55 protein-coding genes, 4 pseudogenes and 1 riboswitch are annotated in these 55,650 nt (G+C 67.8%); of the genes and pseudogenes, 23 read left to right on the forward strand and 36 right to left on the reverse strand.

All coding sequences use genetic code 11. The features are described 5' to 3' along the window. The first annotated feature begins 317 nt into the window (after positions 1-317). The gene (locus CJ179_RS37690; RefSeq protein ID WP_095864884.1) at positions 318-1,862 is read left to right on the forward strand and encodes a Na+/H+ antiporter; all 1,545 of its coding nucleotides are present in this window, start codon (positions 318-320) and stop codon (positions 1,860-1,862) included. Positions 1,863-2,485: 623 nt separating this feature from the next. Here the strand turns inward: CJ179_RS37690 and CJ179_RS53360 are convergent. The 7 genes from CJ179_RS53360 to CJ179_RS37725 form a co-directional block, all read right to left on the reverse strand. Then, the gene (locus CJ179_RS53360) at positions 2,486-2,617 is read right to left on the reverse strand and encodes a hypothetical protein (protein WP_257015993.1); all 132 of its coding nucleotides are present in this window, start codon (positions 2,615-2,617) and stop codon (positions 2,486-2,488) included. 176 nt (positions 2,618-2,793) lie between these two features. Then, complete coding sequence (locus CJ179_RS53365; RefSeq protein ID WP_257015994.1) at positions 2,794-2,997, reverse strand: winged helix-turn-helix domain-containing protein; 204 nt, start codon at positions 2,995-2,997, stop codon at positions 2,794-2,796. A 167-nt stretch (positions 2,998-3,164) separates the two neighbouring features. Continuing rightward, positions 3,165-3,449 (reverse strand): hypothetical protein, encoded by a 285-nt coding sequence (locus tag CJ179_RS53370; RefSeq protein WP_257015995.1) that lies wholly within the window; start codon positions 3,447-3,449, stop codon positions 3,165-3,167. 227 nt (positions 3,450-3,676) lie between these two features. Then, a complete protein-coding gene (locus CJ179_RS51725) occupies positions 3,677-3,841 on the reverse strand; it encodes a hypothetical protein (RefSeq protein ID WP_179377818.1) in 165 nt (54 codons plus the stop codon). A gap of 142 nt (positions 3,842-3,983) precedes the next feature. Beyond that, complete coding sequence (locus CJ179_RS37710) at positions 3,984-5,387, reverse strand: wax ester/triacylglycerol synthase family O-acyltransferase (RefSeq protein ID WP_095864887.1); 1,404 nt, start codon at positions 5,385-5,387, stop codon at positions 3,984-3,986. Positions 5,388-6,182: 795 nt separating this feature from the next. Beyond that, positions 6,183-7,061 carry an alpha/beta fold hydrolase gene (locus tag CJ179_RS37720; RefSeq protein WP_095864889.1) on the reverse strand — a complete coding sequence of 293 codons (879 nt, stop codon included), beginning with the start codon at positions 7,059-7,061 and terminating at the stop codon, positions 6,183-6,185. Positions 7,062-7,191: 130 nt separating this feature from the next. Further along, positions 7,192-9,207: an APC family permease gene (locus CJ179_RS37725; RefSeq protein WP_095864933.1), complete on the reverse strand. Its 2,016-nt coding sequence runs from the start codon at positions 9,205-9,207 to the stop codon at positions 7,192-7,194. 245 nt (positions 9,208-9,452) lie between these two features. On the opposite strand from CJ179_RS37725, the gene CJ179_RS37730 reads away from it, so the two are divergent. Then, positions 9,453-9,917, forward strand: a complete 465-nt coding sequence (locus tag CJ179_RS37730) for a decarboxylase (RefSeq protein WP_257015996.1) — start codon at positions 9,453-9,455, stop codon at positions 9,915-9,917. Between the two features lie 217 nt (positions 9,918-10,134). Next, a complete protein-coding gene (locus tag CJ179_RS37735; RefSeq protein WP_257015997.1) occupies positions 10,135-10,512 on the forward strand; it encodes a hypothetical protein in 378 nt (125 codons plus the stop codon). Between the two features lie 233 nt (positions 10,513-10,745). Here CJ179_RS37735 and CJ179_RS37745 read toward each other — a convergent pair whose 3' ends face one another. The 17 genes and pseudogenes from CJ179_RS37745 to CJ179_RS37820 all read right to left on the reverse strand — a co-directional run bounded on the left by CJ179_RS37745 (position 10,746) and on the right by CJ179_RS37820 (position 33,234). Beyond that, positions 10,746-11,414 (reverse strand): winged helix-turn-helix domain-containing protein, encoded by a 669-nt coding sequence (locus CJ179_RS37745; protein WP_095864891.1) that lies wholly within the window; start codon positions 11,412-11,414, stop codon positions 10,746-10,748. Continuing rightward, the gene (locus tag CJ179_RS37750; RefSeq protein ID WP_373560184.1) at positions 11,411-13,900 is read right to left on the reverse strand and encodes a DUF4118 domain-containing protein; all 2,490 of its coding nucleotides are present in this window, start codon (positions 13,898-13,900) and stop codon (positions 11,411-11,413) included. The genes CJ179_RS37745 and CJ179_RS37750 overlap by 4 nt, the downstream gene beginning before the upstream one ends. Positions 13,901-13,997: 97 nt before the next feature. Then, positions 13,998-14,933 (reverse strand): potassium-transporting ATPase subunit C, encoded by a 936-nt coding sequence (locus CJ179_RS37755; protein WP_095864893.1) that lies wholly within the window; start codon positions 14,931-14,933, stop codon positions 13,998-14,000. A gap of 1 nt (position 14,934) precedes the next feature. After that, the gene (gene kdpB, locus CJ179_RS37760; RefSeq protein WP_095864894.1) at positions 14,935-17,082 is read right to left on the reverse strand and encodes a potassium-transporting ATPase subunit KdpB; all 2,148 of its coding nucleotides are present in this window, start codon (positions 17,080-17,082) and stop codon (positions 14,935-14,937) included. After that, entirely contained in the window at positions 17,082-18,752 is a 1,671-nt protein-coding gene (gene kdpA / locus CJ179_RS37765) for a potassium-transporting ATPase subunit KdpA (protein WP_095864895.1), read from the reverse strand. Before kdpA ends, kdpB begins: the two co-directional genes overlap by 1 nt. Beyond that, positions 18,752-18,841 (reverse strand): K(+)-transporting ATPase subunit F, encoded by a 90-nt coding sequence (gene kdpF / locus CJ179_RS53375; RefSeq protein ID WP_143548986.1) that lies wholly within the window; start codon positions 18,839-18,841, stop codon positions 18,752-18,754. Before kdpF ends, kdpA begins: the two co-directional genes overlap by 1 nt. A gap of 569 nt (positions 18,842-19,410) precedes the next feature. Beyond that, positions 19,411-21,243 carry an APC family permease gene (locus CJ179_RS37775; RefSeq protein ID WP_095864896.1) on the reverse strand — a complete coding sequence of 611 codons (1,833 nt, stop codon included), beginning with the start codon at positions 21,241-21,243 and terminating at the stop codon, positions 19,411-19,413. Positions 21,244-22,288: 1,045 nt separating this feature from the next. Further along, positions 22,289-24,190, reverse strand: coding sequence for a potassium transporter Kup (locus CJ179_RS37780; protein WP_179377822.1), 1,902 nt, complete (start codon positions 24,188-24,190; stop codon positions 22,289-22,291). Between the two features lie 228 nt (positions 24,191-24,418). After that, positions 24,419-25,762 carry a nitrate/sulfonate/bicarbonate ABC transporter ATP-binding protein gene (locus CJ179_RS37785; RefSeq protein WP_095864898.1) on the reverse strand — a complete coding sequence of 448 codons (1,344 nt, stop codon included), beginning with the start codon at positions 25,760-25,762 and terminating at the stop codon, positions 24,419-24,421. Between the two features lie 28 nt (positions 25,763-25,790). Beyond that, entirely contained in the window at positions 25,791-27,536 is a 1,746-nt protein-coding gene (locus CJ179_RS37790) for an ABC transporter permease subunit (protein ID WP_095864899.1), read from the reverse strand. Continuing rightward, positions 27,533-27,640, reverse strand: a pseudogene (locus CJ179_RS54225) (hypothetical protein); the annotation flags it as partial. The gene CJ179_RS37790 and the pseudogene CJ179_RS54225, both read right to left, overlap by 4 nt. A 302-nt stretch (positions 27,641-27,942) precedes the next feature. Continuing rightward, positions 27,943-28,116: riboswitch (M-box (ykoK) riboswitch) on the reverse strand. A 160-nt stretch (positions 28,117-28,276) separates the two neighbouring features. After that, positions 28,277-28,639: a hypothetical protein gene (locus CJ179_RS37800; RefSeq protein WP_095864900.1), complete on the reverse strand. Its 363-nt coding sequence runs from the start codon at positions 28,637-28,639 to the stop codon at positions 28,277-28,279. Between the two features lie 253 nt (positions 28,640-28,892). Continuing rightward, positions 28,893-29,018: a hypothetical protein gene (locus CJ179_RS53380; protein ID WP_257015998.1), complete on the reverse strand. Its 126-nt coding sequence runs from the start codon at positions 29,016-29,018 to the stop codon at positions 28,893-28,895. Positions 29,019-29,044: 26 nt separating this feature from the next. Further along, positions 29,045-30,133 carry a magnesium and cobalt transport protein CorA gene (locus CJ179_RS37805; protein WP_373560185.1) on the reverse strand — a complete coding sequence of 363 codons (1,089 nt, stop codon included), beginning with the start codon at positions 30,131-30,133 and terminating at the stop codon, positions 29,045-29,047. Between the two features lie 418 nt (positions 30,134-30,551). Continuing rightward, complete coding sequence (locus CJ179_RS37810; protein ID WP_095864902.1) at positions 30,552-31,532, reverse strand: VWA domain-containing protein; 981 nt, start codon at positions 31,530-31,532, stop codon at positions 30,552-30,554. Positions 31,533-31,650: 118 nt separating this feature from the next. Beyond that, positions 31,651-32,667, reverse strand: coding sequence for a magnesium and cobalt transport protein CorA (locus CJ179_RS37815; protein WP_095864935.1), 1,017 nt, complete (start codon positions 32,665-32,667; stop codon positions 31,651-31,653). Positions 32,668-32,856: 189 nt separating this feature from the next. Beyond that, positions 32,857-33,234: a metalloregulator ArsR/SmtB family transcription factor gene (locus CJ179_RS37820; protein WP_257015999.1), complete on the reverse strand. Its 378-nt coding sequence runs from the start codon at positions 33,232-33,234 to the stop codon at positions 32,857-32,859. Positions 33,235-33,253: 19 nt separating this feature from the next. Between CJ179_RS37820 and CJ179_RS37825 the strand changes: the two genes are divergently transcribed. Beyond that, positions 33,254-33,841 (forward strand): cation transporting ATPase C-terminal domain-containing protein, encoded by a 588-nt coding sequence (locus CJ179_RS37825; RefSeq protein WP_373560182.1) that lies wholly within the window; start codon positions 33,254-33,256, stop codon positions 33,839-33,841. A 218-nt stretch (positions 33,842-34,059) separates the two neighbouring features. Here the strand turns inward: CJ179_RS37825 and CJ179_RS37830 are convergent, their stop codons facing one another. Then, positions 34,060-34,599, reverse strand: coding sequence for a DUF3558 family protein (locus CJ179_RS37830; protein WP_179377819.1), 540 nt, complete (start codon positions 34,597-34,599; stop codon positions 34,060-34,062). Positions 34,600-35,305: 706 nt separating this feature from the next. Here CJ179_RS37830 and CJ179_RS37835 point away from each other — a divergent pair. Continuing rightward, on the forward strand, positions 35,306-35,644 hold the full coding sequence (locus tag CJ179_RS37835; RefSeq protein ID WP_257016000.1) for a type II toxin-antitoxin system RelE/ParE family toxin: 339 nt from the start codon (positions 35,306-35,308) through the stop codon (positions 35,642-35,644). Beyond that, on the forward strand, positions 35,644-35,925 hold the full coding sequence (locus CJ179_RS37840; protein WP_095864906.1) for a helix-turn-helix domain-containing protein: 282 nt from the start codon (positions 35,644-35,646) through the stop codon (positions 35,923-35,925). The genes CJ179_RS37835 and CJ179_RS37840 overlap by 1 nt, the downstream gene beginning before the upstream one ends. Before the next feature lie 260 nt (positions 35,926-36,185). Here CJ179_RS37840 and CJ179_RS53385 read toward each other — a convergent pair whose 3' ends face one another. After that, positions 36,186-36,419: a Clp protease N-terminal domain-containing protein gene (locus tag CJ179_RS53385; protein WP_257016001.1), complete on the reverse strand. Its 234-nt coding sequence runs from the start codon at positions 36,417-36,419 to the stop codon at positions 36,186-36,188. A gap of 129 nt (positions 36,420-36,548) precedes the next feature. Beyond that, entirely contained in the window at positions 36,549-36,755 is a 207-nt protein-coding gene (locus CJ179_RS37850; RefSeq protein ID WP_179377820.1) for a hypothetical protein, read from the reverse strand. A 383-nt stretch (positions 36,756-37,138) separates the two neighbouring features. On the opposite strand from CJ179_RS37850, the gene CJ179_RS37855 reads away from it, so the two are divergent. The 5 genes and pseudogenes from CJ179_RS37855 (at position 37,139) to CJ179_RS37875 (ending at position 39,000) form a co-directional block, all read left to right on the forward strand. Continuing rightward, entirely contained in the window at positions 37,139-37,336 is a 198-nt protein-coding gene (locus CJ179_RS37855) for a hypothetical protein (protein WP_257016002.1), read from the forward strand. Between the two features lie 64 nt (positions 37,337-37,400). Continuing rightward, entirely contained in the window at positions 37,401-37,664 is a 264-nt protein-coding gene (locus tag CJ179_RS37860; protein ID WP_257016003.1) for a DUF6308 family protein, read from the forward strand. A gap of 189 nt (positions 37,665-37,853) precedes the next feature. Further along, positions 37,854-38,157: pseudogene (locus CJ179_RS37865) on the forward strand (SHOCT domain-containing protein). 30 nt (positions 38,158-38,187) lie between these two features. Beyond that, positions 38,188-38,565, forward strand: a complete 378-nt coding sequence (locus CJ179_RS37870) for an SHOCT domain-containing protein (RefSeq protein ID WP_095864907.1) — start codon at positions 38,188-38,190, stop codon at positions 38,563-38,565. 135 nt (positions 38,566-38,700) lie between these two features. Further along, the gene (locus CJ179_RS37875) at positions 38,701-39,000 is read left to right on the forward strand and encodes a WhiB family transcriptional regulator (protein WP_095864869.1); all 300 of its coding nucleotides are present in this window, start codon (positions 38,701-38,703) and stop codon (positions 38,998-39,000) included. 499 nt (positions 39,001-39,499) lie between these two features. Here the strand turns inward: CJ179_RS37875 and CJ179_RS37880 are convergent, their stop codons facing one another. Together CJ179_RS37880 and CJ179_RS37885 are read right to left on the reverse strand one after the other, a co-directional pair. Then, entirely contained in the window at positions 39,500-39,814 is a 315-nt protein-coding gene (locus tag CJ179_RS37880) for a hypothetical protein (RefSeq protein ID WP_095864908.1), read from the reverse strand. Positions 39,815-39,899: 85 nt separating this feature from the next. Continuing rightward, positions 39,900-40,288: pseudogene (locus CJ179_RS37885) on the reverse strand (hypothetical protein); the annotation flags it as partial. A gap of 183 nt (positions 40,289-40,471) precedes the next feature. Here CJ179_RS37885 and CJ179_RS37890 point away from each other — a divergent pair. From CJ179_RS37890 to CJ179_RS37900, 3 genes and pseudogenes are all read left to right on the forward strand, one after another. Then, complete coding sequence (locus CJ179_RS37890) at positions 40,472-40,831, forward strand: hypothetical protein (protein WP_095864937.1); 360 nt, start codon at positions 40,472-40,474, stop codon at positions 40,829-40,831. Between the two features lie 361 nt (positions 40,832-41,192). Beyond that, positions 41,193-41,576, forward strand: coding sequence for a hypothetical protein (locus CJ179_RS37895; RefSeq protein ID WP_095864909.1), 384 nt, complete (start codon positions 41,193-41,195; stop codon positions 41,574-41,576). 51 nt (positions 41,577-41,627) lie between these two features. Then, positions 41,628-41,933: pseudogene (locus CJ179_RS37900) on the forward strand (M24 family metallopeptidase); the annotation flags it as partial. 988 nt (positions 41,934-42,921) lie between these two features. Here CJ179_RS37900 and CJ179_RS50960 read toward each other — a convergent pair. Then, positions 42,922-43,275 carry a hypothetical protein gene (locus CJ179_RS50960; protein ID WP_143548987.1) on the reverse strand — a complete coding sequence of 118 codons (354 nt, stop codon included), beginning with the start codon at positions 43,273-43,275 and terminating at the stop codon, positions 42,922-42,924. Positions 43,276-43,574: 299 nt separating this feature from the next. Between CJ179_RS50960 and CJ179_RS37915 the strand changes: the two genes are divergently transcribed. From CJ179_RS37915 to CJ179_RS37945, 7 genes are all read left to right on the forward strand, one after another. Next, complete coding sequence (locus CJ179_RS37915) at positions 43,575-44,036, forward strand: hypothetical protein (protein ID WP_095864911.1); 462 nt, start codon at positions 43,575-43,577, stop codon at positions 44,034-44,036. 219 nt (positions 44,037-44,255) lie between these two features. Beyond that, positions 44,256-44,705: a DUF6325 family protein gene (locus tag CJ179_RS37920; RefSeq protein WP_095864912.1), complete on the forward strand. Its 450-nt coding sequence runs from the start codon at positions 44,256-44,258 to the stop codon at positions 44,703-44,705. A gap of 20 nt (positions 44,706-44,725) precedes the next feature. Next, the gene (locus CJ179_RS37925; RefSeq protein ID WP_095864913.1) at positions 44,726-45,007 is read left to right on the forward strand and encodes an SHOCT domain-containing protein; all 282 of its coding nucleotides are present in this window, start codon (positions 44,726-44,728) and stop codon (positions 45,005-45,007) included. A 34-nt stretch (positions 45,008-45,041) separates the two neighbouring features. After that, entirely contained in the window at positions 45,042-45,431 is a 390-nt protein-coding gene (locus tag CJ179_RS37930; protein WP_095864914.1) for an SHOCT domain-containing protein, read from the forward strand. Between the two features lie 129 nt (positions 45,432-45,560). Beyond that, on the forward strand, positions 45,561-47,024 hold the full coding sequence (locus CJ179_RS37935) for an APC family permease (RefSeq protein WP_095864938.1): 1,464 nt from the start codon (positions 45,561-45,563) through the stop codon (positions 47,022-47,024). Next, a complete protein-coding gene (locus CJ179_RS37940; protein WP_095864915.1) occupies positions 47,021-47,467 on the forward strand; it encodes a hypothetical protein in 447 nt (148 codons plus the stop codon). Before CJ179_RS37935 ends, CJ179_RS37940 begins: the two co-directional genes overlap by 4 nt. A 3-nt stretch (positions 47,468-47,470) precedes the next feature. Beyond that, positions 47,471-48,817 carry a dipeptidase gene (locus CJ179_RS37945; protein WP_095864916.1) on the forward strand — a complete coding sequence of 449 codons (1,347 nt, stop codon included), beginning with the start codon at positions 47,471-47,473 and terminating at the stop codon, positions 48,815-48,817. 255 nt (positions 48,818-49,072) lie between these two features. Here the strand turns inward: CJ179_RS37945 and CJ179_RS37950 are convergent, their stop codons facing one another. The 3 genes from CJ179_RS37950 to CJ179_RS37960 all read right to left on the reverse strand — a co-directional run bounded on the left by CJ179_RS37950 (position 49,073) and on the right by CJ179_RS37960 (position 51,486). Then, positions 49,073-49,357, reverse strand: coding sequence for a DUF1905 domain-containing protein (locus tag CJ179_RS37950; protein ID WP_095864917.1), 285 nt, complete (start codon positions 49,355-49,357; stop codon positions 49,073-49,075). Between the two features lie 39 nt (positions 49,358-49,396). Next, complete coding sequence (locus CJ179_RS37955; protein WP_095864918.1) at positions 49,397-49,756, reverse strand: glyoxalase; 360 nt, start codon at positions 49,754-49,756, stop codon at positions 49,397-49,399. Positions 49,757-50,133: 377 nt separating this feature from the next. After that, positions 50,134-51,486 carry an APC family permease gene (locus CJ179_RS37960; protein ID WP_095864939.1) on the reverse strand — a complete coding sequence of 451 codons (1,353 nt, stop codon included), beginning with the start codon at positions 51,484-51,486 and terminating at the stop codon, positions 50,134-50,136. A 179-nt stretch (positions 51,487-51,665) separates the two neighbouring features. Here CJ179_RS37960 and CJ179_RS37965 point away from each other — a divergent pair, with 179 nt between their 5' ends. Continuing rightward, positions 51,666-52,154, forward strand: coding sequence for a hypothetical protein (locus tag CJ179_RS37965; RefSeq protein WP_095864919.1), 489 nt, complete (start codon positions 51,666-51,668; stop codon positions 52,152-52,154). Positions 52,155-52,509: 355 nt separating this feature from the next. On the opposite strand, the gene CJ179_RS51730 is transcribed toward CJ179_RS37965, so the two are convergent. Together CJ179_RS51730 and CJ179_RS53395 are read right to left on the reverse strand one after the other, a co-directional pair. Then, a complete protein-coding gene (locus tag CJ179_RS51730) occupies positions 52,510-52,671 on the reverse strand; it encodes a hypothetical protein (RefSeq protein ID WP_179377821.1) in 162 nt (53 codons plus the stop codon). Positions 52,672-52,748: 77 nt separating this feature from the next. Then, positions 52,749-53,039 (reverse strand): three-helix bundle dimerization domain-containing protein, encoded by a 291-nt coding sequence (locus CJ179_RS53395; protein ID WP_257016004.1) that lies wholly within the window; start codon positions 53,037-53,039, stop codon positions 52,749-52,751. 193 nt (positions 53,040-53,232) lie between these two features. On the opposite strand from CJ179_RS53395, the gene CJ179_RS37975 reads away from it, so the two are divergent. Beyond that, the gene (locus tag CJ179_RS37975) at positions 53,233-53,703 is read left to right on the forward strand and encodes a hypothetical protein (RefSeq protein ID WP_373560183.1); all 471 of its coding nucleotides are present in this window, start codon (positions 53,233-53,235) and stop codon (positions 53,701-53,703) included. 126 nt (positions 53,704-53,829) lie between these two features. Here the strand turns inward: CJ179_RS37975 and CJ179_RS37980 are convergent, their stop codons facing one another. Further along, on the reverse strand, positions 53,830-55,281 hold the full coding sequence (locus CJ179_RS37980) for a CYTH and CHAD domain-containing protein (RefSeq protein WP_095864920.1): 1,452 nt from the start codon (positions 55,279-55,281) through the stop codon (positions 53,830-53,832). Positions 55,282-55,650: the final 369 nt, after the last annotated feature.

Here is a 55,650-nt window from a genome sequence, read left to right on the forward strand (position 1 = left end):
GGTCGGCGCCTCGCCGCCGCCGTGGTAGTCGCGGCCGACATCGGCGCACACCCCGATCAGGAGCAGATGTGGATCCTGTGCGGCGGAGCGGATGACCGCCCTGATGGCCTCGTTGTCGAGGCGCCCACAACGGCCGCGGTCTCGGGTAGACGGACGAACGCATTCAGCGGGTGCTGTGAATGGGTGAAGAGGTGGTGGCGCGTCATGGGAGTGTCGATAAAATTACCCATGGTGTGCCGGGAAGCCTGGTCGGCGCGGGGATGGACTGCCGCGATCGGCGGCAGGGACCCCGTCCCTCGTGATCGGGGGCTTCATAGATGCGCGAAGTGGCGATCGTCCTGTTCCTGGTGGTGCTGGCCACGGCGGTGGCGACCTTCGCCCGGCGCTGGCGCATTCCCGCCCCGTCGCTGTTGGTGCTCGCCGGTCTCGCGGTGGCGCTGATACCGGGGGCGCCCGAGCTGCGGATTCCGCCGCAGACCATTGCTCTGGTGGTGCTTCCGCCTCTGCTGTACGCGGCGGCGGAGGAGCTGTCGCTGCGGGATCTGCGGATGGTGTGGCGGCCGGTGACGGTCCTCGCGTTCGGGCTCGTCCTGGCCTCGGCGGCGGCGGTGGGTTATGTCGCGGTGGCGGTGACGGGCCTGCCGCCGGTGATGGCGTTCGTGCTGGGCGCGGTGTTGGCCAGTACCGATCCGGTGGCGGTGACCGCGCTCGGCCGGCGCCTGGCGCTGCCCGGGCGCGTGCAGGTCCTGGTGCAGGCGGAGAGCCTGTTCAACGATGCCACCTCGCTCGTGCTGTTCAAGGTCGCCGTCGGCGTCGCGGTGGCGGCGGGCGCGGTGAGCTGGCCGGCGGTCGGCGGGGAGTTCGTGCTGCTCGCGGGCGGTGGCAGCGTCATCGGCGGCGCCGTCGCCGGGGTGGTGGCGTTGATCCGCCGGCGGACCACGGATCCGGTGCTCGAGACGGTGATCGCCCTGGTCACCCCGTACATCGCGTACGTGCTGGCGGAATCCGCGCACACCTCCGGGATCACCTCGGTGGTGGTCGCGGGGGTTCTGCTCGGCCGTTCCCGTCACCGTTTCAGCGACGCCCAGATCCGCCTCCAAATCCAGGCCGTGTACGCGGTCGTGGTGTTCCTGTTGGAGAGTGTGGTGTTCAGCATCGTCGGTCTGGCGCTGCCCACCCTGGTGCGCGATCTGCCCAGCGGCACCGGATGGTGGCCGCTGCAGGCATTGCTCCTCGCCGCCGTGCTGATCGGTATCCGGGTGCTGTGGATGCTGCCGTTGTCCGCCGCCGCGAAGTCCACCGGCTCTCGGCCCTCCTGGCGGGTGGCGGCGGTGGTGACGTGGGCCGGAACTCGGGGCGTGATGCCCCTGGCCGCCGCGCTGTCCATCCCGCTGACCACCACCAGCGGGGCCCTTTTGCCCGGGCGGCCGTTGGTGCTGGTGCTCACCACCGCCGTCGTCGTCTTCACCCTGGTCGTCCAGGGCCTGAGCCTGGCTCCGATCGTGAACCGCTCCGGACTGGCCCTGGAACCCGAGCACACCGCCCGTGAGGAGGCCGACGCCCGCGACATCCTCGACCGCGCCGCCCTCGCCTACATCGAGCACCTCGCCGAGCTGGAGACCCACCCCGAGCCCGTCATCGACCGCATGCGGCGCGGCCTCGCTGCTCGGCTCGACCACACCACCGACCGCCCCGACGGCAGCACCATGCACGCTGCCTACCGCGAGCTGCGGCACGAAGTGATCGCCGTCCAGAACGCTGAACTGCGCCGCCTGTTCGACGAGCACCGGATCAGCGACGCCACCCGCAGAAGCCTGCAGAACGACCTCGACCGGGAGGAAGCCGCCCTCGGCGACCGCTGACGGCGTGACGAGGTCGGTACCGCGATCGGTTGTGCGCGGCGCCGCGCGGCGGGCGGCACGGGTACGGACAGGTCTGGCCGTGAGGGTGGGGAAGCTCGGAGCAGGTCGCCGTGCTTGATCAGGCGTCGGGCCGGACCGTGATATCACCAGCAAGGCAACGAGTTTCGATGCTCTCGCGATCCGGGTTTGAGGGGGGGCCTCCTGCCGGGTGAGTGGTTGAACCGGTTCGCCGAGACCGCCCGGCCGAAGTCGCGTTGGGGGTGGCCTTCGGTGTCGGCCGGGACATCTGCGGAAGCGCGCTGCAGTTGCTGGTGAACCTGTCCGGGATGGCATTGGCCGGTTGGGCAAACCCTGGCTTTCCGGCAGGCCGGCGGTGTTGTCACGGATGTCGGTTCGCCGGGCCGAGGTTTCGGACGACTACCGGGAAGTGATGCGGTTGGTCGTCAGCCGGTCGAATCGGGCGTTGTTGCGGTGGAGGGTGTGTGGGGTCCTGGTCGGTTGGTCACGCACTCGACGGGAGTCGTCGTCGCCCAGGGCTCGGTCGCCGGAGTCACGGGGAATCGATGCGCAGGGGTCCTCCGGTACGGTGCCGGCTGCCCGGCAGGTGTCATGTTCCGCGGTTTTCATGTTCCTCGGTGGTCATGGGGTGACGGGTACCCGTGGGGTCGGGTGGGGTGGGTGTTGAGGTAGCGGATCGTCAGGGCGGCGCCGAGGAACGATCCGAGGAGCAGGACTGTGACGAGTAGATCACCCACGAGGAGGTTTCCTTCATGCATGTAGTTCACCGGACCCCACCAGCATCGACCGCGAGTGGGCCGGTGGGAAGACGTCCGGCACATTCTTCGCGAGATCTATACGCGCACCCGGGTGCGCGCGGCCGGGCGTCCTCCGCGGGTCGCACGCCTTCGGTCTGGCACCGCCGTGGCCGCAGTCAATCCGGCTCGTGTAAAGCGAACCCGACACCGCGAACAGTGCGGACCGACTGCGGAGCACCGATGGACGCCAGCTTTCGACGGAGTGACCAAATATGTACGTTGAGGACGTTCGTGCTCGACTCGCAGGGGATTCCCCAGACGAGTAGCAAGAGGCGTCGGCGCGGGACGACGCGGCCGGCGTTCCGGGCCAGGATGGTCATCAGATCGAACTCGGTGTTTGTCAGAGTTGTTCGTATTCCGTTCCGTTCGATCGTGTTACACCCCCTGTGCAAGAGCAGGTGCGAACTGCTCACCTGACTCGCATCCGGCGGTAGGGCCCTCGTCCGGCGAAGTATCGATCGGGTCCAGGCGATCAGTACCGCCGGGCTCACCGCCCGTGTAGGACGTGATCGGCGCCGGCGTCGAGCAACGCGATTCGTTCATCGATGGAGTGAAAGGCACCGACCACGATGAGGGCGGCCTCGAATCGCGTGGCCCGCAGGGCCTCTACGGTGGCGAGCCCGTGGCGGCGATGCGATCGTATATCGACGATTGCCACGTCCCAGGGCAGCACGCCATTGTCGCGGAGGCGGGCGATGACGGATCGTTCCACTTCGGCGTCGACGAGCACCATGCATGCGGGATGCACGGTGGGGGCGAGGAGGGTGTTCATCGGTAGTCCTTGGACTGGTTTTCCTGCGATGTCGCGCGCTGTCGATTATTGGTTCTGCTCCGCCGAGGTGTCGTCGGCCGGCGGTGACGGCTGTCGAAGTCCATCGCGCATGCAGCGCCGCGAGATGCGACGTCCCTGGGATCCGTGGCAGTCCGCGCGGTCGCATCCGCACGGTGCCCGCGGTTCCCGGTACCGGGTCAGGAGGGTGTGGTGACCTTTCCCGCATGTCACCGTGTCCGCCGGTCGGTGTCGGGTTCGCCGCGTCCGATCACTGCGCCGGGTTCGGTGCGGTCGGGCGCGAACATCGCCTCGAGATGGGCCTTGATCTCCTCGGTGCTCATCGTCCCCGCGGAACGGCGGGCTGGGGTGGCCGGTGTCCTCGATGAGTTCATGTGTGCGGTTCCTTGTCTTCGTGTCCTGTGAATCGTGTTGTAATGGAGGTCTTCTCGACACTTGATCAGTGCAATGGACGTGGGGCCCGCGCCGACAGAGCCGGGAAGGTTGGCCGGGGTGGCGGGGCAGGTCCGTGTGGGGTCAGAGGCCCACGGCGTGTTCGAGTGCGTCGAGTTCGTGGCCGAGGTGGGCGGTCAGCGTGTGCAGGTGCGGCACGGTGCGGCGGCAGCCGGTGATCCCGAAGGAGATGATGTCGTCGTTGCTGGTGCAGGTGATGTTGAGTCCCTGCCCGTCGACGGGGATGGAGAGCGGGTACACCGCGTCGAGCCGGGCACCGTTCCAGTACAGCGGGCGGCGTGGCCCGGGTACGTTGGAGATGATCAGGTTGAACGGTGGACGCAGTCGCGGGTGGTGCCCGAACAGCATGCTCGCCCCGGCCGGGGCGGCGCCGAGTGCGCTCATCGCCAGGATCTGTGCCGTGCTCATCGCGGCCAGGGCTTGTTTGCCTTCGCGCATGCAGGTGCGCACGGTGTTCAGCCTGGCCGCCGGGTCGGGTAGGTGGGTGCCGAGATTGTACATCAGCACCCCGATACCGTTGCCGCCGTGGCTTCCCTGTTGTTCGTCGCGCAGCGAGACCGGGACCATCGCGATCAGTGGTTGTGCGGGCAGCGCGCCGTTCCAGTGCAGGTAGCTGCGCAGCGCCCCCGCGGACATGGCGAGCACCACATCGTTGATGGTGGCATCGGCCGCCTTGGCGACCAGACGCAGCCGTTCGAGCGGCCAGGACCGGGCCGCGAACTGGCGAGCACCCGAAATCGGTTCGTTGAATATGGTTCTGGGGGCGGTCAGGGAGAGTGGTCCGCCTTGATCGCGGGCCGCTCGGCCGAGGGTGCCGGCCAGGGCGGGGACGAGTCCGGCGAGTTCGCCGACCGCGCCGCGGGCGGTGCGGACCGCCGCCCTCGGCAGATCGGCCGCGCCTGCCGTGCCGACGGCGTCGGTCGCCGGGCCCGCTGGCCGTGGGTGAGGGGGCTGCCACGGTGCGGGCATCCCGCGTTCGTCGGGGTCCTCGCTGAGGGTGCGGCGCAGCATGCTCATCGCGCTGACCCCGTCCGCGACGGCGTGGTGCATCTTGGTGTACATCGCGTAGCGGCCGTCGCGCAGTCCCTCGATCAGGTGGGTCTCCCACAGCGGGCGGCTGCGATCGAGCAGGGCGGAGTGTAGGCGAGCGCACAGCGCCCACAATTGCGCCTCGCCTCCGGGCTCGGGCAGGGCGTCGTGGCGGACGTGATGCCCGAGATCGAGGCGGGAGTCCATTTCCCAACCCCACTGTCCCAGCGAGGTCCACGACCGCCGGGCCCGTTTCCCCAGTTGCGGGGCCACGCCCCGATCGCCGTCGGTCAGCGCGGTATCGAGCAGTGCCCGCATGTCCCGGGCGTCGGCCCCCTCGGGCGGTTGGAAGATCTGCACACCCCCGACGTGCAGGGGATGTTCACGCGACTCGCCGAGCAGAAACATCGAGTCCAGTGGCGACATGGGAAGCAACATGGCGTTGACCTTTCGAACCTCGAACGGGCAGACGGATCACGTAAATCCGTCGTCGTGAAAAACTGTGGTGGCGGTGCACCCTCACGCACCGGGCCGGGGGGAGCTGCGCTCGACCGCCTCGATGAGATCTTTTCTCGTGGCCGCGGATTCCCGATGAGCGGGCGACGGTGGACCGCAGGTGTGGGGCGGCGACCCGTGGGGTGGGGGGACGGAGGTGGCGGCGAGCAGCGGTTCAACCCCGGGGGTGGGGGACCGCCGGGTGTGGGCGCGCGTCCAGGTACCGGATCACCCGGGCGATACCGCCGCGAGGGAGCCGACAAGCACCGGTACCAACAGCACATCACCCACGGAAAGTGTCCTTCTGTCCACGTGATCATCGAGTCGGGCACAGACCAGAGTGCGCCCCGCGCACCGGCATCGGCCACCGGCCGACGAATTCTTCGCGATATCCATACGCAGACCCAGGCCGCCTCACTCACCCCTCGGATCGAACATCTGGCCCGGGTGGGGGGCGGTCGACGCCGCCGTCGCCACCTGCTGGTCGACGAGCGACCATGAAACGTAACGAAATTCGCGGCGAACCTCCGCCGCACCGGACAACTGGACCGCCGCGGCCGTGCGCCGGGGCGCGGGCGGGCGGGAGCCTCCGGGCGAGCCTGTTTCCTTTACACCCATGCGGCGCCGTGGCCGATTATGGTTCGACGTGGCCCCGCCCAGCGGGCACGGTGACGATCATCGTGACGACGCCGGGGGTCTCGTCGGGCACGATGGTGCCGCCCATGGGGTCTGACACGGTTATGGCAGCTGCGTGATCAACTCGGCAACGGCGTGCGGCCTCTCGCGGAGAGTGAGGTGTCCGCATCGGGGAATGGTGCGTAACTCGACGTCGAGCAGCGAACGGACCGGGTCGCGGAGACGTTCCGGCTCGAGGAGTGTGTCGTGTTCACCGGTTGCGACGATGATCGGAAGCTGCCCCGCCCACCTGCGGACCGTGTCGGTGGGCAGCCGTCGCGGAGGTCGCGACGGCGTGCAGTCTCGGGTGAGCATGCTGAACCAGTCGGTCAGGTTTTCGTCGGCGAGGTAGCGCGGGGACAGCAGATGCGTCAGGATTCGTTCGCTGTTGCCGCCCCTGCTGTTGCGGATCGATCTGGTACGGAGCCTAGTCAGGGCGCGGGTGGGTGTCAGTGGGACGAGTCCGGCGGGATTGACCAGGACCAGTGCCGCGATACCCGCACTCGGGGTGGCGGCCAGTGCGATGGCCGCTCCCAGAGCGTGGCCGACCAGGATGACCGGTTCCGCACTCAGTTGCGGCAGCAGGTTGTCGAGCCATGCACCGTAGGCGCGGAGTCGGTGCCGGTGAGGGCGGTGTGAGGAGCTCAGCCCCGGCTCTCCCGGGATGTCCGGGACGAAGACGCGGTGCTTGCCGTGCAGGAGGCGCACGGTCGGGAGCGTCGTCGCCGCGTTCAGTCCCGTCCCCGGCAGGAGGACCACCGGGGGCAATCCGGCACGGGTACCGGTGCTCAGGACGGTGGTCGACCCGAGTGGCGTCTCGAGCCGGGTCAGTGAGTGCGTCACATCCCGGTGCTGCAGTTGTTCTCGGCACCAGCGCCGGACCCGGACACTGGCGTCGGTGTCGCGGTAGATCCCGTGCGACGACGTCAGCGGCACTTTCATGGCACTCGTTCCGGCTGCACAGGCTCCGCCCGGACAGCCGTGGGCCGGGAAGCCGCATACCAGGCCACGGCGAGCGGCGTCGCCGTCGGCGGCACGTGACCGATTCGCACCCTCGCGGTCCCCGGCGTGCTCACGGCCGGTTGTTCGGGGTGGGTGTGGCCGCCGGGAGCGCGCCGCGGCGGATGTCCCCCGGCGCGGGCCTCGCGGCGGGATGGGTGACGTGTTCGGCCGAGTCCAGCAGCCAGGGAACGCTGGTGACCATCACGCCCGGTGTGTACAGCAGCCGGCCCTTGAGGCGCAGGGCGCTCTGGTTGTGCAGCAGGTGTTCCCACCAGTGCCCGACGACGTATTCGGGGATGTAGATGGTGATGACCTCGCGCGGGTTGTCGCGGCGGATGGTCTTGATGTAGTTGGCGATCGGCCGGGTCACCTCCCGGTAGGGGGACGCGAGCACCTTCAGCGACACCGGCATGCTGTGCTTGTCCCACTCCTTCTGCAGGCGGGGGGTGTCGTCGCTTTGCACGGTGACGGCCTCGAGGGTCGAGGGCCGGGTGGCGCGGGCGTAGGCGAGGGCGCGGGCGGCCGGTTTGTGCAGCTGGGAGATCAGGACGATGGCGTGCACCTGGGAGGGCAGGTCGAAGCTGTCCTCGTCGAGGACGAGCGCGGCGGCCACCCGGTCGTAGTGCCGGCGGATGGCCTTCATCATCACGAAGAGGATCGGCATCGCGATGACCACCAGGTAGGCGCCCTGGGTGAACTTGGTGGCGGTCACGATGATCAGCACCAGCCCGGTGAGGGCGCAGCCGACACCGTTGACGGCCCGCCGCAACCGGATGCGGTGCCGTTCCGCGCGGTCCGGTTCGGCGCGCAGCAGGCGGTTCCAGTGCCGGACCATCCCGGCCTGGCTCAGGGTAAACGACGTGAACACCCCGAGGATGTAGAGCTGGATCAGGTGGGTGACCGAGGCGTCGAAGATGACGATCAGGATGCCGGCGGCCAGGGCGAGGAGCACGATGCCGTTGCTGAACGCCAGCCGGTCGCCGCGGGTGTTGAGCTGGCGGGGTAGGTAGCGGTCGCGGGCCAGGATCGAGGCCAGTAGCGGGAACCCGTTGTAGGCGGTGTTCGCGGCCAGGATCAGGATCAGGACGGTGGCGGCCTGGATGTAGAAGAACCCGACATTGGTGGTCCCCCCGAACACCGCGGCCGCGATCTGCGCGATCACCGTGCGCTGCGGATCGGTGTCACAGTTGCCGGTGAAACCCACCAGGTCGCAGGTGTGTTCCGCGATGCGGACCTTGCTGACGATGGCCAGTGCGGTGATGCCGGCGAACATCACGATTGCGGTGGCCCCCATCGCGACGAGGGTCTTGGCGGCGTTGGTGCTCTTGGGTTTGCGGAAGGCGGGGACCCCGTTGGAGATGGCCTCGACCCCGGTCAGCGCGGTGCAGCCGGAGGAGAAGGCGCGCAGTGCGAAGAACACCAGTGCCAGCCCGGTGATCCCGGAGTGTTCCGGGGTGATCGAGTAGGCGGCGCTCTCGGCGACCGGTGCATCCCCGAGTAGCACCCGGATCAGGCCGGTGACGATCAGGACGAGGACGCCGGCGATGAATCCGTAGGTGGGGACGGCGAAGGTTTTGCCGGATTCGCGGACCCCGCGCAGGTTCATCGCGGTCAGCAGGATCACGAAGCCGACCGCCAGTTCGACCCGATGCGGATTGAGTGAGGGCAGCGCGGAGATGAGGTTGTCGACTCCGGCGGCCACCGACACCGCGACGGTCATCACGTAGTCGACGAGCAGGGCGGCGGCGACCGTCAACCCGGCGGACGGCCCCAGGTTGCGGTTCGCGACCTCGTAGGATCCGCCGCCGCTGGGGTAGGCGAAGACCACCTGCCGGTAGGAGAGGACCACCACCGCCAGCAGCACGACCACTGCCGCACCCAGGTACGGGGTGAGGTACAGGTACGCCAGCCCGCCGAGCGAGAGGACCAGCAGAATTTCCTGGGTGGCGTAGGCCACCGACGAGAGGGGGTCGGAGGCGAAGATCGGTAGGGCCAGCCGCTTGGACAGCAACTGGTCACCGAGATGCTCACTGCGCAGCGCACGCCCGAGGATCAGGCGCCGCGCGGCATGTACGGCTTTGGACACGGCCGAAGCGTACGTCCCGACCACGGCGAAATCGCCCGGCCGAGGCGTCAAGATCCCGTCAAGAAACCAACCCCGGTGGTAGCTCACTGTCAGCGACGTCCCGCACACGCGGCATCAATGTTCGGGATGTCGTCGTCAGAATGACGTCAAGACCAGCAACAGTGGCGTGTACCCGGTGTAACTGTGGAATCAGGTCTCCCGTGTGATCCGCTGCGGACACCCGAGGGGATCCCAGGGAGCTCGTCATGACCATGCATCGCCCGTTCGCCCACGCACGCCGCCGTCAGAACGTGTTGATCGACCTGTCGTCGACGGAGTTGACCGCCGACAGTCGGGCGATCGACGACGCGCTGAGCGCGGTGATCGGGCAGCCGCACCTGCGATTGGTGGGTGTGTGCTGCAGCGTGGGTACCGCTGCCGCCGATTCCGGGCTCGTCGAGAGGCGTGTCGACCAGGCGATCGGTGTGATGGAGCAGGTTCGGCGTGACTACGGCCTGATCTTGACCGAATTGATCGTCGGGGAGGACCAGGACCTCGCGACCGCCTCCGGAGACGGACTACCGAATCAAGACGCACTTCTCGCCGCCATCGACGACGCGCTCGATGACGCGTGCGCCCGCAACCGGTATCCCCGGCCGGCGGTCATCCTGATGACACACCCGACCGTGATCGCAGGTGCCCCCGCGCCCGCCCGGTCGGTGGTCCGATAGCAGCGCCGAGACGCCCACCGTTGGGGCGACCCGAGACCCCGGAGCCGAACGCCGTGCGCGGCGGGCTTCCTTGCGTTCACGTGAGCACGATGCCGTGGAGATCGGATTGGAACAGCTGCTCGTCGCGTAGGGAGCACATAAATAATCCGTCCTGATCCGTGCGGATTGCGCAAATGTCCCTGCCGCGCGGGGTCTGTCGGGGCCTACTGTCCGCGGTATGCGCAATCCGGATGCCTCCGCGAACCCGGCCGACCGCCACGGGCCGGACGCGCTCCCCGGCGCGTCAGAGCTGCGGGAGCTGGTGAACCACCCGCACATCGTGGAGATGCTCGATGCGCTCTCCCTGCGGCCGCAGACGGCGACCGCGCTCGGAGCACGTGCGCGGTTGCGGCCGCGCCCTCTCATGGCCGCCCTTCGGATCCTCGCCGCCCGCGGGCTGGTAGCCGGCGACCGGGGCGGCAGCTGGGATACCCGCGCACCGCACCCCACCACATATTGGTTGACCGATCGCGGCCGGCGAACTGCAGACCTGCTGTCCTCGTTCTGGGTGTGGACGGCTTTGTATGCGCGACCCGACGGGTCGCGCGGACAGTGAATTTCAGCTCCGCGGCACCGCCACCGTCAGTGTGCGGATTCTGCGGCTCAACCTTCCGCTCGACGTCGATGTGCTCGAACTGACTGATGTGCTCGAACTGACCGTCGGTAGCGCGGATTTCGACGGGCGCGGAGCCCCGGGTGTCGCCGGAGCCGGCCGTCATCACCCGGTGCCCTGGGGGTCTCGACACTTTCTCACCGGAGGTGTTGTCATCGTCGACGCCGTCGCGACGGTCAGGGTTCGAAGCGGTAGCCCATGCCGGGTTCGGTGATGAGGTGACGGGGGCGCGATGGGTTCGGCTCGAGCTTGTGGCGGAGCGAGGCCAGGTAGATCCGCAGATAGTGGGTGTCGGTGGCGTGGCCGGGTCCCCAGACCGCGGTCAGGAGTTGTTTCCGCTCGATGAGTGTCCGAGGGCTGCGCAACAGCGGTTCGAGGATTGCCCATTCGATCGGGGTGAGGTGAACCATCTTGCCTTCGGTGCCGGTGACGGTTTTACGGGTGAGGTCGACCCGCAGGTCGCCGACGTCGATGATGTGTGGCCGGGTGCTGTCGGGGGTGCGCCGGATGACGGCACGGACGCGGGCGAGGAATTCGTCGATGCCGAACGGTTTGGTGATGTAGTCGTCGGCGCCGGCGTCGAGCACGGCCACCTCCTCGTGCGGTTCGGTGTGCCTGGCCAGGACGATGATCGGCCTGCGGCTCCAGCCGTGCACTCCCGCGACGGTCTCGGGGTCGGGAAGGTCGAGGTCGAGGACCACGAGGTCGGGATCCCAGGTGGCGGCCTGGGTGAGGGCGCGGGCGGGGTCGGGTGCGGTCCGTACCTCGTAGTGCCGCGCCCGGAGGGTGAGATCGAGGGCCTGGCGCAGCTGTGGTTCGGCCCCGACGAGAAGAATCCGGTTCATGCGGGATCGCTGAGGTGGTCTGGGTGGGGGGTGGTCCGGGCTGTGGGCAGGGTGACGATCATCGTGACGCCGCCGCCGGGGGTCTCGTCGGGCACGAGGGTGCCGCCCATGGCCTCGGTCAGGCCCTGGGACAGCGCCAGTCCGAGTCCGACCCCGCTGCCGTTGTCGGTGTCGCCGAGCCGCTGGAAGGGTTGGAAGACGAGTTCGCGTTTGTCGTGGGGTATTCCGGGGCCGCGGTCGACGACCCGCAGTTCGACGGTGTCGCCGTGCGCGCTCGCCGCGACCAGGACACTGCGGCCCGGTGGGGTGTGGCGCAGGGCGTTGGCGATCAGGTTGACCAGGACCCGCTCGAGCAGGGCGGGGTCGGCGAGCACGTCGGGCACCTCGTCGGGGATCTGGAGTTCAACGGCGCCCGCGCCGAGGGCGTCGAGGGCCAGCGGGATGACCTCGTCGAGCGCGGTCGGCGCGGTGGCGATGCCGAGTGCGCCGGCCTGCAGGCGGCTCATGTCGAGCAGGTTTGTGACCAACCGGTCGAGCCGTTGCAGCGAGGTGGCGGCAGTGTCGAACAGATCGCCCCGGTCCTGATCGGACCAGACCACCTCGGGGCTGCGCAGGCTCTCCACCGCCGCCGTCGCCGAGGCGAGCGGGGTGCGCAGGTCGTGGCTGACGGCGGCGAGCAGCGCGGTGCGCATCCGGTCGGCCTCGGCGAGGGGCCGGACCCGGTCCGCCTCGTCCGCGAGTCGTTGCTGGCGCAGCGCCACCGCGGCCTGGGCGGCGAAGGCCTCGAGGACCTGCCGGTCGGCGGCCGGGAGTGTCGCCCCGCACAACACCAGGGACAGGTCGTCGTCGACGGCGACGACCATGTCGCCCTCGTCCGGGCTGGTGCAGGGCTCGCCGCCGACCGTGTCGGCCACCCGCCACCGCGCCGGTTCCTGCTGGCGGGCCGGCGTCAACGGGATCTCGGGTGGACGTTCGAGCAGGGTGACGCTGGTCAGGGCGTAGGTTTCGCGTAGCCGTTCGAGGATCGCGGGCAGTGCCTTCTCCCCGCGCAGCACGCTGCCCGACAGGTTCGCCAGGACGGTGGCGTTCGCACTGGCGCGGGCCGCCTCGCGGGTGCGGCGGGCGGCCAGGTCGACCACGGCGCTGACCGCGACCGCGATCACCACGTAGGCGAGCAGCGCGAGCACATTCTGGGCCTCGGCGATGGTGAACGTGTAGAGCGGCGGGGTGAAGTAATAGTTGAGCAGCGCGGACCCGAGCAGGGCGGCGACCAGCGCCGGCCACAACCCGCCCGCCAGCGCCACCCCGACGACCCCGATCAGGAAGATGAGGATGTCACTCGGCAGCGACAGGTGCCCCCGCAGGTTCGCCAGCGCGATCGACAGGAGCGGCATCCCGACGACGGCGAGACCGAAGCCGGCCGCCCGCCGCCGCCGGGTGAGCGCCGACAACTGTTGGGCGCGGCCCTGTTTGGTCGCCTCGTGGGTGACCATGTGCACGTCGATACTGCCCGAGCGCGCGGTCACCTCCACCCCGACCCCGCGGGAGAAGACCTGCGCGACCCGACCCCGTCGCGACGCGCCCAGCACCAGCTGGGTCGCGTTGACGCCGCGGGCGAAGTCGAGCAGGGCGCCGGGAACGTTATCGCCCACCACGTGATGGAAGGTGCCGCCGAGGCTTTCCACCAGTGCCCGCTGCCGGGCCAGGTGGGCGGGGTTGGCGCCGGCCAGACCGTCGCTGGGGGTGATATGGATGGCGAACAGGTCGGCGCCCTTGGACCGGTCCGCGATCCGCGCGGCCCGGCGGATGAGGGTTTCCCCTTCGGGACCGCCGGTCAATCCGACGACGACGCGTTCGCGCGCCTCCCAGGTGCCGGTGATGTGGTGGTCGGCCCGGTAGCGGTCGAGCTGGTCGTCGACCTTGTCGGCCAGCCAGAGCATCGCCAATTCGCGCAGGGCGGTGAGGTTGCCGACCCGGAAGTAGTTGCCGAGGGCGGCACCGACCTTCTCCGGCGGATAGACGTTGCCGTGGGCCATCCGGCGCCGCAAGGCTTCGGGGGCCATGTCCACCAGCTCGACCTGATCCGCGCGGCGCACCACCTCGTCGGGAACGGTCTCGCGCTGCGGTATGCCGGTGATCTGCTCGACGACGTCGTTGAGCGACTCGAGGTGCTGGATGTTGACGGTGGAGATGACATCGATGCCGGCATCGAGGAGATCCTCGATGTCCTGCCAACGCTTCTCGTTCTTCGACCCCGGCACGTTGGTGTGGGCGAGCTCGTCGACGATGGCCACCCGGGGTGCACGCGCGATCACCGCGTCGGTGTCCATCTCGGGGAACGTGGCGCCGCGGTAGGTCATGGTCTTGACGGGCACCATCTCGAGGCCGTCGAGCATCTCCTGGGTGCGCGGCCGGCCGTGGCAGTCGACGTAGCCGACGACCAGGTCGGTGCCGCGTTCGACGCGGCGCTGCCCCTCGCCGAGCATGGCGTAGGTTTTCCCGACCCCGGGTGCGGCGCCGAGGTAGATGCGCAGGGTGCCCCTCACGGCGCCTCCCTTTCTCCGCCCCGAGTCACGGGTGCGGTCAGCCCCGGACCGGGTACTGCTGGTCGAGCGCGACGTTCAGCTCGAGCACGTTCACGGTGGGTTCCCCGAGGAAGCCGAGGCCCCGGCCGCTCGTGTTGTCGTCGACGACCGCCCGGACCTGGTCGACGGGGATTGCGCGGGCCGCAGCCACCCGGGCGACCTGCAGGTCCGCGTAGGCCGGCGAGATGTGCGGGTCCAGGCCACTGCCGCTGGCGGTGACCGCGTCCGCCGGAACCTGCGGGTTCGCCGGGGCATCTCCGCGGATCGGGACGATCTGGCCGATCGCATAGTCCTCACCGAACACGGCGCATTCCACCTGCACCCCCTCGTACGCCCTGAGGAACGGAGTGACCGGGGTGGCCGGGTCGGCGGAGCACGGTTCGTTGACGCTGACCACCGTGGTCGGGTGCACGACGTTTCCGCGTGCGTCCCGCGGGCCGATCACCGACAGCACCGCGCCGACCCCGCCGGGGGTGCAGAACGGGCGGGAGCCGTCGACGCCCTCGAGCTGTCCGACCGATTGGCTTCGCGAGCACACCGTGGTGAGCAGGCTCGCCGTGAAACCCGCATCGGCGGAGTCCATTCCGGCCCCGATCAGCGCCGGATCGGCCGGGGTGTCCACAATGCTCTCCGGGCCGAGGTTGCTCGCGCTCGTCGACGTCGGGTCGTAGCCATCGCCCGCCGCGGACGGCCGGCTCTGGAAGTACCGCGCGAGGGGATTGCCATCGGCGTCGGTGAACAGTTGACCGATCAGCGTGCTACCGACGGCCTGCCCGTTCACCTCGACGATCGACCCCTCGGCCTTCTCGTGCAGGCTCGGGCCCAAGGCCACCGCCCAGACCGCAAGCGGGTACGCGATGCCGGTGATGACGGTCAGCACGAGCAGCGCCCGCACCGCCGCCAGGTGCTGCCGAATCCAACTGGAGATACGCATGTCAGGACATCCCGGGGAGGAATTGGACGATCAGGTCGATGAGCTTGATCCCGACGAACGGCGCGATGATGCCGCCGAGGCCGTAGACGTAGAGGTTGCGGCTGAGCAGCTTCGAGGCGCTGCTCGGTGTGTATTTCACCCCGCGCAGCGACAGCGGGATCAGGGCGACGATGATGATCGCGTTGAAGATGACCGCGGACAGGATCGCCGATTGCGGGCTGTGCAAGCGCATCACGTTGAGCAGGTCCAGGCCCGGGAACACCGCCACGAACATTGCGGGGATGATCGCGAAGTACTTGGCGATGTCGTTGGCGATCGAGAACGTCGTCAGGGCGCCGCGGGTGATGAGCAGCTGTTTGCCGATCTCCACGATCTCGATGAGCTTGGTCGGGTCCGAGTCGAGGTCGACCATGTTGCCGGCCTCTTTCGCCGCCGACGTCCCGGTGTTCATGGCAACACCGACGTCGGCCTGCGCGAGCGCGGGCGCGTCGTTGGTGCCGTCACCGGTCATCGCGACGAGCTTGCCGCCCTCCTGCTCACGCTTGATCAGCGCGAGCTTGTCCTCCGGCATTGCCTCGGCCAGGAAGTCGTCCACACCGGCCTCGTCGGCGATCGCCTTGGCGGTGAGCGGATTGTCACCGGTGATCATCACGGTACGGATCCCCATCCGGCGCATCTCGTCGAAACGTTGCCGCATGCCCTGCTTGACGACGTCTTTGAGATGGATCACGCCCAGCACCGTGGCCCGCCCGTCCACGACCTCGCCGACCACCAGGGGGGTGCCGCCGGCCGCGGAGATGCCGTCGACCAGCTGCCCGAGCTGCGCGGGAACCTCGCCGCCTTGGCGGCGGACCCAATCCGCGACCGCGGTGGCGGCGCCCTTACGCAGTTGGTGACCGCCGTCGAGGTCGACGCCGGACATCCTTGTCTGCGCTGTGAATTCGACCCAGGTGGCGTGCGCGAGTTCACCCGGCGTGCGTTCGCGCAGCCCGTACGCCGCCTTGGCGTACACCACGATCGAGCGGCCCTCGGGGGTTTCGTCGGCGAGGCTGGAGAGCTGCGCGGCGTCGGCGAGCCGCTCCTCGGACACCCCCGACACCGGGAGGAACTGCGACGCTTGCCTGTTGCCCAGGGTGATGGTGCCGGTCTTGTCCAGCAGCAGGGTGTTCACGTCGCCGGCCGCCTCGACCGCACGCCCGGACATCGCCAGCACGTTGCGCTGCACGAGACGGTCCATCCCGGCGATCCCGATGGCCGAGAGCAACGCCCCGATCGTGGTCGGGATGAGGCAGACCAGCAGCGAGACCATGACGATGCCGGTGACGCCGTGTGCGTCCAGCGCGGAGGTGTCCGGGACACCGGGATTGTTCGCCTTGGAGTAGATGGCCAGCGGCTGCAGCGTCGCGACGGCGAACACGAAGATGATCGTCAACGCGGCCAGCAGGATGTTGAGGGCGATCTCGTTCGGGGTCTTCTGCCGGTTGGCGCCCTCGACGAGCGCGATCATCCGGTCGATGAAGCTCTCCCCCGGTTTCTGGGTGATCTTGACGACGATCCGGTCCGAGAGCACCTGGGTGCCGCCGGTGACCGCGGACCGGTCGCCGCCGGACTCGCGGATGACCGGGGCGGATTCGCCGGTGATCGCCGATTCGTCCACCGAGGCAATGCCTTCGACGACGTCACCGTCGCCGGGGATGGTCTGGCCGGCCTCGACGACGACGAAGTCGCCCTGCTGAAGCGCCGGCGCGGCCACCTGCTCCTCGGTGACGACGGCGCCAGGTTGCCAGCCGGTGAGCCGGCGCGCGAGCATGTCGGTCTTGGCCTTGCGGAGTGTGTCGGCCTGGGCCTTGCCGCGGCCCTCGGCGACCGCCTCGGCGAGGTTGGCGAAGATCACCGTCAGCCAGAGCCAGAACACGATCGCCCAGGCGAACCATGAGGGATCGATGATGGCCAGCACGGTGGCCCAGACCGCGCCGACCTCGACGATGAACATCACCGGGTTGCGCCACAGGGTGCGCGGGTCGATTTTGCGGACCGCGTCCGGCAACGACCGCAGGAGCATCTTCGGGTCCAGGAGGCCGCCCTGCACCCGATCTCCCGTGGCCGGCTGCGACGGTCCGGCGGACGCCGCGATGGTCGTGGTGGACATCAGTGGATTCCTTCTGCCAAGGGTCCGAGCGCGAGCGCGGGGAGGAAGGTGAGGGCGACCAGGATCAGAGTTACCCCAGCGACCATGCCGACGAACTGGGGCCGGTGGGTCGGTAGGGTGCCGATCGACTCCGGGGTGGTGCCCTGCTTGGCGAGTGAACCGGCCAGGGCCAGCACGAAGATCATAGGCAGGAACCGGCCGAAGACCATGGCCAGGCCGAGTGCGGTGTTGTACCAGGTGGTGTTGACGGTGATGCCGGCGAAGGCGGAGCCGTTGTTGTTGGCGGCCGAGGTGAAGGCGTAGAGGACCTCGGACAGTCCATGTGGACCGGTGTTGAGCATGCCGGCCCGCTGCCCCGGAAGCGCCATCGCGACCGCGGTGCCGACCAGGACGATCAGTGGGGTGACGAGGAAATACGATGCAGCAAGCTTGATTTCGCGTGGCGTGATCTTCTTCCCCAAATACTCCGGGGTGCGGCCGACCATCAGCCCGGCAACGAACACCGTGATGACCGCGAGGATGAGCATCCCGTACAGACCCGACCCGACACCGCCGGGGGCGACCTCACCGAGCTGCATGTTGAACAGCGCCATCATGCCGCCCAGGCTGGTGTACGAGTCGTGGAAGGAATTGACGGCACCGGTCGAGGTCAGCGTGGTCGAGGCCGCCCAGGTCGCCGAGTCGGCGACACCGAACCGCTGCTCCACCCCCTCCATCGACGCGCCGATCGCGGTCGGCACCGTGCCGTGATGCTGCAACTGGACGAAGCTCATGATCGTCACGCTCACGATGGCGAGGGTCGCCATGACGGCGGCGATCGCGTACCCCTGCTTTTTGCTGCCCACCATCCGGCCGAACGTGCGGGGCAGTGAGAAGCTGATCGCCAGCAGCAGGAAGTTCTCCACCCAGTTCGTCCAGGTGGTGGGGTTCTCGAATGGGTGCGCAGAGTTGGCGTTGTAGAACCCGCCGCCGTTGGTGCCGAGTTCCTTGATCGCCTCCTGGCTGGCCACCGGGCCGCCGGTGATGGTCTGTGTGGTCCCGGCGAGCGTGTCGGCGATCTGGGTGTGGAGATGGAAGTTCTGGATCACCCCGCCGGCGACCAGCACGACCGCGGCCACGAACGCGATCGGCAGCAGGATGCGGAGGGTTCCGCGGACCAGGTCCACCCAGAAGTTGCCGAGATTACCGGTGCGCCGGCGGACGAATCCGCGGACCAGGGCCATCGCGACGGCCATGCCCACGGCGGCCGAGACGAAGTTCTGCACCCCGAGGCCGGCCATCTGCACGAGGTGTCCCATGGTGGATTCACCCGAGTACGCCTGCCAGTTGGTGTTGGTCACGAAGCTGACCGCGGTGTTCCACGCCAGCGGCGCGGTCATCTCGGTGGCGGGATCGGGCAGGTGCAGTGGCAGGTGTTGTTGCAGCAGCGCGAATCCGAACAGGAACAGGATACTCACCGCGGAGAACGCCAGCACGCTGCGGGCGTAGACCGGCCAGGCCTGCTCCCCGTGGGGGTCGGCGCCGATCAGTCGGTAGATGCCCCGCTCCGCGCGGGAATGCTTGGTGCCGCTGTAGACCCGGTACATGTAGTCGCCCAGCGGTTTGTGCACCAGGACCAGGGCGAGCACGAGCGACCCGGTGAACAAGATTCCCGCCGCAGTGGTACTCACTAGAACCTCTCGGGGAAGAGCAGTGCCGCGATCAGGAACACGGCGAGAAGCACGACCAGGACCAGACCGACAGCGTTGTCGACGTTCACAACCGCTCTACCGCCCGCTGGATCACGCCGAGCAGGGCGAAGATCGCCACGGTCAGCAGGATGAACACCAGAACAGTCATCTCTCGTTTCCTTCGCTGAAAGCCCCGCCGGGTCGGCGATCCGAATCGGCCACGGCTTCCTCCTCGGCGGGGTGGCGGGGCGTTTTCCACGGTGAACCTGTCGCGGGTTCAGTGGACAGTCAACTCCGGCGCGGGTCGGATTCGAGGTTCGTTGACGGATCCTTAGCGCCCACCGCAGGGTCTTGACGTTGCGTTGACGAGTGCGCGCCCTGGCTGCATGCACCCTTGCTGTGCAATCGGCCCGATGCGACCGATTTCGCGGCGCTTCGGGGCACCGCGGGGTTTCTCGGGTGGCGGGCCATTCGCCGTTGGGGATCCCGATATCGGGTCGACTTCGAGCAGCAGCACCGGTATCCGGGGGTCCGGCTGCGCACCCGACTGCGAGTGGGGCCGCGAACACGTGGAGGAGGTCGAGGAGCAGAGCGCCCCGCGCCACTGGGGTGCGGGGCGGCCTGTCAGGTGACCCCGGCGCCGACCGCGCTCACCCCGTCACGCGCGCAGGCTCGGATCCCGGTGGGCGGGGTCGATGCGGAGCGCGATCTGGCACACCATCGCATCGCTGTGCTTGCGTAGCGCGCGTGCGATCTCGTCGGCCCGCTGGGTGGGCAGGAGGCGATGCCAGGTGACGGCCGGTTCGATGGTCGCCAGGATCACGGACACCCGGGGGGTGAAGTGGGTGCGGACATATCGTGCGAGCGAGACACCGACCGAGTTGTCGGTGTCCTCGATCAGAATCAGCTCGGTGTAGGGGTACCGGGCCTGCCACTGCCGGGTGAACTCGGTGGTGGATTCGCCGGGGTGGCAGACACGGATCGCGACCGGCGCCGGCGTCATCGTCACGGCCGCGGACAATGCCATCCGGCTCAGTTCCGTCACCCCGGACACCGGGACCAACACGGTGGTCGGCGATCCGATGACGCGTGGGTCCATGCGGTCGGGGCCGAGGGTGAGTCGCTCACCGATGTGCTCGTAGGCGGTGCGGACCCGCTCCATTCCGGCCACCAGCAAGGGTAGGGCGATGACGATCAGCCACGCGCCCTCGGTGAACTTCATTGCCGCCGTCACCAGCGCCGCGACGGCGGTCAGCAGTGCGCCGGTGCCGTTGAGGGCGGCTCGCCATGTCCACCCGGGTGTGCGTTCGGCACACCAGTGCCGCACCATTCCGATCTGCGCCAGGGTGAATCCGACGAACACGCCGATGGCGAAGAGCGGGACGAGGGCGTTCATGTTTCCGCCGGATCCGATCAACAGCACCCCGGCGGCGATCCCCAGTGTCAGTACCCCGTACCGATACACCTCCCGTGAACTCTTGCGGGCGAAGCGGTGCGGTAAGACGTTGTCGTCGGCGAGGATCCGCATCAGCGTCGGCAGGCCGCCGTACGAGGTGTTCGCCGCCAGCGCCAGCAGCACGACCGTCGCGAACTGGACGACGTAGTAGCCGACCCCGTCGCCGAGCGACGCCGCGGTGAGCTGGGAGAGCACGGTGGTACCGAGGACCGGGGCGAGTGAGAACTTCTCGATCAACACGGCCAGCCCGATCAGCATCGTCCCGAGAAGCACACCCAGTGCCACTTCGGCGCGCTGAGCATTCACCACCCGGGGCGTCTTGAAGCTCGGGACGGCGTTCGCGATCGCCTCCACACCCGTCAGCGCGGCGCACCCACTCGAGAAAGCCTTGAGCAACAGCAGGATGCCGATCGTCTGGGCGTGGCCGGGGACGACACCGCCCCCGACGGTGCTCGCCGGTTCCGAGCGGAGGAGGCCGGCGACGATGACGGTGAAGATGCCCGCGACGAACACGACCGTCGGGATCATGAACGCGCGCGCCGAATCCGCGATGCCCCGCAGATTCAGGGCAGTGATACCGGCCAGGATCACCAGCGCGATCCACACGGTGTAGGGCAACAGAGCGGGAAAGGCCGACGTCAGTGCAGCCACGCCGGCGGCGATCGACACCGCGACGTTGAGAACGTAGTCGACGATCAGCGACGCCGCCGCGGTCAGGCTCGACCGCCGCCCCAGTCGCGTGCGCGCCACCGCGTAGGCGCCCCCTCCGCCGGGGAACGCTGCGATCACCTGACGGTAGGACGCAACCAGTACGGCCAGCAGTGCGGCGATGGCGAGAGTGACCGGGAGGGCGAAACCCAGACCCGCCCCGCCGGCCACCGCCAGCACCAGGACGATGGCCTCGGGCCCGTAGGACACCGAGGCCATCGCATCGAGGGAGAGCCCCGCCAACCCGGTAGCGACGGAGAGTTCCCTCTTTCCGTCACCGCGGGGACGAACGGTCTGCGACGACGCCACACCCCGGTGGCCGATCATGACTGCGTGTCTCACACGATCAGCCTCCGGATGCCGGCGAGCGCAGAGTAGGGGTTTGATACCTTCTTGACGCGTCCGGGCCGAGTCCTTACGAACTCGTGCGGCGCACGGATCATTACCTCCGGGTCGATTGGTGCTGCCGCCCAGAAGAACTCACATCCCGCGGTGGCCACGCCGTGACGGGCCCACGAGGGGCGGGGCGGGTGTTGAGGTAGCGGATCATCAGGGCGGCCCCGAGAAACGATCCGAGGAGCAAGAAGGTGATCAACAGATTACCCACGACGAGGCTTCCCTTCACACAATGGCGTCACACAATGGCGTCGAACAGAACCAGGCCAGCGTCGTCCGCCGGTGGCCGCGTGAGAAGACACCCGGCACATTCTTCGCGAGATCCATACGCGCACAACCCGGCGAAAGGCGTGGCGGGCCACCTGTCAGGACTCGAGGCAGGCAGGTGCCGGACTGTACCGCGCCACACCGAGTCAGGATTGCCGCTCGTGTGCGAGGTCGACGAGTCGATGCGCCAGCGGCGGGTCGAGCTGGAAGGTTCGGATCAGGTCACCGGCGTTGATCCCGGATCGGGCTTCAAGCCACGCCACCCAGTCATTTCGTCCGTGACCGCACGAATGCCGTCGTCTCCCGTTGACGTCAGGCGGACCAGCACGTTCTGCTTGCGCTGCAGGTGTGTAAAGAGATGGTGGCCACCCCTCATGGTCATCGGATCACCCGCAATGCCAAGGACGTCCGGTTCCTCGACATATAGAGGCGCATTAAGACGCTGCCCCAGCTCGCTGCCCCGGCTGCCAGACTGACCGCGACGGTCAGTCTGGCGGCCAGACTCGACGCGGCCGACAAGCGTGTTCGGTCGATCTTCCCCGAATCTCGACACCGTGTCCGACTGTTCGCTAGGGGAGCCGCGCTACCAGTGAGAACATTTGCGCGGAAATCAAGGGAGAGCCGGGCCTCGGCGGCGCTCACTCGATTTCGTCCGGTTCGGGTCGGTTGCCTCGTTTTCGGACGGAACGCGTGGCGGCGGATCGCGCCCTTACACGTCGATTCGCGAACCCATGATCACCGTGCGCCCGCCCGGCAGGCCGAAGTACTCGGCAGCGTCGGCGGTGATGTGGGAGGTGGCGATGAACAGTCGCTTGCGCCATGTTGCCATCGTCGGTGCCGTCCCCATGGTCAGTTCGATCTTCGACAGGAAGTAGGAGGCGTCATCGATCGCGATCGGGCCCTCGGTGTCGGCGGGGTCGAGCAGTCGCAGCGCGCCGGGGATGTTCGGTGTTTCCATGTACCCGAAGTGCGCGGTCACGTGGACGATCCCGTCTTTGGCGTAGCCGAGACTGTCGACCTCCGTGCGCTGCGCGTCGGGTATGCGGGGCACCGGCAACGTGTCGATGGACATGATCACCACGTGTTGGTGCAGCACGCGATTGTGCTCGACATTGGCGCGCATCGCCAACGGCGCGGTCTGTTTACCGCGGTTGAGGAACACCGCGGTGCCCGGGACCCGCAACAGCGGCGGCCGGGTAGCGCGCAGCTGGTCGACGAATGCGCGCAGCGGTCCTTCCGCCTGCTCCCGCGCGCGGGTGACTATTTTGCGCCCGCGCTGCCAGGTGGTCATCACGGTGAACGCGATGAGCCCGATCAGCAGTGGCAGCCAGGCCCCGTGCACCAGTTTGGTCAGGTTCGCCGCCAGGAATAGCAGGTCAACTGCTAGCAAGGCGCCGCCGCCGGCCACGAGGAGCCACAGCGGTGTGCCCCACTTGGTACGGGCGATGTAGAAGAACACCAGCGTCGTGATGGTGATCGTCGCGGTCACCGCCATTCCGAACGCGTACGCTAACGCCGCCGAACTGCGGAAGGCGAAGACCAGCGTAAGTACCGACACCATCAGCACCCAGTTGATCCACGGGACGTAGATCTGCCCGATCGTCGACTCCGAGGTGTGTGCCACCCGCAGTCTCGGCAGGTAACCGAGTTGGGCGGCTTGTGAGGCCACCGAGTAGGCGCCGGTGATCACCGCTTGAGAGGCAATCACCGTCGCCGCGGTGGCCAGCAACACCATCGGCCACCGTGCCCAGCCGGGGGCCAGCAGGAAGAACGGGCTGCTCACGGCACTCTGGTCACCGAGAAGCAGTGCCCCCTGGCCGAGGTAGCTCAGCACGCACGCCGGCAGGACGAGCCCGAGCCAACCGCGGGTGATCGCCCGCCGGCCGAAATGCCCCATGTCTGCATAAAGTGCCTCGGCGCCGGTGACCGCAAGCACGACCGCGGCCAGCGCGAAGAACGCGATCCCGAAATGCCCGAACATGAAGGACACGGCATAGGTGGGCGAGAGCGCTTTGAGGATTTCCGGGTGCGCGGCGATGCCGCCGACGCCGCAGGCCCCGATCGAGACGAACCAGACGATCATCACCGGCCCGAACAGCCGGCCGACCGCCGCCGTGCCGCGGCGCTGCACGGAGAACAACCCCACGATGATCACCGCCGTGATCGGCACGATCCACTCTTCCAACCCCGGCTCGACGACCTTCAGGCCCTCCACCGAGGACAGCACCGAGATCGCCGGTGTGATCATGCTGTCGCCGAAGAACAGTGCGGCACCGAAGATGCCGAGCCCGGCCAGCACCGCCGCGGCGCGGCGGCCCCCCGTGCCCCCGAGGCGTCGCAGCAGCGTGATGAGCGCCATGATCCCGCCCTCGCCGTCGTTGTCGGCGCGCATCACCAACAGCACGTAGGTCAGGGTGACGATGAGCATCACCGACCAGAAAATGAGCGACACGACCCCGTACACGTTGTTCGTGCTGATCGGCACGGGGTGCGGGTCGGCCGGGTTGAACACCGTCTGGATGGTGTAAATCGGGCTGGTTCCGATGTCGCCGAACACCACACCGAGTGCGCCGACCACGACGGCGGCCCGCACCGATTCTCGACCGCCCACCGCGCGACTCGGCGGACTGACTCCGGGCTCTGTGGGCACGGCGCGCTCCTCATTTTTCGGATCCGCATCCCATCCTGCCGCGGCGCGACGGCGACGGGACCCAAACCGTGGGAGGTGATGCAGCCCGGTCCGACCGCGGGTGTGCGTCGGTCGTCTTCATCGCCATGGCGGAGGTCGTGTCACGGACTGAGTCGGATCAGGTTGCCGCCCGCCCGTGGGCGGTGTCCCCTACGATCGGGTTCCGGTCATACCGGGGTTGTGCAGTCCCGCCGCGGGGTCCGCGGTGATCTGATCGGTGACGGTGTCGTAGTCGTAGAGTTCGGCGTAGCGGCCCCAGTCGACGGCGGTGTCGAGTTGCTGGTGGGCGTCGTCTGCGGAGAATCCGCGGCGCAGCAGGTCGAGGAAGAATCCGGCCTTGAGATTGCCGTCGGCGCTGCCGGCGAGCGCCGTGCGGATGGTGCGGACCAGGGGTGCGCGGCGCCGGGCCTGAACGGCGAAGAGCTGTTTGCTGTGTTGGATGTCGGCGGTGGTGAACCGCGCGCCGGTGTCGGTGAGGGAGAGCTCACCGCCGCCGACGGTGATCAGGTCGAGCATGGCGGCCGCGTCGACCAACGGGAGGAGGTCGTCGATTTCGAAGTTCAACTCGGCGGCAATGTCGGGAAGTCCGATGTGACCGCCTCGGGCGTAGACGATCTCGACGAGACCCGCGAGTCCGCCGACCGACGCGGCGGGCAGCGGGTGCGCGGTGGGGGTGGCCTCGGTGGGTTCCGGCCCGGCCCGGTCGGGTGCGCGGCCGGTGAGCAGCCCGTAGAGCTGGTCGACCAACGCCTCGAACGCTGCCGCGCGGCGGTCGCGGGGGCGGGGAAGGTCGACCGAGACCTCGGCGAGGATCCGGCCGGGGTTGGCGCCGAGCACGATCACGCGGTCGGCGAGTTGGACGGCTTCCTCGATGTTGTGGGTGACAATGCAGATGGCCTTGGTGGGAAAGCCCTCGGTGGCCCACAGGCTCACCAGTTCGGTGCGCAGGTTCTCGGCGGTGAGGACGTCGAGGGCGGAGAACGGTTCGTCCATCAGCAGCAGGTCGGGTTCGAGGACGAGAGTGCGGGCGAACCCGACACGCTGGCGCATGCCGCCGGACAGTTCCTTCGGGTAGGCGGATTCGAAGCCGTCGAGACCGATCATGTCGATCGCGGCGAGTGCACGTTCGCGCCGCTCTGTTTTGGGCACGTTGCGGGCGGCGAGGCCGAGCTCGACGTTGTCCTGCACGGTGAGCCACGGCATCAGCGCGAAGGACTGGAACACCAGCGCCGCCCCCGGGTTGGCGCCGCCCAGTTCGGTGCCGCGGTACCGGACGGTGCCACTGGTCGGTGCGATCAGGCCGGCGATGGCGCGCAGCAGGGTGGACTTGCCGGATCCGGACCGACCGAGGAGGGCCACGATTTCACCGGATCGCAGCTGCAGGTCGATGTTGTCGAGGACGCGCAGCTCGTCGCCGGCGGATCCGGGGAAGCTCTTGCTGACCGCGGCGACGTCGATGAGCACGCTGTCGGCGGCGATGGAGTCGATCACCATGGGAATCTCCTGGTCTTCGTAGGTTCGGTCAGAGCGCGTAGCGGCGCTGCGCGAGGTCGTAGAGGCGCCGCCAGAACAGGCGGTTGAGGCCCACGACGTAGAAGCTCATGACGACGACGCCGACGAGAATTCTCGGCGCGTCACCGTCGCGGGTTGCCTCCGCGATGTAGGCGCCCAGACCGGTCGCGACCAGGGTGGTCGAACCGTAGGTGACCACCTCGGCGACAATTGAGGCGTTCCAGGCGCCGCCGGCGGCGGTGATGCCGCCGGTGACGTAGCTGGGGAAGATCGCGGGCAGGATCAGCCTGCGCCACCACAGCTTCCGGGGCAGCTGCAGATTCGCCGCGGCCTCCCGCAGATCGTTGGGCACGGCGCTGGCGCCGGCGATGACGTTGAACAGGATGTACCACTGGGCGCCCAGGCTCATCAGGATGATGCCGCCCCAGTTCAGGCTGATGCCGGTCGAGACCAGTACGGCGGTCGCGACCGGGAACAGGAAGTTCGCCGGGAAACTGGCCAGTACCTGCACCACCGGCTGGGCCAGCCGGGACACTCTCGGGTTCAATCCGATCCACACCCCGATCGGCACCCACACGATCGTCGCCATCACGACCAGGACCACCACGCGGCCGAAGGTCACCAGCCCCAAACCCAGTGCGTGCCCGACCTCGCCGAAGCCGACGGTCGAGGAGATGTAACCGACCGCGCGGGCGACCCCGTACCCGATGACCGCGATCACCGCGCCGGCGAACACCAGGTCACCGGCACGCCGACGCCGCAGTGAGATCCGCAGCGGATGCTCGGCGAGCCCGAACACCCACATGATCCGATCCAGCGGTGCGACGACCCGGCCGAGCGCCCGGCCCAGCAGGGCGGGAACGTGCGAGCGCCGCAGCACATTGAGCACCAGGCTGCGGGGTGCCTCACTGGCCTCGGACTCCTCGACCCGGAAGCGTTCGGCCCACGCGGTCAACGGGCGCCAGAACAGCACGTTGACCCCGACCACCATGACCACCATGACCACCATGACCGCCATCGCGAGGACGACCTTGCCCAGGTCGCCCTCATCGGTGGCAGAGGCGACATAGGAGCCGATCCCGGGCAGGGCGTAATGGTGGTTGTTGACCGACAGTGCCTCGGAGGCGACGAGGAAGAACCAGCCGCCGCCGAAACTCATCATCCCGTTCCATACCAGCGGGATCATGCCGCTGGGCACATCGACCCGCCAAAACCGCTGCCAGCGTGACAATCTCAGATTCCGGGCCGCCTCGTCGAGTTCCCGCGGCTGCGACGAGAGGCTGTGGTAGAACGCGAAGGTCATGTTCCAGGCCTGCGAGGTGAAGATCGCGAAGATCGACGCGCACTCCAGGCCCAGCTGGGAGCCGGGGAACAGGGCGATGAACCCGGTGATGGTCACCGACAAGAATCCGAGGATCGGCACCGACTGCAGGATGTCGAGGACCGGGAGCATCACCTTCCGCGCGCGCCGCGAGCGGGCCGCGGCGGTGGCGTAGACGAAGGTGAACACCAGCGAGAGCCCCAATGCGATGAACATGCGCAGTAGCGACCGGGCGGCGTAATACGGCAGCTCGGCCGGGTCGGTGGAGACCGTCGACGGTGCGGTGGTCTCGTCGAACGGGACGTTCAACCCGGAGGACACCTCGATGATCAGCCACAACAGCACCGCGGCACCGAGGAACACCGCGACGTCGGCCCAACGGGCGCGGGGCCGGTCGAGGACGTCGCGGGTCGGGTAGGAACGCAGCACGTTCATGCGTCGGCCCCAATTTCTCCTGGTCGGTTGCTGCGGATCTGCCAGCGCACACGGGTCACCGACGGTTCGAGGCTGAGCCGGCTGACCGCGGACTCCATCGGCCGGTCGTCCCGCTAGTCGCCGAGCAGGTCCGCCCGCACCTCGACGCGTCCCTCGGTCGCGGTGAGGTGAAAGAGGTTGATGCCATGGGGATTCCAGACCATGTGTCGGCTCCTGAGTCGCGGTGGACACCGCGACCGGGCCAGGACTAGCTGAGCGCGGTGGGTGCTATACCCGCGCGGGTGCCGGCCGTCGGCGCGATGCGGTGGGGGCTATCGGTAGATGCGGACTATGACTGCCGTCACTCATCGACAACCTCCCTTCGCTCGGCCGAGCGCCGCAAGAGAGGACCGGCACCGGACGCCGGAGGCACCTCTCCTCGTAAGACCTTTGGCACTTCGCGGCGTCACCCAACCATCGGTCGGGAGCCAATCGGGGCGACCCCTTAAGCCGGGGAAGCCTGTCCTGACCCGGGGCGTCTCTCGACGTTCGGGGTCGCTGGCCTGTATCCGCGAAGGAGCCTCAGCGAACGATGGCACCTTGCATGGCACAGTAAACACCCCGACCGGATACCCGCGCAACCGCGGATTCGCTGAACGCGCCGACATCGGCTGTGTGAGAACAGTGTCGGTGTGCTCGGCCGACGCCACCACGCGGGCACTGTTCGCGGTGCCGGCAGGGCCCGATCCGTGTGCTGACCGTCACCCGTGGTTGGCTGCGCCGAGTGTCGGGGGTTTTCGCCTGCGCTCCGGGCCACCCGGATCCTCGGCACGCGGCGGCCGCACCGTCCCGTCGGCGAGTCGATCTTCGCGGTGCCGCTCGTGCGCGAGGTCGACGAGTCGATGCGCGAGCCCCGGGGCCAGCTGGAAGGTGCGGATCAGGTGGCCGGCGTCGTATCCGGACCGGGCTTCGGACCACGCCAGCCACAATAACGGGATCTGGTCGTCGGGTTGGTCACGCAACTCCGCGGGCAGGCGTTCTCGTAGGTCCGGGTAGGAATCCGCGGCCGGTGACGCCGCGCCACGGGGCGACGCGTGTCGCGGCCACCACCAGATACGAGTCATGAGCAACCCGCTCCCTCCTCGAATGCCCACCTTCGGTGGCGGTCCGTACCAGGTGCGGTGCGGACCCAACTCCACACCTACCCCTGAGGCGTCCTGCTAACGCTTGTCTTAGCGATCCCTTGACACCGAGTCCGCCGAAACCGACGCGCTCTTGACGCACCCACCACCCAGGATCGCGTCCGGAGCCCACCCGCTCCGGCCCTGTGAGAGGGTGCCGGAAACGGGACGCCCGGGCCGGTGGGACCGGGCCCTGTCAGGGGGCGCCGCTCCCACCGGGGGTGCCGCCCATCCCCATCGCGATCTGCACCGTGACGAGCACGATCCAGGCCACCGCGACGGCCAGGAGCCAGAACCACGGCTTTCTCAACCACCGCTTCATCACGCGCCCTCCTCCGTTCGGCCCGGCTACAACCACCTGTTACGGGAGAAGATGCGATACAGGAATACCGACACCGCGGCGATCACCGCCAACACCATCGGATATCCGTACTTCCAATGCAGTTCGGGCATGAAGTCGAAGTTCATGCCGTACACGCCCACCACGCTGGTGATCACGGCGATGATCGCGGCCCACGCGGTGATCTTGCGCATGTCGCTGTTCTGCTGCACCGCCACGGTGGCCAACGTCGCGTCCACCAGGGTGGTCAGCAGGACGTCGAAGTTCGCGATCCGGTCGGTCACGGTGCTCAGGTGATCGTCGACGTCGCGGAAATGCGAGCGCACCTTCTTCGGCACCGCCGGGGTCGTCACGGCGGCCAGTCGGTGCATCGGTGCGGCGAGTGGCAGTACCGCCCGGCGCATTTCGATGATCTCCCGCTTCATCAGGTACAACGGTTCCACCCCGATCGGGGTGGCCGGATCGAAGACCATCGATTCGAGGACGTCGAGATCGGTCTCCACGGACCGGGTGACCGCGAGGTAGTCGTCGACGATGTGATCGGCGATCGCGTGCAGCACCACCGCCGGCCCGAGCGCGAGCCGCTCGGGGTCGGCCTCGAGCCAGGCCCGCAGATGATGCAGCGCCGAGTGCTGCCCGTGCCGGACGGTGACGACGAAGTCCGCGCCGAGAAAGGCCATGATCTCGCCGGTCTCGACGATCTCGTTGGCCGTGGTCGGTGACTCGTGCTCGACGTAGTGCACCGTCTTGAGCACCGCGAACAGGGTGTCGTCGTAACGCTCGATCTTCGGCCGCTGGTGCGCCTCCAGGGCGTCCTCCACAGCCAGCTCGTGCAACCCGAACGTCTCGGCGACATCCCTGAGCTGCTCGGTACCGGGCTCGTAGAGGCCGAGCCACACGAACCCGGCGCCGCGGGCCCGCACCTCGGCATACGCGTCGGTGTGGCTGAACCGGCCGGGGAGCCGTACCCCGTCGACATAGACCGCGCAGTTCACGACCGTCGGCGAGGTCAGGCGTGCCGAATCGGGTGACTGGCCGGTCTCGAACGCGGGGGCCGGTGTCGCCGCCGCATCGACGGCGGCCGCGGTGTCGGCCACCGTGGTGTCGGCGGATGCGACGTGCGCCTCCCACTCCGCCCGGATCCGGTTCTCGAGATCCGGATCTGCCGGACCGCCGCGGTGGAACACCTCCCGCCGGGTGCGGTCGGCCCGATCCGGGTCGGGGACCCGTGTCCAGTGCGGACCGGTCCAGCCGCAGCCGCATTGACCGCGCCAGCCCACCACCTCCGCCTCGGGGATGCGGTCTCCGCCCGGCAACAGCACCTCGCCGCGGTTGAATCCGATCGAGCCGCGTCCATCGGGCGCGACGGCGACCGCCCGGCCCTCGTGCGCACCGTCGTCGGTGGTCCAACCCATATCAGGCCCCTGTCAGCGGTGGGTAGTCGGAACAGTCGGTGGGTGGTCGGGACGGTAGCAGGGTGCGGGGTGGACTGTGGGGATGCCCCGACACCCGGTGTCAGGGGATGCGACGGTTCAGGGCGAGACCGGTGCCGGCGGCGGCGGAGACGAACAGGGAGCCGGCGACCAACCAGGTCCGGCTGGCGTCGCCGCGGGTGATCTCGTACCCGATCTGCTCCTGCAAAGTGTCGTAGACCGAGCGGAGCTCGTCCAGACTGGAGGCGGTGAAGAACGACCCGCCGCCGAGCCGGGCGATCTCCCGCAGCCCGTCGTCGTCGACCGGGACCGGGATGCGTTCGTTCTCGATGGCGACGGTGCCGTGGCGGGTGCCGAAGGAAATGGTGGAGACCGGCACCCCCTTGTCGTGGGCCAGCCGGGCCGCGGTGTACCCGCCGCGCGGATCGTCGGGGCTCTCGGGAACGGTCTGTTTGCCGTCGGACATCAACACGATGTGCGCGGGCGGGGCTTGATCGCTGCCGCCGAGGACGGCGGCCAGGGTGTCGATGGACCCCAGGGCGGCGAAGATGCCCTCGCCGGGCGCGGTCCGCTCGCTCAGCTGCAGATGGTCGATCGCCCGCTTGACGGCTTCCCGCCCGGTGGTGGGCGCGACCAGGACCGAGGCGGTGCCGGAGAAGGCCACCAGCCCGAGGTTGATCCCCGGGGTCAGGTCGTCGGCGAAGGCCTTGGCGGCCTCCTGCGCCACCGCGATCCGGGACGGTGTCACATCGGTGGCCTGCATCGACAGGGACACGTCGATCACCAGGACGACGATGGCCCGGTTGCGGGGGACCTTCTGGGCGGCGGTGGGCCCGGCCAACGCGACCGCCAGCAGCAGCAGCCCGACCACCATCAACGCGACCGGGAGGTGCCGTTTCGGGCCGGGGCGGTGCGGTGCGACCTTCTCGAGGAGCGCGAGGTTGGTGAACCGCAGGGTGTTGCGGTGCCGCCACCGCTGCACCAGCACGTACCCGGCCGCGACCGCGACCGCGACCGCGGCGAACAGCAGCCACCACGGCGAACGGAACTCGGGGAACGTCACCGCTACACCGCCGTCGCGGCGGCGGACCAGGATTCGGCCCGGTCACCGCGGCTGCCGGCCGCGGCGTCGGGGTACCGGGGGTGGCGATCGAGGGTCATCGTGGCTCTTCTTTTCTCTTCTACAGCCAGCGCTGTCGTTTGAACACCGCGAACAGGGCGAGGGAGGTGATCAGCATCAGGGCCAGCGCGACCGGGTAGCCGGTGGCCCAGTGCAGTTCGGGCATGTGGTCGAAGTTCATCCCGTAGATGGTGCCGACCAGGGTGGGGGCGAACAGGATCGCCGCCCAGGCGGAGATCTTCTTGACCTCCTCGTTCTGGGCGACGCTGGCCTCGGTGAGGTGATGCATCTCCGCGTTCTGTTGCTGCCCGACCAAAGTGGCGTGCACGGTCAGCGCGGTCTGCAGGTGCGCCCGGAAGGAATCGGCCCGCTCACAGATCCGCAGGGTGTGGTCGTGCACGTCGCGCAGGTGCCGCTGCAGTTCCAGGTCGACGTGATATTTCTCCGACCCGCGTTGCAGGGCCTCGAGCATGCCCACCAAAGGGTGGGTGGCGCGCTGGAAGGCAATCACCTCGCTGGAGAGGTCGTAGATCCGGCGGGCGACGGATTCGTCACCGGTGAACAGCTGGTCCTCGATCTCGTCGATGTCGTTCTCGAGGCCGGCGATGACCGGTTCGTATTCGTCGACGACCTGGTCCAAGATGGCGTACAGCACCGCCTCCGGGCCCAGGCGCAGCAAGGCCGGGGTTTGTTCCATGCGGTGGCGCACCAGTGCCAGGTGGGGCGATTCCGCGTGACGGATGGTGACGACGAAGTCGGGTCCGACGAACACGTGCAGCTCTCCGAACTCGACCTTCTCCACGTCGTCGAGATACCGGGCCGGGCGCAGCACCACGAACAGGGTGTTGTCGTAGCGTTCGAGTTTGGCCCGCTGGTGGGCCGTGACGGCGTCCTCGATCGCCAGGTGGTGCAGCGCGAATTCGCGGGCCACCGAGTCGATTTCGTCCAGACCGGGCCGGTACAGTCCGATCCAGGCCATCCCCTCCCGGGCTCGCAGGATCTCGTAGGTGCTCTCGAGCGTGTCCGGGCTCGCGGCCCTCACACCCTCCACATAGACCGCGTTGTCCACGATGGTCATGTCCACCCCCCATTTCCGGCCGCGCTGTCGCACCACCGATCCGCCCCCCGCGCCGCCGCACCGCACCGCACGCTGGGGCGCGGTGTCGATGTCCCACCCGGCCGGTGTGCTCCGGACGAATACCTCAGCGAGGCAACGCTCTCGATGGGATCACCTTCTTTGCGTGGGCCGGGTAGTCGGCGACGGGGACTAGGCGGTGCGACCGCCGCGGGTGCGGTGGTCGCGGCGGGGGTGGTGGCCGAGTGCGAGCGCGACGATCTCGGCGACGCCGGGATCGTCGACCAGGTAGACCATGCGCCGACCCTCCCGACGGGCACGCACCAGCCCGGCGAGCTTGAGCTTGGCGAGGTGCTGGCTGACGGCGGCGACGGTCTGACCGACCTCGGTGGCGAGCGTGCCGACGTCCCGTTCGCCCTCGCACAGCAGCCAGATGATGTGCAGGCGGGCGGTGGCAGCGAGCATGCCGAACAGGGCGGCACTCGCGTGCAGCTCGGCCGCCGCAATCGGTGCCCGCGGCGGCGACACGTCCTCGGTCACATCATCCTCCAACTGTGGGTAGCGTGGCACACCCATAATCCTTGCGCAATTGATTGACTTTTCCGACTCGCCAGCATGCTGCTGCCGATGCTGCCGTCCAGCTGATGGGGCAGAACCTGCTCTACGAGACCACCCAGCTCGCGCTGCCCTTCGACCGCATCGACCCCGACTACCCCCGCACCCCGCGCCGCTTCCAACCGGCCGGCTGGCCCGTTTCGCGGTGGTGTTCGGCCTGCTCAGCTCGATCTTCGACCTTGCCACCTTCGGGGTGTTGTGGTGGATCCTGCACGCCGACACCGCCACCGACCAGGCGATCTTCCACACCCGACTGGTCGTCAAAGGCCTGCTGTCCCAGGGCCTCGTCGTGCTCGTGCTCCGATCCCGACACGGTCTCCGCGCGGCGGCGCCGCCGGGCCCCGTGCCGGCCGCGGTCGTCACCGTTATCGTCGCCGGCCTGGCGCTGCCCTTCCTGCCCGTCGCGCACTGGACCGGGCTGACACCGCTGCCCACGGTGTTTTCTCCCGTGGCTGGCGCTGATCCTCGCCACCTACCTGGCGACCGCCCACGCCCTCGAGAGCAGATGGGTCCGCACCCAGCCCAGCTACCCGTGACCTACGGTTGCCCGACGGCCGTCTGAAAGGGTGCGTGCAGGAGGGCGAGGGAGCGACGACCGTCGTGGCCGCCACACCGCACTCCCGCACGATCCAGATCGCCGCGACAGCCACCCCGCCCGTTCGGACCACCGGGCGGAAATACCGGCGATCGATCACGCCGCCAGCTCACAATGGCGGCCGGTGAACTCGACGAGTCGCGGGCCGCGGTGTGCACCCGGAGGCCAAGGCCAAGGCCAGAGGACTAGGGTGCGAGAACAATTGTCAGGGAGGCCAGCTCGAGCGCGGCCGCGCAGGGGTCGGGCCGCGGGGCGTGGGAGCGGTTCTGAACGTGCCACGTGAGTGTTCCGTTCGCTGCGGCGGACACCGCGCAGCTTCCCGGGTCACGCGGGTCGCGGGTGGAGAAGCCGTTTGCGGTGATCGTCGTCCCGAGCGCCTCACGGCTGAGGACCACGTGTTCGGTCTCGAATCCGTCCTGGAGTGCACGGTGCCACAGTTGCAGCAGCGAGTCCTGCTCGGAGAAGGCGAAGGTGAGGTCCGTTTCGCCGTCTGCGGTCTTTGCATTCCAGACGCAGGTGGGCGGAGTCAGCTGAGAGGTAAGCTCCTCGGCCCCGACAGCCTGCGTGATCTGCTCGTCGGTCAACGGCTCGCAGCGAGCGAGCGGACTGGTGACTGCCGCGGCCGCGGGTGCCTCATCCGGCGTAGGATCCGCGGAACATCCCGCCAGCAGTACGACCGCCGCGACGACGGACACTCCAGTGCCGCAAGCTGAGAAGGCGGTCACAGACTGCTCCATTCGTCCAGATCATCAGATGTCGGATGCTCCGTTTGCGGTCCGGACTCGCAGGAGACCTCGGTGCGCTCCCCGGTTGACGTCATCCGATCCATCTTCGCATCCCGTGGACGATCGAGGGCTCGTCGAGTCGCTACCTCTGCCACGTAATGACCGTTACGGCACCCTCGCCGACGCACTGCTCGACTAACTTGAGGCGATGGCTTATGCACGCTCGGGTCGGACGACTTCCCCAGGCCGGTCGGCGACGAAGTGTGTTTACCGCGATTATCTGAGGCCTTGGGTGTGACCCGCCTCGCCTTTTTCGTGTGAGTTCGTGGACGGCTTCCGAATCAATGGCACGATCTGACGAGGTGCGAAACCGGGCAGCGTGGCGCGCAGCACAGCCCGCCGCCGGCGGCGGAGATCGAGTTCGGCCAGACGCCTGACCGAGATTCCGAGACCGTACTGCGGGCTGGTGCTTTCGGTCAGGGGCAGGGGTCGGGTGACGTCGTCGGCCAGGATCGAGCGTAGGGTGTCGAAGTCCTTCTCCTTCTAGACACGTCGTGACCGCCACCTCACCGCTGATCGGACGTGGGTTCTACTCCCGGGTCGGTATCGCCGGTCTCCGGTGTGGGTTCTTTGCGGAGGTGACGGGGATTCTTGGTTTGGTCGGGTGGCCGGTGCCGATCCATACAAAAGTTTGTATACTCGTGGTGTGAAGAACATCCAGTTCATGGGTACCGCGCTGGAGGATCTTCGTGGATTCCCCGGTGCGGTTCGTCGTCAGTGCGGTTATCAACTCGACCGCGTTCAGCAGGGGCTCGAGCCGACGGACTGGAAGCCGATGGTGAGTGTGGGTTCTGGTGTGCGGGAGATACGGGTACGCGATCGATCGGGAGCTTTCCGTGTCATCTACGTGGCGAAGTTGGCAGACCGGGTGGTTGTACTGCACTGCTTCCAGAAGAAGACTCAGAAAACGTCGGCGGCGGACTTGGCTACCGCGACGAAGCGGTACCAGCAGGTGATAGCGGGTGGCGGGAAGGGTGAGCAGTGATGAGCGATGAAATCTTCGACAGCGTGTGGGATGCGATCGAGGACACTCCGCAGGAGGCGGAGAACATGCGGCTGCGGTCGACTCTGTTGATTGCGCTGTCTCGGCGTATCGAGACCGAAGGGTGGACCCAGAAGGATGCGGCTGCCCGGCTTGGTGTGACCCAGCCGCGGGTGTCGGATCTGATTCGAGGAAAGATCGACCTGTTCAGTCTGGATGCTTTGGTCAACATGGTGTCGGCCGCCGGACTTCACGTCGATATGACGGTGAGTGCTGCCGCGTAGCACTTGAAGCCTCGTCCGAGGCTGTACGGGGGTTTCGGGTCGGGCGGTCTGGGTCGGGGAAGGGTTGGCGGATTTCGCTGGGCGTGTCCGCTGGTCTGCTGCCGGGGTTTCTTCTGCCGTTCGTGGATCCAGGTTTCGAGGTTCTGGCCGGCGGTGTGGGCGCGGGTGTATTCGTCGTCGTTGAGCCGGATGGGATGCGGTGGGCGGGGCCTGGGGTGGGCCTGCGGGCGAGTTCGCGTCTGAGGTGCTCACGCATCTCGCTAATGCGTAGGGATGCAAGCTCGGTGAGGATCTTCAGCGCCGGTGGAGGCGGGGTCGTCGAGCAGGGCCAGGAGTAGGTGGTCGGTGCCGATTTCCTCGTGTCCGGGCAGGGCGGTCTGGTGCAGGCTGCCCTCGAGGACCTTCTTCGTCTTCGCCGGTGTTCGGGATGTGCCCCGCTGCCGGGGCGGCGGATTCCAGCGGTCGTCGCAACACGCATGGTTTGGCAGAAGCATAGTCAGCTCCGATTGCACCTTGACGTCGGACGAGATCCACGGAACCGCACTGAGCACCCTGTCCTCGGATTCTCTACGGACCGGTGCACAACGTGTGCGCGAGGAGATCAAAAGATGTCTGCCCCGGCGTCAGCAGTTCGTCAGCCCCGTCACCCGAAACCGGTGCCGCCATCGGGTGATGGGGTAGGCGCGGGATTGGGTCGCCAGTGCCGGCGCGTAGATGGCGTACACGAATATTCCGACCAGCGTGAGTGTGATCGTCACGAGCAGGACCATGGGGACGTCATCGAGCGTGACGGTGGTGAGTGCCGCCGCGAATAGTGCGGCTGGGAGCATTGTCAGTGCCAGGGCCTCTCACCAGCGAGCCTGGTGCGGGCGCCTGAAGTTGCCGAGCTGCAGATGCGCCGCGGCACGAACTCGGGGTCCGGGCGGCGGGTTCGCAGTCCTCCAGCGGTCCGTGCCGTCGAAGACGCGAGTGGTGGTGCACTCGCCGTCAGGCCATTCTTTGTGCGCATCGATCACCGCGCATTCCTGTCACTGAACTGGGCAGAGGGCACGTCCCTGTGACGGCGGAAGGGTCACGCCCGCAACGCGATACGGTCCACACCACGTCCAGTCAGCTCAGACAATGGGGGATGCCATGACCGAGAATGCGGCAACCATGCCGCCGCTCGGGAAGGTTCTGACGGCCGACGAGGTCGCCCGGTTCGTGGCGCGGGTTGCGTACCCCACCAGCCCGGTGGTGCTGGGACGAGGAACTGGCTCTGGTCGCGCCGGCGCGGGCTTACGGTGATTGGCGGGGTGTGCTGGGTCTGCCGGATCTGGCGGAGAAGGCGCGCACGCTTCTGCCCGAGACGACCGTCGGCAGCGCCGCGGCCGACACCGATTCCGATTCCGATTCCGGATCCGGCGCGTAGCGACCGCCCCCGCCCCGGCTCGGTTCCCGGTCGCGGTCGCCTGAAGGGTGAGAGGGTGCGGGGTATGACATTCCGGCTGCCCACCACCCTCGCCATGGACTCGGATGCTGCGGCGATCACGGCACTGACGAGGTATTACGACCGCCCGTATCTGGGCGACGACGCCTACGTCGGCGCGCACTTCGACGCCTGGTCCAGCACCGGGGACCGGGTGGGGGAGGTGGACCGGTTCACCGCGGACGATCTGGTCGCGGCGGGTGTTCCTGTCGGCGGTAGGTCCCACCGAAAGCGGCGCGGGCGATCCTGGACACTCAGGCGGAGGCGCTGAATGCCCTCCTGACGGCGGTGGGCCCGGCTCGGGACCTGGTTTCGACGAACCGGACACCGCCTCTGCCCTCGAGGTGGCCTGAACGAGGTCTCCCGATCCAGGACGGTTCAATTTCACCCGCAGCGGGTGAGACCCCCGTCGGCACCAAGCCCTAGCCTCGAAAAGGGTCGGGTGGCCGAGGAGTGAGAAATGCCAGGACTTCTCCGCGGAGTTGCCCGCACCGCCGTGGTGGCCGGTACCGCGACCGTCGTGTCCAATCGGGTCTCGCGCCGTCAGGGTCGACGGTGGGCCGCCGAACAGCCTGCTTCACAGTATCAATCAGCACCGGCATCAATCAGCACCGGCGCAGCAGTTCCCCCCGCAGCCGACGCCCCCACCGGCGCCGGGGGTCGACCGGATCTCCGCTCTGAAACAACTCGGCGAACTCCGCGATCACGGGGTGCTGACCGATCAGGAGTTCAACACCGAGAAGGCCGGGATCCTGGCCTCCTAACCGCATCATCGAGTGGACGGAGCGCCGCTAATGGACGGCTTCTGGGATTTCTTCTGGTTCGTCACCGTCACTTTCCTGTTCGTGGCATACCTGATGGTGCTGTTTCAGATCATCACCGACCTGTTCCGGGACCACCAGATGTCCGGGTGGCTCAAGGCCCTGTGGGTCGTGTTCTTGTTCCTGATCCCCTTCCTGTCGGCACTGATCTACCTGATCGTGCGGAACGAGGGCATGACCAAGCGGTCCGCGGCGGCCTTCCACCAGGTCAAGCAGGCCCAGGACAGCTACATCCGGGAGGTGGCCGGGCAGTCTCCGGCTCAGCAGATCGCGGATGCGAAGGCGCTGCTCGACTCCGGCGTGATCACCGAACCGGAGTTTCAAGCGATCAAGTCCAAGTCACTGGTGTAACGGCGGCGCCGGTCCCGGTTCGGCTCCTGGGCTGGGCTGGGCTGGGCTGGGTGGCGCGGCGGCGGTCCTGGCGGTGTTTCCACTGTTCGCCAGGCCGCCCGATTCCGTTCGGTCTTCGAGAGGGGAACGATTCGCATGAGCGACGCCACCAGGCATACCTGCATCGAATACGACGTCGACGGATTGAACTGGAGAACGCGGGCGTTGTGTCGGGATGGTCACTTCGACCAACTTTTTGTACGGGGTGCAGCCCAACGCAAGGCCGCGCTCCTGTGTCGGCACTGCCCGGTGCTGATGGAGTGCGGTGCGTATGCGCTCGACAAGCGTGTCGAGTTCGGGGTGTGGGGTGGCATGACGGAACGCCAGCGGCGGGCACTGCTCAAACAGAATCCCGAGGTCGTGTCCTGGTCCGCCTTTCTCGGCCCTCGGACCTGACGATCGTCCGTGTAAGCGACATGGGCAGTGTCCGGTGCGATCACATCGCAGGGCCCGGACTTCCTCGTGTCCGTTGACAGCCGTCATGGTCACCGGGTTTCACGAAGGCGATTTCGACCCACCTCCTCCAACAGGTGGTTCGGGTGCGCAGTGGGCCGGGCGGCCCCACTGGATCCGGTACCGATGAGTGTGTAGGGCGCAATTACGGCGCCCGAGCCGTAGCCCTCGGAATCGAGGGCGGCCGTGTACGCGCGCGGCACTTCCTTGCGTTGTCGCGGGCAGACGAGGGGACATCCCCACCAACACGGACGAGGCAATGGCGCGGCTCGACGCCACCACCAGGGTCTGGCACCGCTGGTTTGGCCGCGCGCTTCTCCGACCCGTCGCGCCTCGAACAGGAAATGCGGATAAGCGGAGACGAGACGGGCGGGCGCCTAGCTGCCCTCCGCGTATGGACTGAGGTCGTGACGGCTCGAGCACGTGCCCCGGCCCGTCGGGGTCACTCGGCGTTGCCGGTGGGGAAGTAGACCGTTCCGTCGCTGCCTACGCATCCTCCCTGGACTGGTCCCGGCCCGAAGGTGCCGTTGACCTGGCCGGTTCCACCGCCGGGGTTCGATCCGACTCCTGCCCCGCCGACTCCGACTGCGCCGCACGTGTAGCTGTTGGAATCGCCCTGGTCGTTGTGAAACTGAACTTGCGTCCCTGGTGTGTTCGGATCGCCGTGCATGTTCGGGGCGGCCGTTGCGACGCCCGGAGCCGTGAACAAGGCGATGGCGGCCGCTGCGATGACCGCACGCCTGGTGATCGTTGTCATGGGTGGTCACTCTCGATTCCATTCCAGCCGACACCCGGTATGGGAGTCGTGACTGTCGCTCGCCGAGCGGGCGCGTCCAGCGCCGTCATCCGGTGGTGGACCCCATTATCCTCCCGTGGCTATCCTCCCGTGGAGGACGGCGAGATACCCCTGATGTCCGGCCTGGAGGCCCGGGCGGCCGGAACGTTCCGTAGATGGCGATGTAGTCGTGATCGAGGAACCAGTCCCAATAGGTGTTCGACGTGATGTCGGCCCGCTCGAAGGGGTCGGTGCGCAGATTGAACAGCTTGGGTACCCGCAGCGCGGTGAACGGCTCCGCCCACAGCCCCAGGGTGCCCTGCGCCCGCTGCTCCATGAACACGCTCTTCCAGTTGTCGAACCGGATGCCCAGCACGTCGCAGTCGCCGGAGAAAAGACCATTCCCCGGCGCGGCGACGTGTCGACCTCCCCGGTGAGGTAGGGGAGCAGGTTGTAGCACGCTGATGAGCCACACCGCGCATGGCCGACCCGCTACTCCGCGACTTGATGGCGGCAACATTCCGTCGAATCCGACAACACAGATGTGAACAGTGATGCCATCGCCCAATCCAAGGACTTTTGCCCCCCGTGTTTACAAAAACTCGATTGCGGAAAAGCGCACCCGAGGAGGTGCACACCATGACCACCGAACAGTGTGTCAGCGATACCGACGGCACAGGCCAGGCCGCCATGCCCATCCATACACAGACGCTCCACGACCTGGTCGCGGCGATGTGTTCCGTCGACACCAGCGACGGGCCACTCGACCTCGACGCGGTGGCACGGATCCGGCAACACCAGTTCGACGACTGGATCCTCGCCGCCGCCCGCTCCGGCTTCCTTACCGCGCGCGAGATCGACACGCTCGTGCAGTCCTGGCACGCCGACCCCCGGTCGCTGTTCGACGCCCTCCTCGCCAACTCCGACGACCTCACCCGGAGGCGCTACCAAGCGATCTGGAACTCACTGGGCACGCTCGCCGCAGTCGAGTACGCCTGACGCATCCCCCGCAGACACCGCGGAACCAGCCTCGCTGTCGGTTCGCGCGCGGCATGCACATAACCGTGACGGTCGAATTCTTCCGCCGCGCGCTGCAATAGCGCGTTTCGGTTCAGTTGTGCCCGCATCCGGTAATGGTGTCGACTCTTCTCAGGTACCCCGCCGACATGGGGTACCCCACGGCGAGGAGGGGTCAAGCGCGCCGGCGCATCGGGCCCCGCGACGGCGTGAAGCGAGCTCCGAATTTCGGATACATGCTGATCAGGGCGGTGGCTCGGCTCCGACCTGGTGAGCCAGGCCCGTCGGGACCCGGCCCCGTGACCGCGTCACCACAGCCCGCGCCTGGCGTTACGATCAGGCCATGGGACTGGGCGCCGTGGCGCGAGCGCTGATACGGGCCGCCTCCCGGCTCGTTCGTTTCCCGTTCCACCTGGTCGACGACGTGGTGCTGCCGGTGATCTTCGACGAGCAGGCGCCGGTGCGGCGGGCGTACGGGAAGTTCCTCCTCGACTGCGACGGTGCCGCGGCGTACCTCCTTGCCGACGACACGGCGGCGGTACACGCCACCTTCCTCCGTCGACGCAGCGCCGCCTTCCAAGACGCGATCGCCCGCCACCCCAGTAACATCCACACCGAAACCGACGTCGTGATGGTGCACCACCGGGCACGCTTTCGAGAACGCCGCCGCGCCACCCACCCGGCAACTCACCAACCCTCCCGCCCCGGTAACAGCCCCCGGGACTGAGGCATGTGACGGAAATCGATGCGCCTGCACGACCGTCCCGTCCTGTTCGATGCGGTCCGGCCCGGGGTGAGCTGTCAGCAAATCGATTGGGTGGCCCGGGCAGTGATCACCGAGGCCGGGTACGGGCCGCAGTTCTTTCATCGCACCGGACACGGGATCGGGGTCACCACCCACGAGCCCCCGTACATCGTCGAGGGTGAGGAGAAGACACTCGTTCCCGGCATGTGCTTTTCGATCGAGCCGGGGATCTATCTCGCCGGCCGGTTCGGGATTCGCATCGAGGACATCGTCACAGTCACCGAGACCGGGGGACGGCGCCTGAACAACACCGGCCGCGATCTGCGGACCGTCGACTAGCCGGACCGTATGCCGCATCGACCAGGAGCGCGAGTTGTGCACCACCGCAGCACTTCGACCAGGACGGCACCGCGGTTGCGCCGGCACCGGGAGGCACGCGCGATGACAGGTCAGCGCGGGGCGGCGGGATCCGCCGACAGGGCAGGAGCATGAGAGCGATGGACCTGAGAGAACGCATCAGCGGTCTGATGCCGCAGGCACGGGAGGAACTCGCCGAACTCGTCGCCATCAGATCCGTGGCGGACCCGCGCCGTACCCACCCGAAGTATGCCGACACGCCGCCGACTGGGTGCACACGAAAAGCTTCCGGAGCACCGCTTCAAGCGCACCGACGGACCGGCCTACCGGGCCCTCGATGCCGACATGCACGACGTGTACGGTCGGCCCATGGCACTGCTGGGGCAGGGCGGGTCGGATCCCACTGTGCAAGGTCTTCGCCGACACCTACCCCGCCGCCGAGATAGTTCCGATGGGCGTCGAGGAACCACAAGCGCTGATTCACGCACCCAACGAGAGCGTCGACCCCACCGAAATCGCGGCAATGTCCCTCGTCGAGGTCCGCTTCCTCCAGGTCTACGCGGAACACACAACTGGCCGCAACGGAGGTGAGGGGGAACTCGCCGATCACCTCCAGGCACCGAGGATGGGCGAGTCGGTACCCGTCAGACCGGAATACCCACGACGGCTCGCGGTATGCGGTAAACGGTCGGCGTTTTCTGGTCCGGGGTGCGGTCTGTCGGTGGGGATCGGGATGGTGTGGATGTGTTGTCCGCGCACGTTTTCGTGCTCTGCCGACGATCACCTCTGCCATTGCAGGTCGGGTGTCTCGCAGTGGGCGCTGCACGGATCGGGAACCCCGCCGGGCGCCGATCTGCACCCATGACGCCCTGTGTCAGGGCGGCAGTCACCGCCCGGGCGAGGAGGTCCTCGCCCGACTCTCCGGGTGCGGCGAGAGCGCCGCGATCGTCGTCCGGTGGGAACACTCGCGTCAATTCTCGGCGGGTTCGGGTCTGGCAGTTCCGCGAGTCTGCCCGCGCCTGATCTGCTCTTCGGTCAGTAGCGTCCGCTGCCCGGCGAGCCTGAGAACCTGATCGAACAGCCCCGTGAATCGGTCCGGCGGTTGATCGGTCGCGGCGGCCGACTTCATCTGTGGAACAAGTGATTCGAGCTCTTCTTCACGCTCGGTGATCATTCGGGCGAGGACATCGGAGCGGAGTTCTTCGAGCCAGTCGAACGACCAGGGAGGAGGGGGGTCGCGCCTGCGCAGGCGTGTTAGCTGTCGTAGCTCCGCAAACGTCCACATATCGTGCGTACCTTTCACGAGACCGACGAAACCGACCACGCAGCTTTCGCCCTGCGGCCCGGCTCCTCCCTCACGCCGCCCTTGACGGGCTAACCGCCTTCGAGGGTGGCACATGCGACAGCGTGACCGTCTCCGTGACGCGCCGGTGATGGAGGCGCACGTGCTGCCGCGGATCGCGGACTCCGGGGGCGGTGGGTTCAGGTCGTCCGGGCCCCGGCTACGACCGCCTGATCACCCTATTGACCTGTGCGCCGTGGTCGTCGTGGGGGAGAGAAGAGTCCGCCCGATCCCGACCATTTTCGATCCGGTGCGGTCCGTCGGTCCCGTAGCGTAAAAAGATGGGTCTCGATCGTGTGGTCCTCGACTTGCCCCGACTTTTGACAGGCGACGCAGCACTGGAAGTGGCCGCCGCCGAACTCCGCGAGCGCGGGGTCACCGGCTGGCGGGGACTGCAGCTGCGCACCACCGAAACCACCGGTACCGCGGTGATCCGCCGATTCACCTTCACCTACTGGTGCCCCACGGCCGTCCCGTCTGCCCATCGGGTCCACTACACCAGCCTGTGGGCGCGCCTCGAGGCCGGCGAGCGCCTGGCCCTGCTCAGACTCGCCGCGAGCGCCGGGGTCACCGACACCATGGCACGGTTCCTCATGCGCGTCGGCGGCCCCGGCTTCCTCCTCGACCAACCGGGCGGCACCTGCCGGATTCCCCTCAGCTTCCGGGTGTTTCTCCACGCGATGGCAACCGAACCCGCCGGCACCCGGGTGCCACCCGCACCGGTGAGCACACCGGCTCGGTAGGCGGCGGAGTGTTCGTTTCGGCTGCTCGATGAGGGTTACGACGAGTCCGGACGAAAACTTCTGGCTCGGCAGGCGCGGTCGGGTGTTGTCGTTTTCCGGCGCATCCTGGGTCGCGGATGGGAAACTGTGCGTGCTGGGACGAGGCATTTCGCATGCCCGCAGGCGCAGATATTGCGCCGATGTTGTATCGCTGCGGTCGTCAGAAGCGAGGTCGAAGCAGTGACCGGCATTGATTTCGACGACGTCGGGCCCATCGACTACCTGGTCGTGGAGTTTCCGGCCGACCACCCGCCCGACGGCTCGGCTCTTCCCCTGCTGCTCGACCTGGTCGAAAGAAAGATCATCCGGGTACTCGACCTGGTTTTCGTCCGGAAAGGCGCCGACGGATCGCTCGCCGGGATCGCCGTCGAGGATCTCGGCTTCACCGGGACCGTCGATGTGACGCTGTTCGCCGAGGCATCGTCGGGCCTGATCGACCGTGTGGACCTCGAGCAGGCGGCGGCCGTCCTCGAACCGGGCTGCGCCGGAGCGATCCTGGTGTACGAGAACCGCTGGGCCGCACCGTTCGCGTCCGCGCTACGCCGTGAAGGCGCCCAACTCGTCGCATCGGGACGGATCCCCGTCCAGGGCATCCTGGCGGCGCTCGATGCTCTCGATGGCCCCATCTGAATATTCGTGAGGAGCACATCATGCCCGGACTTCTCCGCGGAATTGCCCGCACCGCCGTGGTCGCGGGAACCGCGGCCACCGTGTCCAACCGAGTCTCGCGGCGGCAAGGCCGCCGCTGGGGCGCGGGCGAGTCGCCGCCGCCGGCGGCGCCCGCGCCGGCGCCCGCCCCACCGGCGTCGCCGCCGCCCGCAGGCGGTGTCGATCGTCTGACCGCCCTGAAGCAACTCGGGGAACTGCACAAGCAGGGGGTCCTCACCGACGACGAGTTCAACGCCGAGAAGGCCAAGATCCTGGCCTCCTGACCCGGAGAATCACCGAGTAGACGGAGCACCGACAATGGACAGTTTCTGGGAGTTCTTCTGGTTCGTCATCGTCTCCTTCTTGTTCGTGTCCTACCTGATGGTGCTGTTTCAGATCATCACCGACCTGTTCCGTGACCATCAGATGTCCGGGTGGCTCAAGGCGCTGTGGCTGCTGTTTCTGTTCCTGATCCCGTTCCTGTCGGCGCTGATCTACCTGATCGTGCGTAACGAGGGCATGACCGAGCGGTCCGCGGCCGCCTTCGCGCAGGTCAAACAGGCTCAGGACACCCACATCCGGGACGTCGCGGGCACGGGCACGAGCGAGTCCCCGGCCCAGCTGATCGCCGACGCCAAGGCGCTGCTCGATTCGGGGGCGATCACCCCGCAGGAGTTCGAGACCCTCAAGAGCAGAGCGCTGACCTAGCACCGAAAGGCGCCGAGGCACAGCCCTTCTCACACCCCGCACTGCCGCCATCAAAGGAGAGGCAACGGCCATGATCGATCGCACGGACACCCCCGTCACGTTCCGTCGGCGCGGGCGGGGGTGGGGGTCATGAGCACGGTGGACGGGCCCGTCGACCAGCCTCCCGTCGAGGCCGCGGCACGCACCAGAGCTCCTGCGGGGTCCTGGATTTCCTGGATCGCGCTGGCACTGATGACCACCAGTTCGGTGGCCAGCCTGCGGCCGTCGCCGACCATGGCCGTCTACGGCCTTGCGTGTGTCTTCCTCTACCTGATCCCGGCGATCGTGTTCCTGCTGCCGACCTCACTGGTCTCGGCGGAGCTGGCCTCGGGGTGGGAAGGCGGCGTCTACAACTGGGTTGCCCTCGGCATCTCCAAGCCGATGGGGTTCCTGGCCGTGTGGTGCCAGTTCGCCATGACCATCTTCTACTACCCGAGCCTGCTCGGCTACGTCGCCAGCACCCTGGCCTACGTCATCAACCCCGACCTGGCCAGCAACGGGGTATGGACCGCGCTGGTCATCATGGTCGCCTACTGGTCCGGCGTCTTCATCTCCTCGCGTGGCACCAAGGGTGTCGCCGGTCTGGCCAGCGGCGGCCTGATCATCGGCACCCTGATCCCGGGTGCGCTGCTGGTCATCCTCGGCATGGTCTTCCTCGGCCAGGGCAACCCCTCGGCGGCCCCGATGACCGCCGACAATCTGCTGCCCGCCTGGGCCGGGATCGCCAGCCTCGTGCTGATCGTCAACAATTTCCTGTCCTACTCCGGGATGGAAATGAACGCGGTGCACGTCTCCTCGCTGCGCAACCCGGCCAAGGAGTTCCCGCGGTCGATGTTCTTCGCCATGGGATTGGTGCTGCTGATCTTCATCCTGCCCGCGCTGGCGATCAGCTGGGTGGTGCCCGCCGAACAACTCTCCCTGACCGCCGGCGTGATGCAGGCCTTCGACGCCGTGTTCGCCCAATTCGGCTGGCAATGGCTGACACCGATCATCGGAATCATGCTCGTGGCAGCATCACTCGGTGGCATGCTGACCTGGCTGGCCGGACCGTCCAAGGGTCTGCTGCTGATCTCCCGCCAGGAAGGGTATCTGCCCCCGTTCCTGCAGCGGGTGAACAAGCAAGGCGTGCAACAGAACATTCTCGTCACGCAAGGTCTGGTCACCACCGTGATCGCCCTCTTGTACGCCTTCATCCCGGACGTGTCCAGCGCGTACTGGATCTTCTCGGTGATCACCACCCAGGTCTACCTGATCATGTACCTGCTGATGTTCGTCGCCGCGGTTCGGCTGCGCCGCAAGTTCCCCGACCACCCACGGGGGTACCGGGCACCGATGCTCGTCGGGCTCTGCGGGGTCGGCTTCGCCGCGTCCCTGGCGGCGTTGCTGATCGGGTTCGTCCCACCCTCGCAGTTCGGGGGCGGAAACGCCGGGGTGTACTTCCTGTTCGTCGCCGCCGGCGCACTCGGCCTCGGGCTCTTGGTGCCGTTCCTGTTCTACCGGATGCGGAAACCCTCCTGGAAGCAACCCGACCAACCGGAGGTGAGCTCGTCATGACCACCGGATCGGAAGCCTCGACCCGACGCGACCGCATGATCATCTACGGTCTCGTCACATTCATCATCGTGATCCTCACCGTCATCGCCCTGCTCCTGTTTCCCTATGTGTCGTCGAACCGAGAAGCCGAGGCCAAGGCGGATCAGCTCATCGCGGCCCTCGACCAGGCCGGCGCCCGCACACCGTCGCACGACCAGATCGTCGGGGTGCTCGGGGACGACGGCGGGGCGATCTGCGCCAACCCGAATGCGCCCCTGGCCCGGGCCACGTTGCTCACCCAGATGGTCAATGGAGCCGGCGGACCGGGCACCCGGCCGGTCGTCGTGGACGACCGGGTGGTCCAAGGGGAACAGTTGATCATCGAGATCTACTGCCCCGAGAAGCTACCCGAATTCCAGCAGTTCGTCGACGGCCTCGCGACCAGTGACGTGGCAGGTGAGTAGGCGATGGATCTGAAGGAGCGCATCACCGGTCTGATGCCGCAGGTGCGGGAGGAACTCGCCGAACTCGTCGCCATCAGATCCGTGGCGGACCCGCGCCAGTACCCACCCGAAGAATGCCGACACGCCGCCGACTGGGTGCGCACGAAGTTCAGCGAACTCGGCTTCGCCGACGTCCGTCTGGAAGAAACCGCCGACGGGAGCCTCGCCGTGGTGGGGTCGAGGAACTGCCCGAACCCGCAGGCCCCCACCGTGCTGCTCTACGCGCACTACGATGTCCAGCCACCATTAGACGACACCGCCTGGAAGAGTCCTCCCTTCGAGCTCACCGAGAAGGACGGACGCTGGTACGGACGCGGGACCGCCGACTGCAAAGGCAACATCCTCGCCCACCTGACGGCGCTGCGCGCCCTCGACGACGAGTTGCCGGTGCACCTGAAGCTGGTTGTCGAAGGCTCGGAGGAACAGGGCACCGGCGGTCTGGAAGCCTTCGTCCCCGACCACGCCGATCTGCTGCGAGCCGACGCGATCCTCGTCTGCGACACCGGAAACGCCGCCGTCGGCCGACCCGCCGCCACGGTCAGCCTCCGCGGCATGGTCAATGTCGTGGTCACCGTGCACGCCCTCACCTCCGAGGTGCACTCGGGCATGTTCGGTGGCGCCGCCCCGGACGCCCTCGCCGCCCTGGTGGCCATGCTGGCGACCCTGCGCGACAGCGCAGGCAACACCACAATCACCGGGTTGGACAACACCGACACCTGGTCCGGGGAGCCCTACCCGCCCGAACAATTCCGCGCGGACGCCGGCCTGCTCGACTCCGCACGGCTGCTCGGCGACGGCACCGTCTCCGACATGCTCTGGGCCCGCCCGGCGCTGACCATCCTCGGTATCGACTGCCCGCCGGTGCTCGGATCGGCGGCCGCAATCGCACCCCGAGCGCGCGCCCGGCTGAACCTACGCATCCCACCCGGACTCGAACCCGCACAGGCACAGCAGGCGCTGATCGAGCACCTGCGCTCAATCGCGCCGTGGGGCACCGCAGTCGACATCGAACTGGAAGCGTCCGGAGCACCGTTTCGAGCACGCACCGACGGACCGGCCTACCGGGCCCTCGATGCCGCCATGCAGGACGCGTACGGCCGGCCCATGGCACTGCTGGGGCAGGGCGGGTCGATCCCACTGTGCAACGTCCTCGCCGACACCTTCCCCGACGCCGAGATCATCATGATGGGCGTCGAGGAACCACAAGCCCTGATTCACGCACCCAACGAAAGCGTCGACCCCACCGAAATCGCGGCCATGTCCCTTGTCGAAGCACGCTTCCTCCAGCTCTACGCCAACACAGACAGCTGACTGGACTTCCTTGCGCCCGCGGTACTCAAGCCATGGCCGCACACGAGGTGGTCTTGCCGACCACGAAGCACCGGCCCTCTAGGTGCGCGTCGATCACGCGGGTGGGGCGAAAGTCTCGCGGCCCCAACTCGATCTGGTGCTGCAGCCACTCCGCTGGCGCGACGGCCGCCGACTCGGGGTCACCTCCGATCACCATCACCGACCAGTAGGTATCCGGTCAAGGATCCCGTACCGGACGTCCTGCCTCTGGTGAGTTCAGTTCAGTCGCTCGGTGAGGTGGACCTCGACCTCGTCACCGGCGTTCTTGCCGATCGCCTTGCGGATGGCAGCAGCCACCGGCAGCTTGTGGGTGCCGTCTCCCAGCGCCATGAACGCTCCGGTGAACGGGTGCGCGTCGACGGTCCCAGCGACCTTGACCAGACCACGGGTACCGAAGATCCGTGCTGAGTCGGGTAGTTGCACACACGTCCAAGTGTCCCCGGGGCGGACCTTGCCCAGCCGAGCGGTGAAGGTGATGTCCAGGGGTCGGGGGTCTGCCATGCTCTGCTCCTTCGCGCTGCTGGCCGGGGGCTGGCGTGCTTAGCGAGGCTCGTCCGTCTCCTCAAAGTAGACCAGACCGTTACCGTCGGGGCCGGTATGGGACAACATCGCCGGCACCCCTTCCATCCGGACCAGCTCCTCATTGTGTAGCGTCACGCCAGCCTCACGGACCTTGTCGAGGGCATGTTGAGCATCGGAGGTGCCCAACCGAATTGCCACCGGGATCTCACTGTCGGGCGGTAGGAGCACCAGCTCCTCATTCGAACCCCGGGGCACGACCTCGACCAGCCGTGCATCCGGCCACACCTCCACGTCGGTGCGGAGTTCGCAGCCCAGCACCCCGGTGGGGAACGTCAGTGCGGCATCCTGGTCAGCGACCGGAACCGAAACACTCCACACTGTCGTTTGTCGTCATCCCAATGAGACCCCTCTCCGCCCCGACACTCATCGCTTGAGCTGCGTGAGCCGGTCGTCCCGCAAGCCGGCCCCTCACCGGAGCTCGCTGACCCGCCCGAACCCGATAGCAGACGGTGGTGCTGGGCACTTCGAGGATGCTGGCGATCTGGGCGACAGTGTGTTCTCCGGCGTCATAGAGACGTTGAGCGAGGTCGATCTGGTCCTGGGTGAGTTTCGGCGCCCCGGCAATGGGAAGGTCACCGGACGGGTAGCGGTTCAGCGGCTGGACGTCTCGAAGCCGAGAGCACCGGCCGGCGTCGATCGGCGCCGGCCGGTGCTGGGGTGGTGCAGGTGAACGCTGAGCTGGTCTGGGTCTGCGGTCACACCCGGCGGCGGGTGCGGAGTCGATCCCAGATCAGCTCGAGGGCGACCGCCAGAGCCAGAACCGCCACCATCGCAGTGAACGTTTGCGGGGAGGTCCGCAGGGTCTGCACCGCGAAGACGACGAGCACGATCACGGTCGCCGCGATGCCGGTGACCAGGATCGCGGTGCGGGCCCGAATCTCTTTGCGCAGCCGGAAGGCGCCGATCGAGGTGACGAGGAAGATCGCCAACGCGACGACACTGCCCAGGGAGGCGATGGCGGTCAGGTCGACCAACAGGGCAAGGAGCAGGATCAGCACGGCCGAGATGGTCAGTCCCCGGGTTCCGCCGATGAGGGCTCGATGACCGAACACCGGTGGGAAGGTGCCGGTTTCGGCGAGTTTCGCGGTGGAGCCGACCGCCGCATAGATGTTGGCGTTGACCGACGACGAGGTGGCGAGCAGGGCGGCGAGGGCCATGATCGCGAAGCCGGCATCGCCGAGTGCGGGTTTGGCGGCGACCGCGAGGGCGGTGTCGCCGTGGGCGATGACCTCGTCGACCGGCAGCGTTCCGAAGACGCCGACGGCGATCAGGATGTAGAGGGTGACGGTGATGGCCAGCGACAGGTACATCGCGCGCGGCAGGTTGCGGTGCGGGTCGGGCAGATCCCCGCCGGTGAAGCTGACGACGGTGAACCCGAGATAGGCGAAGAAGGTCAGTGCCACGCTCGAAACGATGTCCACCGCCGGCGGGTAGGTGGACGGGGCGAGCAGGGCGGGATCGAGTTGGGCGAGGGTGACCGCGATGAAGACGGCGAAGACGGCGAGCAGGATCAGCACGATCACGGTCTGGACCCGGTCGATGAGCGTGGTGCCGGCGATGTTGACGGCGGCCACGAGCACGATCACGGCGGCGGTGAGGATTTTGCTCCACACGGTGGAGTCGTCGAAGAACAGTGCCGCACCGTAGTTGCCGAACGAGACGGCGACCATGGCGGTGACGATGAGGGCGGCGAAGTAGAGCAGCCACGAGGCGGTGGCGGTGATGTGTCCCCGGCCGTACGCCTGCAGCAGGAACGTCACGATGCCACCCGAAGACGGATACCGCGCACCGAGCTTGGCCACTGCGTACCCCTGCAAGGTGGCCACCACCCCCGCGAGCAGGAACGAGAGCCACACGGCCGCCCCGGCCACCGCCCCGGCCTCACCGAGGAGCGCGAAGATCCCCGCCCCGACCATTGATCCGACCCCGAGGAATGCGGCACCGCGCACCGTCATCGACCGTGCGCCCGCCGAATCGTCTCCCGCAGCGGAAGGGTCCCCCGTTGCACCGTCACGGTCGCCGGGTGAGCTGGGGACGGTCTCGTCCATGTCTTTCATGATGCCCCCGACGGCCACCGCCGGTATCCGGTTCGGCTCGGGAAGCTATCACCAGCTCACCCGGTACCGGGGTACCGGATGCGTTGCGGGGGTTCGAACCGTCGCCGCAGCAATCGCCCTCGGGTGTCCGTTTCTTACCACGGCGGGCAACAGTGGTGCGAAGATGAGGCATGCGCCGCCACCGTTGGCCGGCCATCACGCCGCCCTCCGACCGTGGTGTTCGTGTGCTCGCACCGGCACCGATCGTGGCCGAGAAGGATCTGGCGCTCGAATTGTCCGCGGTCACCGCGTTCGCGTCCGGGCTGTTGCTGCAGCTGGCGATGCGTGTGACCGGGATCCGGGCTGACTTCGCCCGCTTCGAAACTCGCCCGCTGACCGACCCGCAGGACTGGGGGGCGCAGTGGTCGTACCTGGACGTCCGTGTCCGCGTCGATGACCTCGACGGCCCCGCGGACCCGCTCCACCGAAGCGAACCCCCCTTCGATGAATCCGGGCCATACCGGACGACCCCGATGTACTGGATCAGCTCCTACCCGCGCTCCGGGGCGCTGGTCGTCACCACCAGTTGGACCGAGATCGGCCTGCGCCCGGCTTCCCTCACGCTGGCCCTCGGCCCGAGCCCCTTCCCCACGGCCTCCGAATCCGACGCGGGACGGTAAACGGTCACCGCGACCGTGGGGACACCCGGCGCCTCGGCGGCCAGACCATGCGGTGTCTGCGGGACGACAGCTCCGCGCGGCCGGCACACGAAAGCAGCGCACCGACTGTCGGTTTCAGTCTGTTGCGGGGGCTCTGTGGCCGGGCCCCGTGCGCTGCGACCTCGGGTGCGCCGGCGCGTGGCTGTCGGACATCACCCGCCGCCACCACGAGTCGAGCGGACTGGGGTCGGGCCACTGGATCGGATCATCATCGGTAAGGCAGCAAGGTGGGTGTGGGAGGAGTGCGTCGGATTCGGTGGAGTGCACCGCGCTCCCTGTGTGTCGGGTCGCAGTGGCGGGCAGGAATACGTGCATGTCAGGTGGGCGACGGCTTCTGGCCGGGGTCCGCTGAGCCGGGGTCGCCGTGGCCGGCGTACATCGCCTGGATCCGTTGCAGGATCTCTGGTGTGCTCAGTACTCGGCTGGTGGGAATCGCGTGATGCGGTGCGCTCGCGGACGAAGCGTGAAGGTGGGTCATGTGGTTACTCTCAGCAGCATGGTGGACGCGCGGAGCGGCCGGGCACGGGCACCTCTCCCGGTCACCCGTCAGTGTTCCTAGTCGAGCATCGGGGCGGGTAGGGGCGAAAGTCCTCTCCCGCCGGTCTCACCGAGGACCGTAGCGTCGGGTGTGGTGACGCCGGTTGCGGCCCTGGGATGGTTCTCGAGGTCCCGTCGGGCAGCCTTCTCGACGAGCAGCGGAACGAAATCGCGGATCCGACCGTTGTCGAACCGCTTGTGAATGATCCGCACGGTGTATTCGATGTCCCCCGCTGAGACGGACGGGTACCGGGCGATCAACCGCTCGATGACCTGTTCGACCTGGAGACTTTCGTCGTCGCCAGTCATGTTGACTATCGTCTGCCCCGACCGTCGGTGTCGTCAAGATGCCGCCGGCCAGGGGAGTTTTCGCGATCATCAGCAACGTTGCTCGTCGCCGGTAGCGTCCAGCCGGAATTCAAGGTTTTCCCGCGAAGACTGTCCGGGGCGGCGGACAATCGTGGTACCGAACGAATCGGATCTGCACGGGAAGGGGACAGCCGTGTCGGAGTATCCCTCGGCCAAGCAACGCTTCGCGGGCGGCACCTCGATGGCGGCGGCCGTCATCATGGTCACCGTCGGCCTCATCCAGTTCTTCCAGGGCCTCGCCGCGGTCGCCGAGAACGAAGTGTTCGTGGCCGGGGTGGACTACGTCTACAAGTTCGATCTGACCACCTGGGGCTGGATCCACATCGTCCTGGGCGCCCTCGTCGCGATCGTCGGCCTGGCCTTGTTCACCGGCGCCGGATGGGCCCGGGTGTCGGCGATCATTGTTGCCGCGGTCTCGATTCTGGCGAACTTCCTGTGGCTGCCGTACTACCCGTGGTGGTCGGTGCTGATCATCGCACTCGATGTCGTCGTCATCTGGGCCGTCTCGACCTGGAACCCGGTCGCGGACGACAGCCGGGTGCGTCGCACCTATGGGGGCACTGATCCGGGCCAGGCACCGACGGGCGACACGCGAGGTCGGTGACGACTACCCGCATCAGCCCCGGCCGCCGATCCTGCCCACCGTGCCCCTGACCGGGCTGATCAGCAGTCCGACCCAGGCATGCGGCGGCGGGAACCTCGAGATTCGCAGCCCGGCGCGGCGGGTGGGTCACCGGGCCAGACGCGCGGCGTCCGCCCGGGCCCGCTGGGCGGCCTGTAGTTCGAGTCCGTACAGCAGCCCGAACGCGAACCCGTTCTCGCCCGGGGTGTTACCGGCGCGGGCGCCGAGCGCACGGAGGGTCTGCGCGGCCACGACGCTGTCCTGGTGCTCGCCGAGAATCGTCTGGATCTTCTTGTACTTCTTCGACTCCTTCTTCGCTTTCTTCTTTCCGAGGATCGGCGCGGCGAGTTCGGCGGCGTAGCGGGCCCGCTTGGCGGCCTTACGCGCCCGATGCAGTGCCGCGTCATCGGGGTCGGAGACCGTGGCGGTCAGCCTCTTGTTCGCTTTCCGTCCGGCCTTGCGGGTCGCCTTCGTCACCGCAGATTCGGTGGCGGGGGCGGCCCAGGGCGGGGTGGTGCGCCACCGGCCCACCGTGGCGATCAGGTCCCGGTAGCGGTCGCTGTCGAGGGCGTCCATCGCGTGGCCGAGATAACGGTATTGCTCGGCGAGCAGATCGTTTTCGATTCGGGCGGCGACCGGTCCCATCACCAACTCGCTCGGCAGGTCCGCCACCGCGCCGGTGAACCGTGCCCGTTGCACGTGCCGGTCCCGCACCTCGCCGAGTACCCCGGCGTACCAGGATAATTCGGCGTCGAGGTGCGCCGCGGTCTCGGCATCGAACAGTGTCTTGAAGACCCGTAGGGTGCTGCGGAACCGTCGGATCCCGACCCGGGTGGAGTGGATCGGGTCCAGCCCGCGGCGCAGCCACACGTCACCGGCCACGATCGCCTGCACCTGGGCGTCGAGGTAGCGCGTGATCGCCTCCCGAGCCGGGGACCCGGAGTCGGCACCGTCGGGGGTGTGGTCGCCGGTGAGCGCACGGCCGAGCGTCGACGCGTGCATCGACGGGCTGGCACCCGCCCGGGTGAGCCGTTTGTCGATCTTGGTGAGCAGGGACCGCCCCACGCCGTCCCCGAGGTCGACGTCGACCTCCCGCCATTCGCTGACCAGTGCAGCGTCACCGGCGACGGTGGCGTGCACGACGTCGTCGGTGACTTCTGCGAGCAGGTGCTCGTCGCGGTCGAGGAGGCGGTGGGCGCGCCGGGTGGTGGACACCGCTGCCATCTGGCGGAGGGGTTCGCCCAGTGCGATCCCGGTGACCAGGGTGGCCAGCTCCTCCGGGACCGCGTCCCCGGTGGCCGCGGGCGTCCGGATGTCGGTGCGGGCCTTGTCGGCGGGGACCATCAATCGCCATCCGGTGTCGGTGCCGTCGGTGTGGTGAGCCAGCGTGATGTGATGACGCAACAGGTCCCGGTCGGCGGTGTCGTAATAGAGTCTTGTCGGGTTCGCGTCGCCGGTCTCGATGCGCCCACCGGCCGGGACCATCCCACCGAGATCCGGCAGGGAAAAATCGAGGCCCACGTCGTACGGGTTTGCCCGGTCATGCTGCGACGACACCATGCGTCCAGTCTGCACCTGACAGTAAAACGGCCAGTGCCTTTCGCGGCAACGTCTCGGTCACCGGTCCTGTTTGTCTCGGTCGAGGTCGCCGCGACGGTGACCAAGGGCATCGTCGGCCTCGGCGACGCCGGTGGCCGGCGCGGCTGATCGCGCAGCGGCGGCGAACACGCTCGGCGCGATTCTGCGCTTCTGCTGTGGTCGCCGTCACATGGGTCGCAGATGCCGAAATTGTTCCGCGAGCCTGCCCGCGCCTGATCTGCTGTTCGGTGAGTAGCGTCCGCTGCCAGGCGAGTCTGAGAACGTGATCGAACAGCCCCGTGAATCGGTCCGGCGGTTGATCCGTCGCGGCGGCCGACTTCATCTGTGGAA

The sequence above is a fragment of the Rhodococcus sp. ACS1 genome, from assembly GCF_002300155.1.
Lineage (GTDB): Bacteria > Actinomycetota > Actinomycetes > Mycobacteriales > Mycobacteriaceae > Rhodococcus_F > Rhodococcus_F koreensis.

What these genes read in the sequence shown, in the direction of transcription:
- CJ179_RS37690 (WP_095864884.1), top strand. Translation starts at nt 318, where the DNA reads ATGCGCGAAGTGGCGATCGTCCTGTTCCTGGTGGTGCTGGCCACGGCG.
- CJ179_RS53365 (WP_257015994.1), bottom strand. Translation starts at nt 2,997, where the DNA reads ATGACCATCCTGGCCCGGAACGCCGGCCGCGTCGTCCCGCGCCGACGC.
- CJ179_RS53370 (WP_257015995.1), bottom strand. Translation starts at nt 3,449, where the DNA reads ATGAACACCCTCCTCGCCCCCACCGTGCATCCCGCATGCATGGTGCTC.
- CJ179_RS51725 (WP_179377818.1), bottom strand. Translation starts at nt 3,841, where the DNA reads ATGAACTCATCGAGGACACCGGCCACCCCAGCCCGCCGTTCCGCGGGG.
- CJ179_RS37710 (WP_095864887.1), bottom strand. Translation starts at nt 5,387, where the DNA reads ATGTTGCTTCCCATGTCGCCACTGGACTCGATGTTTCTGCTCGGCGAG.
- CJ179_RS37720 (WP_095864889.1), bottom strand. Translation starts at nt 7,061, where the DNA reads ATGAAAGTGCCGCTGACGTCGTCGCACGGGATCTACCGCGACACCGAC.
- CJ179_RS37730 (WP_257015996.1), top strand. Translation starts at nt 9,453, where the DNA reads ATGACCATGCATCGCCCGTTCGCCCACGCACGCCGCCGTCAGAACGTG.
- CJ179_RS37735 (WP_257015997.1), top strand. Translation starts at nt 10,135, where the DNA reads ATGCGCAATCCGGATGCCTCCGCGAACCCGGCCGACCGCCACGGGCCG.
- CJ179_RS37745 (WP_095864891.1), bottom strand. Translation starts at nt 11,414, where the DNA reads ATGAACCGGATTCTTCTCGTCGGGGCCGAACCACAGCTGCGCCAGGCC.
- CJ179_RS37750 (WP_373560184.1), bottom strand. Translation starts at nt 13,900, where the DNA reads ATGCTCGGCGAGGGGCAGCGCCGCGTCGAACGCGGCACCGACCTGGTC.
- CJ179_RS37755 (WP_095864893.1), bottom strand. Translation starts at nt 14,933, where the DNA reads ATGCGTATCTCCAGTTGGATTCGGCAGCACCTGGCGGCGGTGCGGGCG.
- kdpB (WP_095864894.1), bottom strand. Translation starts at nt 17,082, where the DNA reads ATGTCCACCACGACCATCGCGGCGTCCGCCGGACCGTCGCAGCCGGCC.
- CJ179_RS37775 (WP_095864896.1), bottom strand. Translation starts at nt 21,243, where the DNA reads ATGATCGGCCACCGGGGTGTGGCGTCGTCGCAGACCGTTCGTCCCCGC.
- CJ179_RS37785 (WP_095864898.1), bottom strand. Translation starts at nt 25,762, where the DNA reads ATGGTGATCGACTCCATCGCCGCCGACAGCGTGCTCATCGACGTCGCC.
- CJ179_RS37790 (WP_095864899.1), bottom strand. Translation starts at nt 27,536, where the DNA reads ATGAACGTGCTGCGTTCCTACCCGACCCGCGACGTCCTCGACCGGCCC.
- CJ179_RS37800 (WP_095864900.1), bottom strand. Translation starts at nt 28,639, where the DNA reads ATGACTCGTATCTGGTGGTGGCCGCGACACGCGTCGCCCCGTGGCGCG.
- CJ179_RS53380 (WP_257015998.1), bottom strand. Translation starts at nt 29,018, where the DNA reads ATGAAGCGGTGGTTGAGAAAGCCGTGGTTCTGGCTCCTGGCCGTCGCG.
- CJ179_RS37815 (WP_095864935.1), bottom strand. Translation starts at nt 32,667, where the DNA reads ATGACCATCGTGGACAACGCGGTCTATGTGGAGGGTGTGAGGGCCGCG.
- CJ179_RS37840 (WP_095864906.1), top strand. Translation starts at nt 35,644, where the DNA reads ATGAGCGATGAAATCTTCGACAGCGTGTGGGATGCGATCGAGGACACT.
- CJ179_RS53385 (WP_257016001.1), bottom strand. Translation starts at nt 36,419, where the DNA reads ATGCTTCTGCCAAACCATGCGTGTTGCGACGACCGCTGGAATCCGCCG.
- CJ179_RS37850 (WP_179377820.1), bottom strand. Translation starts at nt 36,755, where the DNA reads ATGCTCCCAGCCGCACTATTCGCGGCGGCACTCACCACCGTCACGCTC.
- CJ179_RS37860 (WP_257016003.1), top strand. Translation starts at nt 37,401, where the DNA reads ATGACATTCCGGCTGCCCACCACCCTCGCCATGGACTCGGATGCTGCG.
- CJ179_RS37870 (WP_095864907.1), top strand. Translation starts at nt 38,188, where the DNA reads ATGGACGGCTTCTGGGATTTCTTCTGGTTCGTCACCGTCACTTTCCTG.
- CJ179_RS37875 (WP_095864869.1), top strand. Translation starts at nt 38,701, where the DNA reads ATGAGCGACGCCACCAGGCATACCTGCATCGAATACGACGTCGACGGA.
- CJ179_RS37880 (WP_095864908.1), bottom strand. Translation starts at nt 39,814, where the DNA reads ATGACAACGATCACCAGGCGTGCGGTCATCGCAGCGGCCGCCATCGCC.
- CJ179_RS37890 (WP_095864937.1), top strand. Translation starts at nt 40,472, where the DNA reads ATGACCACCGAACAGTGTGTCAGCGATACCGACGGCACAGGCCAGGCC.
- CJ179_RS37895 (WP_095864909.1), top strand. Translation starts at nt 41,193, where the DNA reads ATGGGACTGGGCGCCGTGGCGCGAGCGCTGATACGGGCCGCCTCCCGG.
- CJ179_RS37915 (WP_095864911.1), top strand. Translation starts at nt 43,575, where the DNA reads ATGGGTCTCGATCGTGTGGTCCTCGACTTGCCCCGACTTTTGACAGGC.
- CJ179_RS37925 (WP_095864913.1), top strand. Translation starts at nt 44,726, where the DNA reads ATGCCCGGACTTCTCCGCGGAATTGCCCGCACCGCCGTGGTCGCGGGA.
- CJ179_RS37930 (WP_095864914.1), top strand. Translation starts at nt 45,042, where the DNA reads ATGGACAGTTTCTGGGAGTTCTTCTGGTTCGTCATCGTCTCCTTCTTG.
- CJ179_RS37935 (WP_095864938.1), top strand. Translation starts at nt 45,561, where the DNA reads ATGAGCACGGTGGACGGGCCCGTCGACCAGCCTCCCGTCGAGGCCGCG.
- CJ179_RS37940 (WP_095864915.1), top strand. Translation starts at nt 47,021, where the DNA reads ATGACCACCGGATCGGAAGCCTCGACCCGACGCGACCGCATGATCATC.
- CJ179_RS37945 (WP_095864916.1), top strand. Translation starts at nt 47,471, where the DNA reads ATGGATCTGAAGGAGCGCATCACCGGTCTGATGCCGCAGGTGCGGGAG.
- CJ179_RS37950 (WP_095864917.1), bottom strand. Translation starts at nt 49,357, where the DNA reads ATGGCAGACCCCCGACCCCTGGACATCACCTTCACCGCTCGGCTGGGC.
- CJ179_RS37960 (WP_095864939.1), bottom strand. Translation starts at nt 51,486, where the DNA reads ATGGACGAGACCGTCCCCAGCTCACCCGGCGACCGTGACGGTGCAACG.
- CJ179_RS37965 (WP_095864919.1), top strand. Translation starts at nt 51,666, where the DNA reads ATGCGCCGCCACCGTTGGCCGGCCATCACGCCGCCCTCCGACCGTGGT.
- CJ179_RS51730 (WP_179377821.1), bottom strand. Translation starts at nt 52,671, where the DNA reads ATGACCCACCTTCACGCTTCGTCCGCGAGCGCACCGCATCACGCGATT.
- CJ179_RS53395 (WP_257016004.1), bottom strand. Translation starts at nt 53,039, where the DNA reads ATGACTGGCGACGACGAAAGTCTCCAGGTCGAACAGGTCATCGAGCGG.
- CJ179_RS37980 (WP_095864920.1), bottom strand. Translation starts at nt 55,281, where the DNA reads ATGGTGTCGTCGCAGCATGACCGGGCAAACCCGTACGACGTGGGCCTC.